The sequence below is a fragment of the Arthrobacter sulfonylureivorans genome (assembly GCF_047607445.1).
In the GTDB taxonomy this organism is placed as follows: domain Bacteria; phylum Actinomycetota; class Actinomycetes; order Actinomycetales; family Micrococcaceae; genus Crystallibacter; species Crystallibacter sulfonylureivorans_A.
This window is the reverse complement of the sequence record NZ_JBLKRT010000013.1, coordinates 1-57,027: the sequence shown is the minus strand read 5'-3', so window position 1 is coordinate 57,027 and position 57,027 is coordinate 1. Positions and strand designations below refer to the sequence as shown.

Below are 57,027 nucleotides of genomic sequence, written 5' to 3'. Positions count from 1 at the left end.
AGGGACTGGGCGTGGCCCTGGTGATCCTGCCCGTGATCGGGGCCTGGGCGCTGAGCCGGGAGCTGCTGTTCGGTTCGCGGATGGCCAAGCTGGCCCGCACGCTGGAAGCCGAAGGCGGCCTGCCGGTGGACAACCTGCCGCGCACGCCCGGCGGCCGGATTGTCCGCGAAGCAGCCGACCAGGAGTTCCTCAAGTACAAGGCCGAGGCCGAGGCTGCACCGGACGACTGGCGCAGCTGGTTCCGGCTCTCCTGCGCCTACGACGCGGCCGGCGACCGCAAACGCGCCCGCGAGTCGATGCGCCACGCGATCGGACTCAGCCGCTCCTGAGCGGTAGCCCGCCGCTCTGGCCGCTCCTGAGCGGTAACCCGCCGCTCGGACCGCTCAGCGGGAGCGGCTGCCGGTCGGCCTGAGCGCATCCCGGGTGAGCCGGGACGCCGTGGATATCACCAGTTCGAACGGTCCGCGCCAGCCCAGCGCGTGGAAGACCATCCCGATGGTGATCGCTGCGAGGGCCTGCCAGAGGTATACCGGCAGGTCCGGGGCATCCGGGGGCAGCGTGCTCATCACCCAGACATGGGCGGAGTAGAGCGACAGAGTCATGGCGCCCGCGCCGGAGAGCGGCAGCAGCAGCCACGGCACCCGCGAGGTCAGCAGCAGGCACACCGCCAGGACCACGGCCGAGGTGCCCACCGTGTGCAGCAGGTCGAAGCTCGTCCCTGAGTGCGGCGACGCGCCGCCCAGCCACCACCAGGAGCCGCGCTGCTCGACCCAGCTCATGTTCACTTGGTACACCAGATCGAAGTCAGCCCGTTGCGCCGGCTCGGTGGCCGCTACTTCGGCATAACCGCCCAACCGGTCCATGACCAGCCAGGAGCCGGTCTTGGCTGCCACCGCCAGCACCGCGCCCACGGCCAGCAGCCCCAGCTGAACTCCGGTGCGCTGCAGTTCCATCCGGCCGATCAGCAACCCGGCGAGCAGGTAGCCCAGCCACTGCACCACCGGGTAGTAGCCGGTCAGGAAAACGTCGCTGAGCAGCGTCGCCGGTGTCATCAAGTCGTAGACCATCGGATTGTGGCCCAGCTCGGCCGGCTCCACGGCCGCTTCCGCCACGGGCCGCAGCACATGGGCCAGCACCGGGGAGAGGACGATCCACCCGGCGGCCCACAGCGCCAGCACCCGGCGGCGCAGCTGGAGGAACGGCAGTGCACACAGGAACAGCACGGCATAGTGGACCAGGATCACCGCAATGTTCACTTCCAGCAGGCCCAGCATCATGCCGACCGTCGCGATCAGCAGGGCGCGCACCGCAATGCCGCCACGGTCCGCTGCCAGGCTGCCGCCCTGATGGCCGCGGCTGCCGCCGGTCAGCAGGGCCAGCCCTACGCCGGCCAGGACCGCGAACAGCGCCGACGACCGGCCGGACAGCACCAGGCCGACGAAATTCGGCTCCGGATCCGTCCCGGCAGTCCACGGCGCGAAGATGTGGGTAGCCATCATGCCCAGCAGGGCGATGCCGCGGGCGGCGTCGATCCCGGCAATCCGGTGGCCGGTGGGGGCAGAGGGCATGCACCGATATTCTCACAGCCGGCCGGAGATCGGGTGGGAAAATTCGCGGCCGGCACGCGATACCGTGAAGGAATGGACACCTTCGCAAACTGTTCTCCGGCGGCCAGGGAGCGGCCATGATGGGATTCGCTGTCAACGAGGACGACGGCGTCCGGCTGGCGTACGAGGACACCGGCACCGGCGAACCGCTGCTGTTGGTGCACGGAACAGCATTGTCAAAGGCCGCCTGGCGGGGGCTGGGCTACCAGCGCGCCCTTAAGCCGCGGTACCGGGTGGTCTCGCTGGACATGCGCGGTCACGGCCGCAGTGACAAACCGCATAACGATGACGCTTACACGATGGAGCGCTTTATCGGCGACGTCGAAGCGGTGCTGGACGCCTGCGGGCTGCAGAGCGTGCACTACTTCGGCTACTCCTTCGGCGCACGGGTCGGGCTCGCGATGGCGGTATCCCGGGGGCATCGCCTGCGGTCGCTCACCACGCTCGGCGGGACCCACCGGCGCCTGGCCGGACAGGTCGGCAAGCTCTTCTTTCCCGACTATCTGGAAGCGCTGGAAGCGGGCGGCATGGAGGAGTTCATTCGCCGCTGGAACGATCGACGCACGGTGCCGGTCGATCCGGCCACCCGGCAGGCGTTCCTGGCCAACGACCCGGCAGCGCTGGCGGCCTACTTCCGCGCCGGCGAGGAGTTGCCCGGCCTGGATCCTCGCGACGTCCAGCAGATCCAGCTTCCGGTGCTGCTGATCGCCGGCAGCAAGGACCATCCGCGGGCGGAGGAATCGCGCCAGGCCGCCGCATTGTTGCCGGACGGACACTTTGCCGAACTGCCCGGTTTGGACCACGCCGGATGCCTCTCCGCCCAGGAAGACGTGACCGCCTTGTTAACCGGTTTCCTGGACCGGGTCCACTCACCCCGCTGAGCCGCCCGCCCTGGCCGGGCCTATGGCGCCCGCGCGGCCGGGCCCACGGCGCCCGCGAGGCCCGGGCCCATGACACCCGCGATCTGCAGCCCGGCGCCTCCGCCCATGGCGGACCACTCTGTGGCGCCGCCGTTACGCCCTGGCCTCAGACCGCCGCAGGACACGGTAACGTTTTCCCTATGGCTGAGTCTGACGTTCGTGAGTATCCCTTCGGCACCCTGGTCACCGCGATGGTTACCCCCTTCACCGAGGAGGGTGAGGTGGACTACCTCAAGGCCGCCGAATTAGCCGACAAGCTGGTACAGGATGGCTGCGACGGACTCGTCGTCACCGGCACCACCGGTGAAACATCCACGCTGACCGACGACGAGAACGAAGCGATGTTCCGCACGGTCGTAGAGGCAGTCGGCGGCCGGGCCAAGGTCATTGCCGGGTCCACCACCAACGACACGCGCCACTCCATCAACTTGTCCCGGCGCGCTGCCGCTGTCGGCGTGGACGGGCTGCTGATCACTGCCCCGTATTACAACAAGCCGAGCCAGGCAGGCGTCCAGGCCCACATTGAAACCATTGCGTCCGCCATCGGGCTGCCGGTCATGGTCTACGACATCCCCGGCCGCGCCGGCATCTCGATCGCGACGGACACCCTGATCCGGCTGGCAGAGCACCCGCTGATCATGGCCCTTAAGGATGCGAAGGCGGACTACGGCGAGACCACCCGCGTCCTGGCCAACACCGACCTGGATGTCTACTCCGGCGACGACGGACTGACCCTGCCGCTGATGGCGGCCGGCGCGGTCGGCGTGGTGAGCGTGACCGCGCATGTGGCCACCCGGCAGTTCCGCGAACTGGTCGATGCGGCGCTGGCGGGGGACTTCGCCACCGCACGCCGGCTCCATTTCGAACTGGACCCGGTCATCCGGGCCGTGATGACCCATGTGCAGGGCGCAGTCGCCGCCAAGCAGGTCCTGAAGTGGCAGGGTGTGCTGCCCAACTCGGTGGTCCGGCTGCCGCTGGTGGAACCGTCGGAGGCCGAACTCGCGCCCGTCCGCGCCGACCTGGCCGAGGCCGGCTGGTCGCTGGACGCCCTGAACGCCCGATGAGCGAGTCGACGCTGACCCAACTGCGCACCCCGCCCAGCCTTGAACCGGGCACGCTCCGGATTGTTCCGCTCGGTGGGCTCGGGGAGATCGGCCGCAATATGGCGGTCTTCGAAATCGACTCGAAGCTGCTGGTGGTCGACTGCGGCGTGCTGTTCCCGGAAGAGTACCAGCCGGGGGTGGATCTGATCCTGCCGGACTTTTCCTACATTGAGGACCGGCTCGACGACGTCGTTGGCGTAGTGCTCACCCATGGGCACGAGGACCACATCGGCGCCGTCCCGTATCTGTTGCGGATGCGGCAGGACATTCCGCTGATCGGGTCGCAGCTGACCCTGGCTCTGGTCGAGGCCAAGCTGGCCGAACACCGGATCACGCCCTACACGCTCACCGTCGCCGAAGGCCAAATCGAGCAGTTCGGGCCGTTCGAGTGCGAATTCGTGGCGGTCAACCACTCGATCCCGGACGCGCTGGCGGTCTTCCTGCGGACGTCCGCCGGCACGGTGCTGCACACCGGCGACTTCAAGATGGACCAGTTGCCGCTGGACGGCCGGATCACCGACCTGCGGGCCTTCGCCCGTCTCGGTGAGGAGGGCGTGGACCTGTTCATGTCCGACTCCACCAACGCCGACATTCCTGGCTTCACCACCGCGGAGAAGGAAATCGGGCCGGTGCTGGAGCGCCTCTTCGGTCAGGTGCAGAAGCGCATCATCGTCGCCTCGTTTTCCTCCCACATTCACCGCGTCCAGCAGGTGCTCGACGCCGCTGCCGCCCACGGCCGGCATGTGGCCTTCGTCGGGCGGTCCATGGTGCGGAACATGGGCATTGCCGCCAAGCTCGGCTTCCTGAAGGTTCCCGAGGGCATCCTGGTGGACCTGAAGAACGTGGAGGACTTCCCGGACGACCGGATCGTGCTGATGTCCACCGGGTCGCAGGGCGAGCCGATGGCCGCATTGTCCCGGATGGCCAATGGGGACCACCGGATCCAGGTCGGCAAGGGGGACACGGTAATCCTGGCGTCGTCGCTGATTCCGGGCAACGAAAACGCCGTCTTCCGGGTGATTAACGGCCTGTTGAAGCTCGGCGCCGAGGTCATCCACAAGGGCAATGCCAAAGTCCACGTGTCCGGGCACGCGGCCGCCGGCGAGCTGCTGTACTGCTACAACATCCTGCGGCCCAAGAATGCCCTGCCGGTGCACGGCGAGACCCGCCACCTGATTGCCAATGGCAGGCTGGCTGAACAGACCGGCGTGCCGGCGGACAACGTGTTGCTGGCGGACGACGGGTCGGTTATCGACCTGAAGGACGGCACCGCGCGGATTGTCGGCCAGATTGAATGCGGCTACGTGTACGTGGACGGATCGAGCATTGGCGAGATCACCGACGCCGACCTCAAGGACCGCCGCATCCTGGGCGAGGAGGGGTTCATCTCGGTGATCACGGTAGTCAACCGCAGCACCGGCCAGATTGTCTCCGGGCCGGAAATCCATGCCCGCGGGTTCGCCGAGGATGATTCGGTCTTCGATGACATCAAGCCGAAGATCATCAGCGCGCTCGAAGAGGCAGTGGTCAACAACAAGGACCACACGACGTACCAGCTGCAGCAAGTGGTGCGCCGGGTGATCGGCACGTGGGTGAACAAGCGGCACCGCCGCCGGCCCATGATCGTCCCGGTGGTCCTGGAGGCCTGACCCCGGTCCGGCGCAGTCGGCCCCGCGGGCGAAATCCCGGGGATGGGCGGCTTCAGCCGGTAACCTTGCGATTATGGCGACTCGTACTTCCCCTGCCCGAAAAGGCACCCAGCAGTCGCGCGGTAAGGGTACAGGCACTGCTGCGCGCTCCTCATCGGGGCGTTCCAGCAAGACCAAAGTGCTCGATGTGAAGCCCCCGGAGGAGCAGCTGCCGCTGCTGGCGCGGATGGTCCACGGACTGTGGATGAGCCTGGCCCGTCCGGTGGCAGCCGGCGTACGGAAACTGGGACCCGATGTGCGGCCGGACCATGAACTGCGCCGCGACGGCACCGGTTTCTTCCTGCTGCTCCTGGCCGCCTGCGTGGCCACCGTGGAGTGGTGGGCCCTGGACGGATGGTTCGGAGACGTGGTGCATGCCGTGGCCGGCGGAACGTTCGGCTGGATGGCACTGGTGCTGCCGGTGCTGCTGCTGATCATGGCCGTGCGCCTGATGCGCCACCCGGAGGACTCTCCGGCCAACAGCCGCATCTCGATTGGCCTGGTCCTGGCCCTTGCATCGGGCTCCGGGCTCGCCCACGTGATAGGTGGCCAGCCCGCCCTGGCTGATGGCTTCGACGCGCTGTGGGCAGCCGGCGGGATGGCCGGCTTCCTGCTCGCCGCCCCGCTGGCCGCCGTCAGCCTCTGGCTGCCGGTGGCGGTCTACGGTCTGCTGGCCTTCACCAGCATCCTGATCATCACGGCCACGCCTTTCCGCCATATCCCCATGCGCCTGCGCATGCTCTACGAGCGGCTGATGGGCCAGGACCCGTCCGCTGAGGCAGCGCCGTACCAGCCGGGCGATGCGCACGACCAGAGCTACCTCTACGCGGACGAGGCCCCGGTCAAGGAGCGCAAACCGCGCCGTAAGCTCTTCGGCAAGCGCAAGGACGAAGAAGCTGCCGCCGAGGATGAGGGATTCTACTTCGACGAAGCTTTCGAAACCGCCGTCATCGAGGACAAGGAGCCGGAGGATCCGGCCCCCGCAGAGGAATCGGCACCGGCCGTGCCGCCGGGAGTGCGCCGGCCGACGCAGGCAGAACTCGCCGTCGAGAAGATCAAGCGGGACCAGGGGCTGGTCCCCGAAGATGCCACCGAAGCGCTGCCGGTACTGCCCTCCGCCCCGCCGGCATCCGCCGCACCCACTGTGCCGTCCAACCCGGTGCAGCCGCAGCCGCCGACCACCCCGATCCCGCAGCGCACCGAGCAGCTGCAGCTGGCCGGCGACGTCGCGTACACGCTGCCGCCGTCCGATTTCCTGCCACCCGGACCGCCGTCGAAGGAGCGCTCGGAGGCGAACGACGCCGTCGTCAATGCCCTGACCGAGACGCTGGACCAGTTCAAGGTCGATGCGAAGGTGACCGGGTTCTCCCGCGGCCCGACCGTGACGCGGTACGAGATCGAGCTCTCGCCGGGGACCAAGGTGGAGCGCGTCACGGCGCTGTCCAAGAACATTTCCTACGCTGTGGCCAGCTCCGACGTCCGCATCCTGTCACCGATTCCGGGCAAGTCGGCCATCGGCATCGAGATCCCCAATACCGACCGCGAGACGGTGTCCCTGGGCGACGTGCTGCGCTCGAACAATGCCCGCAAGACCGACCACCCGATGGTGATGGGCGTGGGCAAGGACGTGGAGGGCGGCTTCGTGCTGGCCAACCTGGCCAAGATGCCGCACATGCTCGTCGCCGGCGCCACCGGTGCGGGCAAATCCTCGTTCGTAAACTCGATGATCACCTCCATCCTGATGCGGTCGACGCCGGACGAGGTGCGGATGGTCATGGTGGACCCCAAACGGGTGGAATTGACCGCCTATGAGGGCGTGCCGCACCTGATCACACCAATCATCACCAACCCGAAGAAGGCGGCGGAGGCGCTGCAGTGGGTGGTCCGCGAGATGGACACGCGCTACGACGACCTGGCCAACTTCGGTTTCAAGCACATCGACGATTTCAACAAGGCCGTGCGCAACGGCAAGGTGGTCCCGCCGGCGGGCTCCAAACGCGTGGTCAAACCGTACCCGTATCTGCTGGTGATCGTCGATGAGCTCGCGGACCTGATGATGGTCGCCCCCCGGGACGTCGAAGACTCGATTGTCCGCATCACCCAGTTGGCCCGCGCCGCCGGTATCCACCTGGTGCTGGCCACCCAGCGGCCCTCGGTGGATGTGGTCACCGGCCTGATCAAGGCCAACGTCCCGTCGCGGATGGCCTTCGCCACCTCCTCGGTGACCGACTCACGCGTGGTGCTGGACCAGCCCGGCGCGGAGAAGCTGATCGGCCAGGGCGACGCGTTGTTCCTGCCGATGGGGGCCAGCAAGCCGATGCGTGTGCAGGGCGCGTGGGTTTCCGAGTCGGAAATCCACAAGGTCGTTGAACACGTCAAGGGCCAGTTGCAGGCGGTCTACCGCGACGACGTGGCCGTTGAGGCGCCGAAGAAGCAGATCGACGACGACATCGGCGATGATCTGGACGTGCTGCTGCAGGCGACCGAACTGGTGGTCACCACCCAGTTCGGTTCCACCTCGATGCTGCAGCGCAAACTGCGCGTCGGGTTTGCCAAGGCCGGCCGGCTGATGGACCTGCTGGAATCCAGGGGAGTAGTGGGTCCGTCCGAAGGCTCCAAGGCACGCGACGTGCTGGTCAAGCCGGACGACCTCGCCGCCACACTGGCCGCGATCCGGGGCGACGAGCCGGCGCCAGCTGCCCCCGGGGAGACCGGGACCGCGGATGCGATGACCGAGGCGCTGGCGGACAATGCCAACGTCAACCACGGGTTTGACGGCCCGCGCGACCTGGTCGCCGAGGACCTCGACTCCCGGCCGCAGGCGGTGGACTACTACGACGACGAGGACGATTCCGGATCCGAGGACGCCTGGAACCTGACCGGGAGATGACGTCCGCCCTCCGGTGGTCGACCAAGGGCCGCCAGGCCCGCCCTCCGGTGGTCGACCAAGGGTCGCCAGGCCCGCCCTCCGGTGGTCCGACCAAGGGCCGCCAGGCCCGCCCTCCGGTGGTCCGACCAAGGGCCGCCAGGCCCGCCCTCCGGTGGTCGACCAAGGGCCGCCAGGCCCGCGTGGAGACCCGCTACCGGTAGCCTTGAACTCGTGACTGATTCAGTGTCCCGGCCTGTGCCCCTCCTCAACATCGCCAACGTCCTCACCACGGTGCGGATCCTGCTGGTTCCGTTTTTCATCTGGTTCCTGCTGGCAGACAACGGCGCTGGGGGAGCGTTCCGTTGGTTGGCGGTGTTGGTGTTCGCCGTCGCGATTTACACGGACAAGCTCGATGGCGATCTGGCCCGCAGTCGTGGCCTGATCACCAACTTCGGCAAGATCGCCGATCCGATCGCCGACAAGCTGCTGATTGGTTCGGCCTTGATCCTGCTGTCGGTATTGGGAGACCTGCCGTGGTGGATCACCATCGTCATCTTGGTCCGGGAGCTGGGCATCACCCTGCTGCGTTTCGTGGTGATCCGCTACGGGGTCATGCCGGCCTCACGCGGCGGCAAGCTGAAGACCGTGCTCCAGACGCTGGCGATCTTCCTCTACCTGCTGCCGCTGGAATCCTGGCTGGGCACCTGGGCCGTCTGGGTGGCCTTCGCCGTCATGATGCTTGCCGTCGTCGTCACCGTGGTCACCGGCGTCGACTACGTGGTGAAAGCCATGCAGCTGCGCCGCGCTTCGCTTGCGGGGACCGAGGGCCAGCGATGAGCACCAGCCAGGCCGCGGCCGTCGTCGCCGCAGCCATCGCACGGAAACTTACGGTGGCCACTGCCGAATCGTTGACTGCCGGAATGGTAGCGGCCGAACTGGCCACGATTCCCGGAGCGTCGGGCACGCTGCAAGGCGGCATTGTGTCCTACCAGAGCCAGGTCAAGGCAGCGGTGCTCGGCGTCGATGCAGATCTGTTGGCGCGCGAGGGTGCGGTCACCGAAGCCGTGGCCTGCCAGATGGCCGAGGGCGCCAGACGCGTCCTGCAGGCGGACATTGCGGTGTCCACCACCGGGGTTGCCGGACCGGAACCGCACGGCGGCCGGGACGTGGGGACCGTGTGGATCGGCATAGCCGGCCCGCGCGGAACCTGGGCCAGTGAGTACCACTTCGCCGGCGACCGGGCCAGTATCCGGCAGCAGGCCAACGAAGCCGCCATCATAGAACTGGGCCGGGCGGTCGACGATGAGGCGGCGATTTTGTCCGGATCGTAGATTTAAGTCCGGGGAACAAAAATATTGATCCAGTAGTTATCAAGGGTGTCAGCAGATGTTAGGTTGTTGGCCTAGGCTTGAAAACAGCGGCGGATGCCGCCCAGCTTAAGAGGGAGCAAGGCGATACAGATGGTAAAGCAGCCCGTGTCCGTAAACGGTGTTGTCCGTTGGCGTGATGTGGGATTGGCCGAAGAACCCCGCAGGGAGCAGAAGGAGCGCAAAATGGTAGTGTTGCGACACGAAATTGGCGATGTCCTCCGTGATGTCCGGCAGCGGCAGGGACGAACCCTGCGCGAAGTGTCGCACAGCGCCCGCGTTTCCCTTGGCTACCTGAGCGAAGTCGAGCGCGGCCAGAAGGAAGCATCGTCTGAACTGTTGTCCTCGATTTGCTCGGCCCTGGACGTCCCCCTGTCGCACATGCTGCGGGAAGTGAGCGACCGGGTCGCAGAAGCCGAGGGCGTGGTCATTCCCGATACCGTCCCGCAGGAACTCTCGCGTGAGTTCGTCGGCGACATTCCGGACGAGCTGCCCGAGGATCTCCGCGGTTTGGCTTCTGCCCGTTACTGACCACCAGACCCCAACGGGCCGGTTCCGCCACAGCGGCGGAACCGGCCCGTTTCTTCGTGCCCGGCGCTCGGCCGGATCCTGCGGTCTAGTGGATGGGCGGCTCATTGGCGTAGGAAGCGTTCAGCCGGTCCAGTAGATGTCCCAGTGTCGATAAATCTTCGACGGACCAATCGCCCAGGCGCTCGTGAAAGGCGATTTTGCGGGCCGCCTGGGCCTCGGCCAGTTTCTCCAACCCAGCGGGAGTCAGGGTGATTGACTGCGCACGCCCGTCCAGTGGATCCGCCTGCTTGCCCACCAACCCCAGTTGCTCGAGCATGGCAATCTGGCGGCTGACCGACGGTTTGCCGACGCCGATGGCGGCGGCCAATTCCGTAAGCCGCAAGGAACGCTCCCGCTGAAGGATCAGCAGGAGTCCGTAGGCGGCCGGCTCCATGTCCGGGTGCACGCTTCGTGCCACCCGGTGGGAGTTTGCCCTGGCCCGGCGCCAGAGCAAGCTCAACTGCCGCTCTAGAGCTTCGATCGCCGAATCGAACCCTGCATCTGCGCTGTCCGGGGCATGGTCTGTCATGGCCTTATTCTAATGAGCGCTGGTGCCCGCGCAGAGAATCTTGCGCGACGCGTCGCAGGCCGCCGGCGGCAACTGCTAGGGAATCTTGCTTCCGGCCGCTCGGGCCAGGCAGACACGTGAGAAGATGTACCCGTGCGAATCAGTGACTTCTGGCGGTTGATGGACGACGAATTCGGTTCTGCCTATTCACACGTCCTGGCCGCGGATTTGGTACTGGGACAACTCGGCGGCAGGACCGCTACGGAAGCGTTGGCCGCGGGAATTCCCCCGAAATCGGTGTGGCTCGCGGTCTGCGATATCCAGGATGTTCCGCAGGAGCGGCGCTGGGGTAAGGACCGCGAGCCGCGTCGCTGAGCGGACACGCCCGGCAGGAATTACCGATATGTTCGAAAGTGTGTTCGGATCCCGCTAAGCTTCTACACAGACCGCCGAGAGGCCGGATTATCCACACGCCCCGCTGCCGATCCGATTTTGTCCGAGCCGGACGTTACGGTCGGAAGAGTCAAGACAGACAAGGCCCGAGGGCCGCAAGAGACTGAGGTGAACAATGGCCGCACCAGCTGACCGCGAGAAGGCACTGGAAGCTGCGCTGGCGCAGATCGACAAGCAGTTCGGTAAGGGCTCGGTGATGCGGCTCGGCGACGACACCCGCGCCCCCATCGAAACGATCTCCACCAGTTCGATCTCCTTGGATGCTGCCTTGGGCATCGGCGGCCTGCCGCGTGGCCGCGTCGTCGAGATTTACGGCCCGGAATCTTCGGGTAAGACCACTGTGGCGCTGCATGCCGTCGCCAGCGCCCAGCGCAACGGCGGAATCGCAGCCTTCATCGACGCCGAGCACGCACTGGACCCGGAATATGCCAAGAAGCTGGGCGTGGACACTGACGCCCTGCTGGTGTCGCAGCCGGATACCGGCGAGCAGGCACTGGAAATCATGGACATGTTGATCGGCTCCGGCTCCCTCGACATCATCGTGATCGACTCCGTCGCAGCCCTCGTGCCGCGTGCCGAAATCGAAGGCGAAATGGGCGACAGCCACGTTGGCCTCCAGGCGCGCCTGATGAGCCAGGCCCTGCGAAAGATCACCGGCCGCCTCAACCAGTCGAAGACCACGGCCATTTTCATCAACCAGCTGCGCGAAAAGATCGGTGTGTTCTTCGGCAGCCCGGAGACCACCACCGGCGGTAAGGCGCTGAAGTTCTACGCCTCGGTGCGCATCGACGTGCGCCGCATTGAGACGTTGAAGGACGGAGCCAACCCGGTGGGCAACCGGACGCGCGCCAAGATCGTCAAGAACAAGATGGCGCCGCCGTTCAAGCAGGCAGAATTCGACATTCTGTATGGCCACGGTATTTCCCGCGAGGGTGGCCTGATCGACATGGGAGTGGAGCATTCACTCGTCAAGAAGTCGGGCGCCTGGTTCACGTATGACGGGGACCAGCTCGGCCAAGGCAAGGAAAACGCCCGCAAGTTCCTGATCGACAACCCGGACCTGGCCGATGAGCTGGAGCGCAAGATCCGCCAGAAGCTCGGCATCGACGCAGTCCCGGACAACGGGGAAGAGGGCGAGCCGAAGCTCAAGGCCGTCGACGGATTCTAAATGGCGTCCAGGAACGGACAGGGCGCCGGCCCGACGCCGGGCAGCCCGGCGGACCTGGGGCCGGACGCGGATCCTCACGCAGTGGCGCGCGCTATTGTGCTGCGCGCGCTGACCCAGTCCCCGAAGAGTCGCGCCCAGCTGGCTGCGAAGCTGGCTGAGCGCGACGTCCCGGACGACGTCGCCGAGGCCGTGCTCGAGCGGTTTGAAGAGGTCAACCTCATTGACGACGCCGAGTTCGCCAGAATGTGGGTGCGCAGCCGGTCCCAGACCCGTTCCTTGGCCCGGGCAGCACTCAAGCGGGAGCTTGCCGACAAGGGGATCGTCGGTGATCTGGCCGAGGAGGCGCTGGAGCAACTGTCGGCGGACGACGAGGTTGAAGCGGCCCGCAGCCTGGTTCGCCGCAAGATCCGTCCCGGTTGGCAACTGCACGAGCGGTCGGAAAGGGACAAGCACCTGCGTCGGTTGGTCTCCATGCTGGCCCGGAAGGGCTATTCTGCCTCGCTCGCGTTCCGGGTCGCCGATGAGGAACTCGACGCGGCCGCTACTCCCGAGGCCTGACTCGGCAACGCTGCTCTCCGGCGGCTTGGCTTGGTCCCGCCGTCACGCCGGAGGCCTGACTCGGTAACGCTGCTCTCCTCGAATTGGGCCGCCGTCGCCGTTGTTATCGTTTTGAGACTTTTCCCAGATTCGGCCGTTACCGTAGTGCGACTGTGAGTGCACCGCAGAATGAACGTCGTCAGAAAACCCAGCAGCGCAGGCGCAGCCGCAGGCAGCGCCGCCTCAGGATCGCCGCAGGCCTAACACTTTGTTCCCTTGCCGCGGTGGGTGCAACAGGAGCCGCCAGCGCGGTTCGGAATGGACATAGTGCCTCTGAAGCCGTGGGATCGATCACATCTCCGGTGCTCGAATTAGTGGGCCTGGTCGAGCCCGCCGGGGGCCGGACAGTGGATGCTCAGCAGCAAGCAGCTGAAGCAGCAGCAGCGGAGGCTGCCGCGAAGAAGGCCGCGGAAGCGGACGAAGCGCGCCAAGAAGCCGCGGCTCAGAAGGCAGCCGCAAAGAAGGCCGCCGCCAAGAAAGCAGCCGAGCAGAAGGCCGCTGCAGCGAAGGCTGCAGCGGAGAAAAAGGCGAGCGAAAAACGTGCCGCTGCGGAGGCGGCGAAGAAACGTGCTGCCCAAAAGGCTGCCGAGGCGAAGGCTGCCGAAGAGAAGGCTGCTGCTCAGGCGCAGGCGTCGCGGAACGATCCGGCCGCTGCCAAGGCCTATGCTGAAGGCGCGCTGGCATCCTTCGGCTGGGGTGCCGGAGAACTCGGCTGCCTGGAAACGCTCTGGCACAAGGAATCGGAATGGAGCCTGGACGCCACAAATCCATCCAGCGGGGCGTACGGCATTCCGCAGGCCCTGCCCGGTAACAAGATGGCCGCCGCCGGCACTGACTGGCAGACGAACTTCCAGACCCAGGTCGACTGGGGGCTGGGCTACATCGAGTCCCGCTATGGCTCCCCGTGCTCGGCCTTGAATTTCCATCTGGCCAACAACTGGTACTGATCCCGGGCGGCTGCAGATTGTGGCCCGCCCGGCCGCAGGCCGTACCCTTGTAAGGTGAGTTTGACTGTCCCCGCCCCCGCCATCGAGAAGCAGCCGGAAGCGCGCACCTACCAGGTGCGGACGTTCGGCTGCCAGATGAACGTGCACGATTCCGAGCGCCTTGCCGGGCTCCTCGAAGCCGCCGGGATGGTCGAAGCGCAAGCCGGCCAGGCTGACGTCGTGGTGTTCAATACGTGTGCGGTGCGGGAGAACGCGGACAACAAGTTGTACGGCAACCTGGGCCAACTGGCCCCGGTCAAGGAACGCCATCCCGGGATGCAGATCGCCGTCGGCGGCTGCCTGGCCCAGAAGGACCGCGAGACGATCCTCAAAAAGGCGCCCTGGGTGGACGTGGTGTTCGGCACCCACAACGTGGGGTCGCTTCCGGCGTTGTTGGAGCGCGCGCGTCACAACAACGAAGCACAGCTGGAAATCCTGGAATCGCTCGACGTGTTTCCCTCGACGCTGCCCACCAAACGGGACGCCGTGTACTCCGGTTGGGTCTCCATCTCCGTAGGCTGCAACAACACCTGCACGTTCTGCATTGTGCCCTCGCTGCGCGGCAAGGAACGCGACCGCCGGCCGGGCGAGATTCTGGCCGAGGTCCAGGCACTGGTCGACGACGGGGCCATCGAAGTCACGCTGCTGGGACAGAACGTGAACTCCTACGGGGTGGAGTTCGGTGACCGCGGAGCCTTCGCGAAGTTGCTGCGCGCCTGCGGCAGCATTGAGGGCCTGGAAAGAGTACGGTTCACCAGCCCGCACCCGGCAGCGTTCACCGACGACGTTATTGACGCCATGGCCGAGACGCCCAATGCCATGCCGCAGCTGCACATGCCGCTGCAATCCGGATCGGACAAGGTCCTGAAGGACATGCGCCGGTCCTACCGGTCCAAGAAGTTCCTGGGCATCTTGGACAAGGTCCGCGAACGGATTCCGCATGCGGCCATTTCTACGGACATCATTGTCGGTTTTCCCGGGGAGACCGAGGAGGACTTCCAGGCAACGCTGGCGGTGGTGGAACAGGCCCGCTTCGCCAGCGCCTTCACGTTCCAGTACTCCAAGCGGCCCGGAACCCCGGCCGCAGAGTTGCCGGACCAGCTGCCCAAGTCCGTCGTGCAAGAACGCTACGAGCGCCTGATCGCCTTGCAGGACAGGATTGCCGCGGAAGAAAACGCCAAGCAGCTGGGCAGCCGGGTGGAGGTCATGGTGACCGCGCAGCAAGGGCGCAAAGCAGGGGAGACGCACCGGCTCTCCGGCCGGGCCCGCGACCAGCGGCTGGTGCACTTCTCCGTACCCGACGGCGCGCAGGCACCTCGACCCGGTGACCTGGTGACGGTGACGGTCACCGAAGCTGCGCCCTTCCACCTGATCGCCGATCCGGCGTCCGCATCGGACTACCAACTGCGCCGCTCACGCGCCGGGGATGCCTGGGACCGTTCCCAGGCTGACTCCTGCGGAGTGCCCGCGACCCCGGGCAGCAAACCCGCCCAGGTGTCGCTGGGCATGCCCGCGCTGCCGGTCCGGCCCGCCTGAGCGCGATGCCGGCCGACCCACAGCACCAGCAGGACAGCCCGGCGGTCATCGCCGTCGTAGGGCCCACCGGATCCGGTAAATCCGATCTCGCCGTTCAGCTGGCGCAGCGGCTGGAGGGAGAAGTGATCAACGCCGATTCCATGCAGTTCTACCGCGGCATGGACATCGGTACGGCCAAAATGACGCTGGCCGAACGGCAAGGAGTGGCCCACCACCTGCTGGACATCCTCGATGTCACCGAGGAGGCGAGCGTATCGGCATACCAGCAGCAGGCCCGCACCGCCATCGATGCCATTCACGGCAGGGGCCGTCGTGCCATCCTTGCCGGCGGGTCCGGACTCTATCTCCGGGCGGCCCTCGACGCGATCGAGTTTCCGGGTACCGACCCGGCGCTGCGCCGCGCCCTGGAGGACGAACTGGCCGGCCGTGGCCTCGAAGCGATGAGGGACCGGCTCCGGGAGGTCGATCCGGTCTCGGCCAGCCGCCTGGCCGACGCCCGGCGGATAGTACGTGCGCTGGAAGTGCATCAGCTGACCGGTCGCCCCTTCAGCTCCTACATGCCGGAGCGGCAGTACGTCCGCCCGACGGTCCAGATTGGCCTCCGCGTGGACCGCGAACAGCTCAAGCACCGTCTCGCCGGCAGGGTTCATGCGATGGTCGAGCGCGGCCTGTTGGACGAAGTCGCCACACTGGACCGACAAGGACTCCGCCGGGGCCGGACTGCCCCTCGCGCGCTCGGCTACGCCCAGTTCCTGAGGGTGCTCGACGGCGAATGGAGCCAGGATCACGCCGTCGAGGACACCATCACCGCCACCCGCAAATTTGCGCGTCGTCAGCTGACTTGGTTCCGGGCCGACCCCCGGATCCACTGGCTCGACTGGCAGGATCCGCTGGTGGCAGACAAGGCCGCCGGCCACCTCGCTAAGCTTGATGCGTGAACAATCCCCTTCCTGACCATTTGTCCGCCTTGTCCGGGCTGTCCTTCGCCAAAGGGCACGGAACCGGCAACGACTTTGTGCTGATCGCCGATCCGGATGGCGTCAAGGACATTGAACCCCAAGCGGTCGCCGCGCTGTGCCACCGCCATCTGGGAATCGGCGCCGATGGGCTGATCCGTGCGGTCCGTTCCGCGCATCTGCCCGAGGGACGGGAGCTGCTGGCGGCGGCGCCGGAGGCCGAGTGGTTCATGGACTACCGCAATGGCGATGGCTCAGTGTCCGAGATGTGCGGCAATGGCGTCCGGGTCTTCGTCCACTTCCTGCTGGACGAGGGACTGGTCGAGCTGGCGCCGGGGGAGTCCTTGACCATCGGGACCAGGGCCGGGATCAAAGTCATCCGCCGGTCCGCCAATGGCTACGCGGTGGACATGGGGCCGTGGGAATTCATCTTCCCGGCGGAGGCTGCCGCCAGGGCCATGGATTCCACCGTCAGTGCCGGCGGCTTGGAAGTGCCGCGGCCGGCGTTGTCCGTGAGCATGGGCAACCCGCACACTGTCGTGGCCCTGGCCGGACTCGAAGAACTCGCCGCCACCGAACTGTTCGCAGCCCCGGCGGTGGATCCGGTTCCGGCACGCGGGACCAACGTTGAATTTGTGGTGCCGGCCGAACCCCTGGTTGCCGACGGAGCCGGGCACATCAGCATGCGCGTGCACGAGCGGGGAGTGGGGGAAACACAGTCTTGCGGGACAGGTGCCTGCGCTGCCGCCGTCGCCATCCGCTACTGGGCCGGCAAGGGAGCTCCCGACGACTGGCAGGTCGGCGTCCCCGGTGGAACTGTTCGTGTTCGGTTCCTGCCGGCAGCGGACGGGCGCGAACATGTGGAGCTGAGCGGTCCCGCGGTGCTGGTGTCCCGCGGCACGGTGGCCTGAGCCGGACCCTCAGTCCGCGCGCCGGACGCAGAGCACGCGGAAGGCCTTGGCCGTGCTTTCACGCGTGACGGAGTAATCCGGCGGCAACTCGCCCGAGAGCCAGCGCTGCAGCGAGTCCGAGCCCAGGTTCTTCTGGACTACCAGCCAGGCCGTGCCTCCCGGGGCGAGCCTGGGCAGCCAGAGCAGCAACAGTTCGTGAAGTTCACTCTTGCCGATCCGGATCGGCGGATTGGACCAGATGGTGTTGAACTCCAGCGAGGGGTCGACATCTTCCGGACGGCAGGCGCGGACGTTCTTCAGGCCCAGCGATGCGGCGTTGTCGTTGGTCAAGGCGATGCTGCGCTCATTGACGTCCACGGCCCACACTGCGGCCGCGGGAGACTTCAGGCCCAGGGTCAGGGCGATCGGGCCCCACCCGCAGCCTATGTCCAGCAGGTTGCCGGCCGGAGCCGGCGGCGGCACTTCGGCCAACAGCACCGCCGTGCCCTTGTCGACGCCGTCCGGACTGAAGATTCCGCCCGCCGTCTGCAACCGGCGGGGGCGGCCGTCCAGCTCGACCTCCAAGGTGCGGCGCACCTCGGGTTTCCCTGGTTGCGGGCTGAAGTAGTGCTCTGTTCCCATAATCGGCCAGATTAGTGCGCGCTCAGCGGAATCGGTATCAAGGCGCACCTAAGCTGCGCCCGCTCTGGTAGCGTGAACCCCATGAAGAAGTAATGATTGCGCCGCAACCATGCTGTCCCGTTCGCTACGGCACAGCGCGTGCCGTTGGTTGAGAATCCGTTCTCCCCGGCCGCCGGGCAATCACCGTTCCCCGAATTCAACTGGAACGCTCCACCTCCGCAGCCGCTTGATGCCGGCTGTTTATGGTCCCCGGCACCGGTTTTCCGGCCGCACCAGCAGGCGCCAGCAGCCACACATTTCCTGCCCCGCACCGACGGGGCCCATGCCAGGAGGACTTTTGGCCAATCATCCACAAACCACATCTTCGGACTCCGCTGGACGCAGCCCGGAGGACTACGATAAGACCACGGACATTTCGAAGGAGAGCATGACCACCAACAGCCCCCAGCCGTCGCCGGAACCGGAAATGACGCCGGACGAGATCCAGGCCGTCATTGACCGCATCTTGGCCCGAGACCCTGCGCCACGCAGCAAGCCGGGCGTCGGCGGCCGAGCGCAGGCCCTGTCCGACCTTGATTCCGAACATTCCGAATTCGACGGTGACCAGCAGGACTTGGCCGAACGTCGTGCCCTCCGCCGCGTCGCGGGCCTCTCCACCGAACTGGAGGACGTCACCGAGGTCGAATACCGGCAGCTGCGCCTGGAACGCGTGGTCCTGGCAGGCCTCTGGACCGAAGGTACCGCCGACGACGCTGACAACTCCTTGCGGGAACTGGCCGCGCTGGCGGAGACTGCCGGCTCCGAAGTGTTGGACGGCATCGTGCAGCGCCGGATGAAGCCGGACCCGGGCACGTTCCTCGGTTCCGGCAAGGCCGAGGAACTGCGGGACATCGTGATGTCCACCGGTGCGGACACGGTCATTGTCGACGGCGAACTCTCGCCTTCACAGCGCCGCGGGCTGGAGGACATCGTCAAGGTCAAGGTCATCGATCGGACCGCGCTGATCCTGGACATCTTCGCGCAGCACGCCAAGAGCCGCGAAGGCAAGGCGCAAGTCGAGCTGGCCCAGCTGGAGTACTTGCTGCCGCGGCTGCGTGGCTGGGGCGAGTCGATGTCCCGTCAGGCCGGCGGCCGGGTAGGCGCTGCCGGTGGCGGCATCGGTTCGCGCGGACCCGGTGAGACGAAGATCGAACTGGACCGCCGTCGTATTAGGACGCGGATGGCGAAACTGCGCCGCGAGATCGCGGCCATGAAGCCGGCACGGGAAACCAAACGTGCCAACCGCCGACGCAATGCCGTGCCGTCAGTGGCCATCGCCGGGTACACCAACGCCGGCAAATCGTCGCTGCTCAACCGGCTGACAGATGCTGGCGTGCTGGTGGAGAATGCGCTTTTTGCCACCTTGGACCCCACCGTCCGCCGCGCAGAGACGCCCGACGGCATTGGCTACACGCTCGCCGACACTGTCGGGTTTGTCCGTTCGCTGCCCACCCAACTGGTGGAAGCCTTCCGCTCCACGCTGGAAGAAGTTGCCGACGCCGATGTGATCCTGCATGTGGTCGACGTCTCCCACCCGGACCCGGAGGGGCAGATCGCGGCGGTGCGCGAAGTGCTTTCCGAGGTGGACGCGCGGCACATTCCCGAAATCGTGGTGCTGAACAAAGCCGACGTCGCCGATCCCTTCGTGGTCGAGCGCCTGCGCCAGCGCGAACCGAACCACGTCGTGGTGTCGGCGCGCACCGGCCAGGGCATGGACACGCTGCTTCGACGGATCAGCGAGACCATACCCCGGCCCAGCGTGAAGCTGCGGCTGTTGGTGCCCTATGACCGCGGCGAAGTCATCAGCCGGTTGCACAGCGAGGACGCCGAAATTCTCGCCATGGAACACGGAGAAGACGGCACTCGGCTCGATGTGCTCGTTCGTGAGGGGCTGGCAGCGGAGCTGGAACGATTCCTGCGGCATGACTGATACCCGGGTTCCGGCCGGCGAGGCGTTGCGACTGCTGGATGTCGCAGTCCAGGGAATGGGCGGCCAGCATCGCGCCGGCCAGCACGAAATGGCGGCCAAGGTGGCCGAGGCTTTCGACCGTCGACGGCACCTGCTGGTGCAGGCGGGCACCGGCACCGGCAAATCGTTGGCCTATCTGGTCCCGCTCATGGTGCAGGCGTTGGAGGGTGAGAAGCCCGCTATCGTTTCCACGGCAACGCTGGCCCTGCAGGCGCAGATCGTCAAACGGGATCTGCCGCGGCTGATGGAAGCAGTCGCCGATGAGCTTCCGCGGCCGCTGGACGTCGCGTTGCTCAAAGGGCGGAACAATTACGTCTGCCTGCATAAGCTGGCCGGCGGCTTTCCGGACGAAGACGCGCCTGCCGCGCTGTTCAGCCTGGGCGAGGACGCGGTCCCGCATCCGGCGCCGGCCGGCGGAGAATCGTCCGGCGGGGCGGCGAGTGCGTTGGGCAAGGAGGTGGTGCGCCTACGCGAATGGGCGCAGGAGACCGAGACCGGCGACCGCGATGAACTGGTGCCAGGCGTCAGTGACCGGGCATGGCGCCAGGTTTCCGTGGGATCGATGGAATGCCTCGGCGCGCAAAAGTGCCCCCTCGCGGCGGAATGCTTCAGCGAACTGGCACGCGGACATGCGGCCGAAGCGGACATCGTGATCACCAACCATGCCATGCTCGCCATCAACGCCTTCGAGGGCGTCGCAGTCCTCCCGGACTACGACGTGGTAGTCATTGACGAGGCCCACGAACTGCAGGACCGAGTGACCAGCGCGGTGGCCGGGCAGCTGTCCGCGGCCATGGTCCGCACCGCAGCCTCTACCGCGCGCAGGCACACCGGAATCAGCGTGGAACCCCTCAATTCGGCGGCCGGCGCGCTGGAGGATGTCTTGGAAGCCGTGCCGAGCGGATTGCTGGCCTCCGGCCTGCGCCAGGAGCAAGAACTGGTGCTCATGCAGGTGCGGGAGGCCGCCCGCGTGGCACTGTCCGATTCCAAGCCCGACGGATCCGGAGCGGCGGACGGCGGCCGGCAGATGGCCCGTTCACGTCTCGCCGCGGTGCTGGAGATGGCAGAACGGCTGCTGTCCGCGGCGGATTCCCGCGAGGTCATTTGGGCAACCCGTCCGAGCACCTACGGCGAGGCCGGGGACTACGTCGCCAACGACGACCAACCGGCTACCCTCAACATTGCTCCGTTGTCTGTTGCGTCCAGACTGCGTGAAGGGCTCTTCGACGAACATACGGTGGTACTGACATCTGCCACGCTGTCGGTGGGCGGAACCTTCGACGCCGTCGCCGGTTCGCTCGGGTTGCTGGGGGCCGGCGCTCCGGCTTACTCGAGCGCCGATGTGGGCAGCCCCTTCGACTACCCGCGCCAAGGCGTGCTGTATGTGGCATCGCATCTGCCCAAGCCGGGCCGCGGCACCAGCCCCGAGCAGCTCGACGAACTCGAGGAACTGCTGCAGGCCTCTCGCGGCGGTGCCCTCGGACTGTTCTCCTCGCGGCGTGCGGCCGAAGAGGCCGCGGCTGAAATGCGCAAGCGCACCGACCTGACCATCCTGTGTCAGGGCGAATCCTCAATGGCGGCGTTGGTCCGCCAATTCGCGGATGAACCGGACACCTGCCTGTTCGGCACCATGACGCTGTGGCAGGGGGTCGATGTTCCGGGCGAGGCATGCCGGCTGGTAATCATCGACCGGATTCCGTTCCCGCGGCCGGATGACCCGCTCACCACCGCCCGTACCCGGTCGGTGGCCCAAGCGGGAGGCAACGGTTTCATGACCGTCTCCGCCACCCACGCCGCCGTACGGCTGGCGCAGGGAGCCGGCCGCTTGATCCGAGCAGCCAATGACAAGGGAGTGGTAGCCGTCTTGGATTCCAGGCTGGCCACGGCGCGCTATGGAAACTTCCTCCGCAGCGCCCTGCCGCCGTTCTGGAGCACGAAGGACGGTGCGATCGCCCGCCAGATTCTGGAACGGCTGGCCGCCGCCGCAGCCTGAAACGGCGGCGGCAGGACCGCCGCCGTGGGCAGGTCCAGCCGGCCCGGGGGATTGGTGACCGAGGGGGTCAGAGCGCGCGCATCACGGAGACAACCTTGCCCATGATGGTGGCGTGGTCGCCCAAGATCGGTTCATAGCGCGTGTTCTGCGGCAACAGCCAGGTGTGCCCGTCGCGCTGCCGGAATGTTTTAACCGTTGCCTCGTCGTCGAGCAGCGCAGCAACAATGTCCCCGTTCTCGGCGGTGTGCTGCTGCCGGACCACGACCCAATCGCCGTCGCAAATAGCAGCGTCGATCATCGAATCGCCGGACACCTTGAGCATGAACAACTCGCCGTGGCCCACCAACTGCCGGGGCAGGGGCATGACGTCCTCGACCGCCTGATCTGCAAGGATCGGTCCGCCGGCGGCGATCCGCCCCACCAGCGGCACCATGGCGGTATCGGATGAGGTGGTGAGTTCGGACACCGCGACGCCGCTGGAGCTGCGCAACTGCTGCGGCTCGTCGACGCCCACTATTTCCACGCCCCCGTTGTCGAGCGTCAGCGGGGTGAGGATCTCCATCGCCCGGGGGCGCTTGGGATCCCGCCGGATGTAGCCCATCTTCTCCAGTTGAGCCAACTGGTGGGTGACGCTGGACAAGCTCGCCAGGCCGACGATATCGCCGATCTCGCGCATCGACGGGGGATACCCGTGGGCAATCACGGAGCGCTGGATGGTTTCCAGGATCTTTTTCTGCCGCGGGGTCAGGCTGCGTCCGACCTTGACAGGGCGGCCGCGCCGCCGTGCTCCGGCAGTGGTGGTGGTCTCTTCGGACATATCCGGCCCCGGTCTTCCCATGATGGTCCATGCGCCGGCCTGGCTAATGCGCAACCGGCACTCGGATTGCTGTCTCGACTGTTTTGTCAGTGGCGGCTGATGCACTTCATGTCATAGCCGCCTATGCCATCAACGCTAGGCGAGGCGGTGAGGAATTTCAAACATTTGTTCGACTGAGTCTCGACAATAATCGATCACCAGTGCTAGAACTATAGAAGACGCATTCGAAGATACTTTCGAACGTCGTGGTTCGATGATCGAAACCAGTCGAAACAGATCGAAAATCGGAAAGGTGGCACCATGTCCGCCCAGCTCGCACCACAGCCCGCAGACTTTCACGCCAATGCCCGCCTCCGGCTCACTCGCCGGGGCCGCTTGCTGCTGATTGGTCTGCCGCTCATGCTTGCCGCGGCCGCTGCGCTCACCTTGATCGGCTTCTTCACTGCACCGGCGATGGCCGCAGCCGGCGGCTTGGGGCCGGGGCCTGCTGTGACGGTCACCGTCGGCAGCGGCCAGACGCTCTGGGATGTGGCGGTGCATTCCGCGCCTGATCGCAACCCGCACGATGTCATCTTCGAGATTGCCCAGCTGAACGGCCTGGACGGGGATATCGTCCATTCCGGTCAGCAGCTTCTCGTGCCATCAGCGAAGTGAGCCAAACCGTAATATGAGCTGCTTCGGTCCGCCCGATTCCTGCCCCGGGCGGACCGAAGCTTAAGCTGGATCGGTGAGTGAGCAGCTAGAACGCCTGAACCGCCTGCCGTTACGGGAGAATCTCCGGGGCTTGGAGCCATATGGCGCCCCCCAGCTGGAGGTGCCCATCCTGCTGAACGTCAATGAAAACACCCACGGCCTGCCCGAGACGGTGCACCAAGCCATCGTCTCGTCCGTCAGCGCCGCAGCGGTTGGGCTGAACCGGTATCCGGACCGTGAGTTTACCGAGCTTCGGCGGGCGCTGTCCCGCTACCTGGGCCATGGCCTGACTGCAGAGAACATCTGGGCAGCCAACGGATCGAACGAAGTGCTGCAGCAAATCCTTCAGGCCTTCGGCGGGCCGGGCCGGACGTTGCTGAGCTTCCCGCCGACGTACTCCATGTACCCGCTGCTGGCCAGCGGGACCGACACCGAGTATGTGGCGGTGCCGCGGGGGGCGGACTTCACGCTCACTCCGGAGGCAGCTGCCGCTGCGGTCGCAGGAACCGCCGCAAACGTGGTCGTCCTCTGCTCCCCGAACAACCCGACGGGGACCGCACTCGGGCTTGATGTTGTCGAGGCAGCCTACGAAGCGGGGGAGGCGTCCAATGCCATCGTGATCGTGGACGAGGCCTATGCCGAATTCGCCCACGCCGGAACGCCGAGCGCGCTGACACTGCTGCCCGGACGGGAACGGCTCATCGTTTCCCGCACCATGAGCAAGGCCTTCGCCCTGGCCGGAGCCCGAGTGGGATACCTCGCCGCCGCACCACAGATTGCCGATGCCTTGCGCTTGGTCCGGCTGCCTTACCATTTGTCCGCCATCACCCAGGCTACGGCGTTGGCCGCGCTGGAACATGCAGACGCGCTGCTGGCCAATGTCGAGGACATCAAGACCCAGCGGGACCGCATCGTCGAGGGACTGGCCGCACTGGGGTTGAAGCCGGCGCCGTCGGATTCCAACTTTGTGTTCTTCGGCGGCCTGGAAGATCCGCATGCTGTATGGCAGGGGCTCCTGGATGCCGGCGTGCTGATCCGCGACGTCGGGATTCCCGGACACCTGCGGGTGACCGCGGGCACTGAGGCCGAGACCACAGCCTTCCTGGATGGCATCAGGGCTCTGATGTCGAGCCCAGTCTCCTAAACTGTTAAGAGCGCACCGGCTTGGGCCGGTCAACCATTTCGTCAAAGGATTCCCATGACCGTGGATATCACCACCGGACGTACCGCACGCCTCGAACGCACCACCAGTGAGTCGTCCGTGCTGGTTGAACTGGATCTCGACGGCACCGGCCGTTCCGAGATCAGCACCACCGTGCCGTTCTACGACCACATGCTCACGGCACTCGCGAAGCACTCGCTGATCGATCTGACCGTGAAGGCCACCGGCGACACGCACATTGACGCCCACCACACAGTCGAAGATGTGGCGATCACGATCGGCGAGAGCTTGAAGCAGGCGTTGGGCAACAAGGCCGGGATCCGCCGGTTCGGCGAAGCAACGGTCCCGCTGGATGAAGCGCTGGCCCACGCCGTCGTCGACATCTCCGGGCGCCCCTACCTGGTGCACTCGGGAGAACCTGCTGGGCAGGAATACCACCTGATCGGCGGACACTTCACCGGGTCGCTGACCCGCCACGTGTTTGAAGCCATCACGCTGCACGCCCAGATCTGTCTGCACATGCGGGTGCTTGGCGGCCGCGATCCGCACCACATCGTCGAGGCCCAGTTCAAGGCTTTCGCCCGGGCGCTGCGCGCGGCCGTGGAACCCGATCCCCGGGTCGAGGGCATTCCCTCAACGAAGGGCGCCCTGTGACGGCTGGGCCCAAAGTCACTGTCCTGGACTATGGGTCCGGGAATGTGCGCTCGGCGGTCCGGGCGCTGGAATACGTCGGTGCCAATGTCACGCTCAGCCATGCTTCCGAGGATGTGCTCAACGCCGACGGGCTGTTGGTCCCCGGTGTCGGCGCCTTCGCCACGGTCATGGAAGGGCTGAAGTCCGTGGACGCGCTGCGCTGGATCGGACGACGTGTGGCCGGCGGCCGGCCGGTGCTGGGCATTTGCGTGGGCCTGCAAGTCATGTTCGAAGAAGGTGTTGAACACGGCGTGCGCACCCAGGGGATCGGGGAGTGGCCCGGAGTGGTGGAAGCGCTGCCGGCGGAAGTGGTACCGCACATGGGGTGGAACACCGTTGACGCCGCGGAAGGCAGCCGGTTGTTCGCCGGCATTGAAGACGAACGGTTCTACTTTGTCCACTCCTATGGTGTGCAGCACTGGAACTTTGATGTCACCCGGCCGGCGATGACGCCGCCGCGGGTCACCTGGTCCACGCACGGGGCGCCCTTCATCGCGGCCGTTGAGAACGGCCCGCTGAGTGCTACCCAATTCCACCCGGAGAAGTCCGGGGACGCCGGCGCGGAGTTGCTCCGCAACTGGCTGAAGACGCTGCGGTAGCCGTGGGCAGCCTACTCCTCATGGCCCTGGCCGGGCTGCTGGCCGGCGGAGCCATCTCGTTCCGGCAACAGCGGCTGCCCAAATGGTCGGCCATCGTTTTCTGGATTTTGGCGGGTATGTCCCTGTTGGCGGCCTACCTGCTCACCCTCGGTCCAACCGAGTAACCACCCACAGCCCGCGCAGCTGACGGCGCAGAAAGCGGAACCACAATGACGAACCCAACGCCCATCCTTGAGCTCCTGCCCGCAGTCGATGTAGCGGACGGCCAGGCAGTCCGGCTGGTCCAAGGTGAAGCCGGCAGCGAGACCAGCTACGGTGATCCGCTGGACGCTGCACTGGCATGGCAGAACGACGGAGCGGAGTGGGTGCACCTGGTGGATCTCGATGCCGCATTCGGCCGTGGCAACAACACGGAAGTGCTGCGCCGCGTCGCCGACGTGCTGAAGATCAAGGTGGAGCTGTCCGGCGGCATTCGGGACGACGAATCCCTGGAGCGGGCCCTCGAATTCGGCGCAACCCGCGTTAACCTGGGCACCGCCGCCCTGGAAAACCCGGAGTGGACCGCGCGCGCCATTGCCCGGCACGGCGACGCCATCGCGGTGGGTCTTGATGTCCGCGGCACCACGCTGGCCGCCCGGGGCTGGACCGAGGAGGGTGGCGACCTCTGGGAAGTCCTGTCCCGCCTGGAAGACGCCGGTTGCGCCAGGTACGTGGTGACCGACGTGACCAAAGACGGAACACTGCGCGGGCCGAACATCGACCTTCTGCGGCAGATGTGCGAGCGGACCGAGAAGCCGGTGGTGGCCTCCGGCGGCATTTCCAGTCTGGATGACTTGCGGGCCCTGCGGGAACTGGTTCCGACCGGAGTCGAAGGAGCGATTGTCGGCAAGGCCCTCTACGCGGGCAAGTTCACCCTGCCCGAAGCCCTCGACGTAGCCGGACGGCGCTGAGGGTCCAGCGTGGGAAAGAAGGAGCTGCCGGCCCACATTGCTGCAGCCTTGGCGGGCGCCGGCGGCGCAGCGGACTCGGCGGGCCAAAGCTGGACCGGGCGGGACCTGAGCGGCGCAGGAAATCCGCTGCACCAGTTCGATCACGACGACGGCAGCACCGATCCGGCCTATGAAGCAGCGCTTCAGTGGCTGGCCGCCGGCACCGGCGGGGAAACGGAAGTAGTGGCCGCACTGGCCAACGCCCGTGTCTTCGTCCCCATCGTTGCCACACTCGGCGAAGAAGCCGAGGGCAGTGGTGGCTTGACGGCCGATAAGCAGGCGGACATGGCTTTGGTGACCCTGCAAGCCCCGGACGGACGCCGTGCGCTCCCCGTATTCAGCAATACCGCCGCCCTCGAAGCCTGGCATCCCGAGGCCCGTCCGGTTGCCGTCTACGCGCCGCGAGCGGCGTTGGCGGCAGTGTCCGAAGATGCCGAACTGCTGGTCATCGACCCGGGTTCCTCGCTGACCTTCGTGGTCCGGCGGCCGGCCGTGTGGGCGTTGGCCAAGCAACAGGAGTGGCTGCCCTCCTACCGCGATCCGGCGCTGCTGGACTGGGTAGCCGACGCCACCGGCGCGGAGGAAGCCGTCGTGGCAGCATCCGTCGAGCCGGGGGCCGGCATCGCGGTCCGGATGGCCGATGGCGCGGTGGTGGCAGGAGGGGGCCACGGACCGGAGTTGCGCCTGGTGCTGCAGGTGCGTGACGGTCTGGGCCGCGAGCAGTTGGCTGCTATGGCGGGGCGAATCCAAGAGAGGCTGCAGGCACGGCAGGAGTTTGCCGAGCGCGTCGATTCGCTGGAGCTGAAGTTCACCCGCTGAGCAGTCGAAGGATCCGCCCGCCCAGCCTGCCGTAAAGACAAGTACGACGCCGGTGCGTGCACCGGCGTCGTACTTGTCTGTTGTGGAGTTCTTCCCGGATTAGTTGACCGGGCCGGTGAACTTCTCACCCGGACCCTTGCCCGGCTCGTCCTGGATCACGGAAGCCTCGCGGAAGGCCAGTTGCAGGGAGCGGAGGCCATCGCGTAACGGGCCGGCATGCTGGCTGCCGATCTCCGGCGCGGCAGCTGTCACAAAGCCAGCCAGCGCCGTGATCAGCTTGCGGGCTTCGTCCAGATCCTTGAGCTCTTCAGCATCGTCGCCGGCGGCCAAGCCGCATTTGACGGCGGCGGCACTCATCAGGTGGACGGCCGCGGTGGTGATGACTTCCACAGCGGGCACTTCGGCGATGTCGCGCATCTGGCCCAGGACTTCCTGTTCCTGGGTCGAGGCAGAACCGGCATCCGGCGCGAAGCTGTGTCGGTGGCCGTCGTTCTGCGGATTGTTATCTGAGCTGCTCATACTGGTAAGCTTGTCACAGACCAATTGGATCCGGTTACTTATGTGCCTGAAAGCACGTAGCGAAAACGGGGTCCAATCTGCAAGCGGAGACCTCTCCCACCCGTCGGTATGGCTAGCCAGAGCTGCCGGGTTTTGGTCGGCAGGATGTGGCCGGTTCCTTTCACGGAAGGAGTCCGTGCCCAGTCCGCGGAACCTGTGCGGTTTCGACTGCCGCCACCTTCGAGGCCTTCGATTGCGCTTGCAATGGGAGGCCTTCTTTCATTGCATGGGCAGCCGAATATCAGTGACAGGAGCCACACATTAGCGAGCCAAGAATCAACGATCGTATCCGCGTTCCGGAGGTCCGGTTAGTCGGACCGAACGGTGAGCAGGTCGGCATCGTCCGCATTGAGGACGCCCTCCGCCTCGCCACGGAATCGGATCTTGACCTGGTTGAGGTCGCACCGCAGGCAAAGCCTCCGGTGTGCAAGCTTATGGACTATGGCAAGTACAAGTATGAGGCTGCGGTCAAGGCCCGCGAGGCGCGCAAGAACCAGACGAACACTGTGCTCAAGGAAATCCGGTTCCGGCTGAAGATCGATAAGCACGACTACGAGACGAAGCGCGGCCATGCGCTCCGGTTCCTCGCGGCCGGCGACAAGGTCAAGGCCATGATCCAGTTCCGCGGCCGTGAGCAACAGCGCCCGGAAATGGGCATTCGCCTGCTGCAAAAGTTTGCCGAGGACGTCGCCGAAGTCGGCGTCATCGAGTCGACTCCGCGGATTGACGGCCGGAACATGGTCATGGTGATCGGCCCGACCAAGAACAAGGCCGAAGCCAAGGCAGAAGCCCGCCGCGCCGCGCAGAAGGCGGACGCCAAGGCTGCGAACGAGGCCAAGAAGCAGCGGGTGGAGACCTCCGCCGACCAGGAACCGTTCACCCAGAGCCTGGGCGACCTGATCCCGGAAGGCCTTGCCGCCATGGCAAGCCAGCCGGAGGGAACCACTGAAGCGCCCGCCGAGGCGGCCGCACCGGCTGGTTCCGAACCGGACGTTCAGACCGCGGAGCAGGCCGAAGCCCAGCCGGCGGAACAGCCCGCAGCACCTTCCGAGGCCAAGCCCGCGGCCAAGGCGAAGCCTGCAGCGGAGGCCAAGCCTGCCGCTCCGGCGAAGCCCGCAGCACCTTCCGAGGCCAAGCCCGCGGCACCCAAGCCCGCAGCCCGGCCCAAGCCGACAGCGCGGCCTGCGGCCCCCAAACCTGCTGGCCGGTCCGGCTCCAAGAGCTAAGACCGTCCAGAGAGCATCCGGCATCTCGCCGGGCACATCCGTGTGCCCGGTGCCGGTAGACAAGTAAACCGCCGGTGCCCGCAGTGGCACCGCACGAGCCGATGGTCAGCAATGACCTGAGGAAGACGTAAGGAGAACGGCAGCCATGCCGAAGCAGAAGACCCACAGCGGCGCCAAGAAGCGCTTCAAGCTCACCGGCAGCGGCAAGCTCAAGCGCCAGCAGGCCAACCGCCGCCACTACCTGGAGCACAAGCCTTCCACGCTGACCCGCCGCCTCGCAGCTGACAAGATCGTTGCTCCGGCAGATGTTCGCAACATCAAGAAGATGCTCGGCATCTAACTTCCTCTCCCCGGTCCGCACGGTGTCAGCCGTCAGTACCATCCCAGCAAGTTTTGCCCCGACCGCTGATCGTGGCGGTCGAACCACCGGGCACCAATCATCAAAAGGAGTACGCACGTGGCACGTGTGAAGCGGGCGGTCAACGCCCACAAGAAGCGCCGGGTTATCCTGGACCGGGCTGCCGGATACCGCGGACAGCGGTCCCGCCTGTACCGCAAGGCCAAGGAACAGCTGCTGCACTCGTTCGTGTACAGCTACGGCGACCGCCGCAAGCGCAAGGGCGACTTCCGCCGCCTGTGGATCCAGCGCATCAACGCTGCGTCCCGCGCCAACGGCCTGACCTACAACCGCCTCATCCAGGGCCTGAAGGCCGCCGAGGTTCAGGTTGACCGCCGCATGCTGGCCGAGCTGGCCGTCTCCGACGCCGGCGCCTTCGCTGCTCTGGTGAAGGTTGCCAAGGACGCGCTGCCCGCCGACACCTCGGCCCCCGCCGAGCGTCCGGCCGCCGCTGCCAAGCCGGCTGCCAAGGCGAAGGCCGCTCCGGCAGCCAAGGCTGCTCCGGCCGCTGAAGCCGGCGAAGTTGCCGGCGCCGTGAAGGCTGTTGACGGCGAGGACGCACCTGCCGGCTACACCATCAAGGGCAACCAGTCCAAGAAGTACCACGTTCCGGGTTCCACCTGGTACGAGAACACCACTCCCGTGTACTGGTTCGAGTCCGTCGAGGCCGCCAAGGCTGCTGGTTTCGAGCCCGCCGGCGGCGAAGCCCGCCAGAAGGTTGCTGAGTAAGCACCGGATGCAGGAACCGCCAGACGGCGACGTTATAGTCGCTGTATGAGCATTACCGGGCGCCCGCAAGCTACGATCATGTCCAACCCCCGAGCCGATCGGGTGAAGGATGTGGCCAAGCTTGCCGGGCGCTCGGTGCGCTTAAAGCGCCGGCAGTTCCTCGCCGAAGGCCCGCAGGCTGTCCGCGAAGCCTTGTCCGCCCACCGCGCGAACATCGGCTCCGGGGGCGACGGGATCGTCGCCGAGGTTTTTGCCACCGACGCGTGTCTGGACCGGTTGCCTGAATTGGCGGACCTGGCCGACGGCGTGCCGCTGCGGCTGGCCACCGACGCAGTGCTCGCGGCCATGGCCGACACTGTCAACCCGCAGGGGATCGTGGCAGTCTGCCACTACCTGGACCGGCCGCTGAACGAAGTGCTGCAGGCCAAACCGCTGCTGCTGGCCATCATGGTCCGGGTGCAGGATCCCGGCAATGCCGGCACCATTTTGCGGGCGGCCGACTCGGCCGGCGCGGACGCCGTCATACTGACCAGTTCCAGCGTGGATATCTACAACCCCAAGGCCGTGCGTTCCACCGCTGGATCGCTTTTCCACCTGCCCGTGGTCACGGGACATGATTTTGATGAGCTGGTCGCTGCCCTGCGGGCTGCGGGGCTGACTATGCTCGCTGCCGACGGCTACGGCACGATCGATTTGGATGATTTGCAGGACCGCAGTGCGCTTCGGCGGCTGGGGAGCGGTTCCGCTTCCGACGACGGCGAAGGACTTCCCGATCTGGCGACGCCGACCGCCTGGCTCTTTGGGAACGAGGCCCAGGGGCTCTCGTCGGCAGAGCTCGCCGCGGCGGCCCATCGGGTGGCGGTGCCGGTCTACGGCCAAGCCGAGAGCCTCAACGTCGGTACGGCCGCCACGGTCTGCTTGTATGCCTCGGCCAGATCCCAGCGGCGGGGTGGCCAGCCCGTATAGCCTCTGCCGATCGGCCCGGGCCGAAGGTACGGTAAGAACCGGTGCCGCATCTTTGCGGCGGTCGGATTGAACCGGGAGGCGCAGGATGGCAGGAAGCGGAGGGACCAAGGCTGTAGTCGCGGCGTTGGCCGCCAACCTGACCATTGCCGCGCTGAAGTTCGTCGCATATCTCCTGACCCGATCGTCCTCGATGCTGGCAGAAGCCATCCACTCGGTGGCCGATTCCGGCAACCAGGTCCTGCTCTTGGTGGGCGGCAAACGGGCCGCACGGCAGGCGAGCCCCAGCCACCCGTTCGGCTACAGAAGGGACCGGTACATCTACGCGTTCATCGTCTCGATCGTGCTGTTCAGCGTCGGCGGACTGTTCGCGTTGTACGAGGCGTACCACAAGTGGCAGGACCCGCATCCCATCGAAGGCTTCTGGTGGTGGGTCCCCTTGGCGGTACTGGCCGGCGCGATCATTGCCGAATCCTTCTCGCTGCGGACCGCCGTCAGGGAGTCCAACCCGCTGCGCGGCACCACCGGCTGGGTGGACTTTATCCGCCGCTCGAAGGCGCCGGAACTGCCCGTGATCCTGCTTGAGGACTTTGCTGCCCTCCTGGGGCTGGTGCTCGCGCTGTTTGGTGTCAGCCTCACCCTGCTGACCGGCAACGGGCTGTGGGACGCGGCCGGCACGGCCATGATCGGTCTGTTGCTGGTGGCCATCGCCACCGTGCTCGCCATCGAGACCAAGTCGTTGCTGCTGGGCGAATCAGCCTCGCGGGAGCACCTGCGGCTGATCGAGGAAGCCATCGCCGCCGACGATGAGACCCGGGTCATTCACCTGAAGACCATGCATCTGGGGCCGGACGAACTCCTGGTCGCGGCCAAGATCAGCGTGGGACGGAGTGACTCGGGCCAGGAGATCGCCCGGTTGATCGACGCCGCCGAGCGGCGCATCCGCGACGCGGTGCCGATCGCCACGGTCATCTATTTGGAACCGGACATCTTCCGTTCGGAATCCGTTGCCCACCCCGCGGGCCCGGCCTAATCCTGGCCGGTGCGGCCCGCTGCGGACATGGCTGATCCCGGGGCCTGTGCTGGTGCCGCCTGCCGCGACGCCGGGCGGGGCCGCTTCTCGACGGCACCGCTGATCCCGGCGATGGCCAGTCCCAGGGCAGCCAGTCCGGCACCCACCAGCGCCGGTGCAGCGAAGCCCCAGCCCCAGGAGATCACCACGCCGCCCAGGAACGCGCCCAGCGCGTTGGCCATGTTCAGGGCCGAATGGTTGAGCGATGCCGCAAGGGTCTGGGCATCCGGCGACGCGTCCATCAGCCGGGTCTGCAGGGCGGGGATCAGGCTGGACCCGGCGACGCCGAGGAGGAAGACCAGTGGGATGGCCAGCATCGCCACCGAGGAAGCCGCCCAGAAAAGCACCAGGACGACGATGATGGCCGTCATGACCTGGTAGATGGTGCCCATCACGGACCGGTCCGCCAGCCGTCCGCCGATGAAGGTGCCGACGACCATGCCCAGGCCGTAGAGTCCGACGATCAAGGGCAGGGCGGCGGGAGCCAGCCCGGTCACCTCCGTCATGGTGGGGCTGATGTAGGAATACACGGCAAAGAACCCGCCGAAACCAACCACGCCCACGAGCAGCGCCAGCCAGACCTGGATCCGTTTCAGCGCGCGGAGTTCGCGGCGGATGCCGGCTTCTTCATGCGCCGGGCTGAAGGGGACAAGGCGTTGGATCATCAGCACGGTGACCGCCCCGACCGCGCCGACGGCCACGAACATGAGCCGCCAGCCGTACTGCTGTCCAAGCCACGTGACGAGCGGGACGCCAACCACGTTGGCGACTGACAATCCCAGCATCACCATGGCCACGGCCTGCGCCCGGCGGGTAGGCGATACCAGCGAGGCTGCCAGGACGGCGGCCACGCCAAAGTAGGCGCCGTGCGGCAGGCCGGAAATGAATCGGGTCACCAGCATGGTGGCATAGTCAGGAGCCAGCACCGACGAAAGGTTCCCGAGCGTGAACAGGACCATTAGCCCCAGCACCATGTACTTGTGCGGCAGTTTGGCTCCGAGCGCCGCCAGCAGCGGGGCTCCGATCACCACGCCCAACGCATAAGCGGAGATCAGGTGCCCGCTTTCCGGGATGCTGATGTCCAGGCCTTCCGCCACGTTCTGCAGCAGCCCCATGATGGCGAATTCCGTGGTTCCGATGGCGAACCCGCCCATTGCCAGCGCAACGATGGCCCACACCGTCCGGCGTTTGGCGGTGGGCGTCCGTGTGGTGGCGGGGACAGGCAGACTCATCTGGTGGCTTTCGTTCGGCGGCAGGGATGCAGGGGAAAGGAAGTGGCCGCGCCAGTGCGGCGGACGCGGTGGGCTCCGGGGAGCATGCTCCGGCAATTACACTATGGCAACACCGCAGCGCAGCGCCCCATTCCGGGATCGCCGGTCCTGTGGTGAGCGACATAATCCTGCCCCTTGGCAAAGTCAGGAGCCAGACCTCCCCGTAGACTGAGCGGCGTGCAACAGAGCCTGAAACAAATCGTTGGCGCGGCCATCCTCGATGCCCGTGAAGCGCCGCGCAGCCTGCTTGCTGCGCGGCGCACAGCACCCGAGTCCTTGGCCGGCCTGTGGGAGTTTCCCGGCGGCAAGGTGGAGCCGGGGGAGAGCTGCGAGGACGCCCTCCGGCGCGAAATCCGCGAGGAGCTTGGGGTGGGGATTGAGCTTGGCGCGGAGGTAGCCGGTCCGCACGAGCAGGGCTGGCCGCTCAACGAAACGGCGGCCATGCGGGTGTGGTGTGCGTACATTACGGACGGGCGGCCGGAGCCGCTTGAAGACCATGACGAACTGCGCTGGGTCCGGCTGGACGAGGGCGAAGCCACGGCGTTGCCCTGGATCCCAGCCGACTTCCCGATCGTTGCCGCTGTCCTCAAGGTGGCCGCGGCGGTTGGCCGTCCCTCCTGACACACCCCCGGCACGTCCATCCGGTTCGGGCCGACCCCGCACGGTCAGAACAGCGTCGCTTGCCCAACCTCAGGCAGTGCGGCGGCCTTCGGTCCTCCCGTCTGCCGTCCGCGAGCAGTGTCAAGCTGCGGTTTGTTGATGTGGCGCAGTCGGGCTCCGCTTTGCAAGCCGTGCCGGCGTTTGGCCGCGCCCACCCGTGCGGCCAGCCAACGGCGGTAATCCTTGGAGGCATAGGTTCCGCCGTCGTAGAGGCGGCGGTAGCGGCCGACCAGCTGCGGATATTCCTTGGCCAGCCATTGCATATACCACTCTCGCGCACCGGGACGAAGGTGCAGCGCGCCAGCCGTCAGGCTGGTGGCACCGGCGGCAGCTACCGAGGCACACAGATCATCGAGCGCCTCTTCGGAATCCGTCAGCCAGGGCAGGATCGGCATCGCCATCACCGAACACTGCAGGCCGGCGTCGCTGAGCTTGGCGATCAGGTCCAGCCGCGCCCGCGGCGTCGGTGTTCCCGGCTCCACCCGGTGTGCCAAGCCGGCGTCGGTCATGGCCAGCGAAATGCCCATGCCGACCTCGACATCCTTGGCCACAGCATGCAACAAGGGCAGATCGCGGGCCAGCAACGTCCCTTTGGTCAGGATCGAAAACGGCGTTCCGGAATCGGCCAGGGCCCTGATGATCTCGGGCATGAGCTTGTATCGGCCTTCTGCCCGCTGGTAAGGGTCCGTGTTGGTTCCCATGGCCACCTGTTCGTGCTTCCACGACTGTTTGGCGAGCTCCCGGCGCAGCACCTCGCCGGCATTGATTTTCACCACCAGTTGACTGTCGAAGTCCAAGCCGGTGTTCAGGCCAAGATAGCTGTGCGTCTTGCGAGCGAAGCAGTATGTGCAGGCATGCGAGCAGCCCCGGTACGGGTTGATGGTCCACTCGAAAGGCATCGCAGACTGGCTGGGAACCCGGCTGAGGGCGGACTTCGCCAGCACTTCGTGAAAGGTGATTCCCGCAAACTCCGGCGTCTGCACACTGCGTACAAGGTTGCTCATTTTGGCCAACCCGGGCAACGCAGCGGGAGACTCGGCGGTGACTAACTGTCCATCCCAGCGCATGCATTTATTAGAACACATCTTCTAATTGCTGCCCAGCCCTAAGGTGACGTGTTTGCTGCCCAGCTGCGGGGTGAGGTGCTGGCCGCTCGGCCGCGTGGGTTGAAAAGCTGGGTGGAGACCCGATGCCGGGCACCAGAGGTATAGGGCAGACTGGTGGCGTGAGCGGAATCCCGTGGGTACTGCATGTCGATCTCGACCAGTTCATCGCGGCCGTTGAAGTGCTCCGGCGGCCGGAGCTCAAGGGCAAGCCGATCATTGTCGGCGGCCGGGGTGACCCTACCGAACGAGCAGTGGTCTCGACCGCATCCTACGAGGCCCGGGCGTTCGGTGTGGGTTCCGGAATGCCCTTGCGCATAGCGGCGCGAAAAGTGCCGGACGCGGTGATTCTGCCCGTCGACCAAGAGGCTTACCTCGCAGCATCTGAAACCGTGATGGCTGCCCTGCGCGCCCAGCCCGGCGCCACCGTCCAGGTGCTGGGATGGGATGAAGCCTTCGTGGGGACGGAGACAGAGGATCCGGAAGCCTATGCCCGGCAGGTGCAGGCCGCAGTGTTGGAACGGACCCAGCTGCATTGCAGCGTGGGCATAGGCGACACCCTGGTCCGAGCCAAGGTCGCCACCGGCTTCGGCAAGCCGGCCGGCGTTTTCCGGCTCACGGCCGGGAACTGGCTCGATGTCATGGGCGATCGACCGACCAAGGACCTGTGGGGCGTCGGGACCAAGGTGTCAGGCCGGCTGGCCAAGCTGGGCATCACCACGGTCGCACAGCTCGCCGCGACCGACCCTGACGACTTGGTGCCCGAGTTCGGCCCCAGGATGGGCCCTTGGTACGCGGAGCTCGGGCGCGGGGAGGGCGCCAGCATAGTGGACGACACTCCGTGGGTTGCCCGCGGGCACAGCCGGGAGACCACCTTTCAGCGCGACCTGACCGAGCCTGCCCAAGTCGAGGGGGCCGTGCGGGAGCTGACGGCGCGCGTCCTTGAGGACGTCGTGGCCGAAGGGCGGCCCGTGATCGGACTCACCCTCAAAGTCCGGTATGCGCCCTTCATCACCAAGACCCACGCGCGGAAGATTCCCGAGACCTTCGACCGGAACGACATCCTCGCGCGGGCCTTGGACCTCGCGGCTGCACTGGAAGCGGGCCGGCCGATCCGTCTCCTGGGCCTGCGGGCCGAGATGGCCATGCCGGAGGACGCGCGAAAGGGGCACACCCCGACGCGTGGCGGTTGGTGACGGCATCACGCGGGCCGGGCCGGTACACGCTGTCTGACACACGCCGGGCCGATAGAGGCTGGCCTGGCACATCCCGGGCCAGTAAAGCCTGGCCTGGCACACGCCCGGCCTGTACCGGCGGAGCCAATGCAGGCAGGGCCGGTACATGCTGGACAGCACGCCGGTGGGCCGTGGGTCAGGCCACCGGAGCGGACGGAGCCTTGCGCCGGCCCGGTCCCCGCCGGACTGCCCGTTCGACGTAGCCGCCAGCGCGAAGGCCGGCGTGCCGTTCGAAAACGTTCCGCGATGCCGGATCGCCGGTCCGCCATAGGGACCACAGCGCGGCACCGGCGTAGAGCGGCAGGAACGGCAGGCCGAGGCACAGGGCGTATTGCGTGCTGTGGCGCGACTCATGGTTGAGCAGCAGGGGATTGTCGGCCAAGCCGGCCGCACTCCGGTGGAAGAGCACCACATTGCCCACCGTGAACGCGGCAGCCTTCGGCAGGCCAAGCCGATATCCCTGCGCCAGGATCAGGCCTTTGGGGCCGCGGGCCAGACTGCAGCGCACCGCCGTGGCCAGGCCGAGCCCGACCAGCGTGGAGCCGTTGACCAGGTTCCACCCGGCACGCAGCTTTTCAAACGGCGTCATGGGCCCATCGTAGATGTTTCGAGCCGGTGCCTGCCCGTGAACTAGACTGGTGTGGTTGCCCGTGCGCGGGCAGAAACCCTTTAACCTATTCCGAGGTCCCAACAGCACATGTCTGACGTGACACCCCCAGCCCAGGAGCAGCTCGTGCCGAGCCCGCTCGATGAAGCGGCGGTTGCCGCCGCCGTCGAGCAGGCGATGATGGCCTTCAAGGCCGCTTCAGACCTGGACGAGCTCAAAACGGCCAGGCTCGCCCATTCCGGTGAGAAGTCCCCGCTGAGCCTGGCCAACCGTGAAATCGGCAAGCTGGCCAAAGAAGACAAAGCCGCCGCCGGCAAGATCATTGGCCCGGCCCGCGGACGGATCAACCAGGCGCTCGCTGCCCGCACCGCGGAGCTGGAAGCCGAGCGGGAGGCGCAGATCCTCGTCGAGGAAGCGGTGGATGTCACCGCGGCTCCACGGCGCCGTCGTGCCGGAGCCCGGCATCCGCTCTCCACGCTGCAGGAGCGGGTGAGCGACATCTTCGTGGGCATGGGCTGGGAGATCGCCGAAGGACCGGAAGTTGAATCCGAGTGGTTCAACTTCGACGCCCTGAACTTCAAGCCGGACCACCCGGCACGCGAGATGCAGGACACGTTCTTTGTGGAGCCGCCGGAGGCCCACCTGGTCCTGCGCACCCACACCTCTCCGGTGCAGGTGCGCTCCATGCTGGAACGCGACCTTCCCGTGTACGTGCTGTGCCCGGGCCGGACCTTCCGCACCGATGAACTGGACGCCACCCACACACCGGTGTTCCATCAGTTCGAGGGCCTGGCCGTGGACAAGGGCCTGACCATGGCCGACCTGCGCGGCACACTGGAGCACTTCTCCCGGCAGATGTTCGGCGCCGAGGCAAAGATCCGGCTGCGTCCGGCCTACTTCCCGTTCACCGAGCCCTCCGCCGAGATGGACATCTGGCACCCCGGGGCCAAGGGCGGGCCGCGCTGGATCGAGTGGGGCGGCTGCGGCATGGTCAACCCGAACGTGCTGCGCGCTGCCGGCATCGATCCGGAGGTCTACTCCGGCTTCGCCTTCGGCATGGGCATTGAACGCACCCTCATGTTCCGCAACGACGTCCCGGACATGCACGACATGATCGAAGGCGACGTCCGCTTCAGCCAGCACTTCGGGATGGAGATCTAGAACTATGCGTATTCCCCTTTCCTGGCTGCGCGAATACGCGCAGGTTCCGGTTGACGCCACCGCCGAGGACGTCATGGCCGACCTCGTGAAGGTCGGCCTCGAAGAAGAGGACGTGCACCGTCCGTCCGACTCGATTTCCGGACCGATCGTGGTGGGTCAGGTCCTCGATGTGGTCAAGGAACCGCAGACCAACGGCAAGACCATCAACTGGTGCCACGTCCGCGTGGTGCCGGAGGGCGCCGCACAGCCGCTCACCGGCGACGGAATCGACCCGTCCGGCGTGCAGGGCATTGTCTGCGGCGCCCACAACTTCGAGGCCGGTGACAAAGTCGTGGTGACACTGCCCGGCGCCGTCCTGCCCGGAGACTTCCGGATCACCCCGCGCAAGACCTACGGGCACACCTCCGCCGGGATGATCGCTTCAGCCCGCGAGCTCGGCATCGGCGACGACCACGACGGCATCATCGTGCTCTCCCGGCTTGGCCTCGACCCGGAAATCGGAACCGACGCGATGGAACTGCTCGGCCTGACCGACGAGGCCGCCGAGATCAACGTGACCCCCGACCGCGGCTACTGCTTCTCCATCCGCGGCGTGGCCCGCGAATACGCACTCGCCACCGGTACCTCCTTCACCGATCCGGCTGCCCAGATCGAGGTTGCGGACGCGAGCGGCGAGGGCTACCCCGTCCGGCTCGAAGACCGGGCCCCGGTCTACGGCAAGCCCGGCTGCGACCGGTTCGTGGCCCGTGCGGTGCGGGGCGTTGATCCCTCGCGCCCGACCCCGCAGTGGATGGCCTCGCGGCTGCGCCTCGCGGGCATGCGCTCCATCTCGCTGGTGGTGGACATCTCCAACTACGTGATGCTGGAGCTGGGCCAGCCCCTGCACTTCTACGACGTGGACAAGCTTCAGGGGCCCATCGTGGTCCGCCGGGCCAATCCCGGGGAGACCCTGGTGACGCTGGACGGCAAGGAGCGCAAGCTCTCCACCGAGGACCTGCTGATCACCGATGACCGCGGGGCCATCGGCCTGGCCGGTGTGATGGGTGGCGCCGAAACAGAGGTCGGGGACGGCACCACCAACGTGCTCATCGAATCCGCGCACTTCGACGACGTCTCCATGGGCCGCACCCGCCGTCGGCACAAGCTGCCGTCGGAAGCATCCAAGCGCAATGAGCGCGGCGTGGACTGGGAAGTGGCCGATGAAGCGGCGCAGCGCGCCGTGGACCTGCTGGTGCAACTCGCCGGCGGCACCGCCGACCCCACGACCACGGATGCCGGATCCCGCCCGTTGCCGGTCGTGATCGACCTGCCCGAGGGCTTCGCCTCCCGGCTGATCGGCGTGGAATACAGCACCGTGCAGATCGAAACGGCCCTGACCGGAATTGGCGCGTCCTTCGAACAGTACGACGGCGGCCTGCGCGTCACGGCGCCGAGCTGGCGCCCCGACCTGGCCATCAAGGAAGATCTGGTCGAGGAGATCGCCCGGCTGGTGGGTTACGACAGGATTCCGGCCACCCTGCCGGTGGCTCCGCCCGGCCGCGGCCTCACCCGCGGCCAGCAGCAGCGCCGCCGCGTGCTGCAGTCGCTGGCCGACGCGGGCCTGACCGAGGTGCTCAGCTACCCGTTCGTCTCCCTGGAGCAGAACAGCACCTTCGGTGCACCCCGGGGCGGGTCCGGGGTCGCGGCGCTGAAGCTGGCGAACCCGATCTCGGCCGAATTCGGCTACCTGCGCACCAGCCTGCTCCCCGGGCTGCTGGAGACCGCCCGCCGCAACCACTCCCGCGGTTTCCGCGATCTGGCGTTGTACGAAGGCGGGCTGGTCTTCCTGCCCGGCGACCAGCTCGGGTCTGAAGTGCTGCCGCCGCTGGGCGTCAAGCCCGCGGAGGACGTGCTCGAGGAGCTGTACGCCGGCATCCCTGACCAGCCCTGGCACGTGGGAGCGGTCCTGACCGGGCATGAGGCTGCACCCGGCGCCGGGTTCACCCCGCGCGCCTGGGAGTGGTCTGATGCGGTGGATGCCGCGCTGACCGTCGGTGACATCCTCGGCATCGAGCTTGTCGTCGCGCAGGGCGAACACCAGGCCTTCCACCCGGGCCGCACCGCCCAGCTCTCGCTGCGCACCGGCGAGGTGGTCGGCTACGCCGGCGAACTGCATCCGAAGCTGCTGGCAGACCTGGACCTGCCGGCGCGTACCGCCGCCATGGAACTGAACGGCGAGGCTCTCTTCGAGGCAGCCGCGGACGTGATCGTGGCCAAGCCGCTGTCCACCTTCCCGCTCTCCACCCAGGACGTGGCGCTGGTGGTGGACTCGTCCGTTCCGGCCGAAGCGGTCCGCGAGGCGCTGCGGGAAGGCGCCGGTGAACTGCTGGAGGACATCGCGCTGTTCGACGTGTACTCCGGCAGCGGCATCGAACCCGGCAAAAAATCGCTGGCCTTCGGGCTGCGGTTCCGCGCCGACGACCGCACGCTGACCGCTGACGAGGCATCCGCAGCGCGGGCACAGGCCGTGGAACTGGCCGCCGCCCGCTGTGGCGCCGTCCAGCGGTGACCGGCTGACTGAAGTGAATAACGACGGCGGGGCCCACCGACCCAGGTGGGCCCCGCCGTCGTGGGGGAAAGGGAAAAGGAACGCATGAAGGCCCAGGTGATACTGCAGTTGGTGCAGTTGCAGAACGGGTTAGCGGCTGTCGGCGAGCCGGACCGGCGTCCCAGCATCCGCACGCGCACCCGCGAAGCCATCCGCCTGCTGGCGGCACAGGAACTGAACGTCGACGCCGATCGGATGAAGCTGTCGTTTGACTGCCGCAACTGCCAGCGGGGCAATGATGGCCGGCATGGCCAGCCGCAACTGCTGCTGGACGGCGCTCCGGCGGCCGCCCGCCTGAGCTACGCACGGTCGGGACGGTGGCTGCTGGCCGCGCTGTCCTTCCGCCCGGTGCTGCTCGGGGTGGACATCGAGGATGCAGGGGATGACGCATTCCGGCCCGAGGACAATATCGACGCCGTCATGCTCACCGCCTCCGAGCGGCCGCTGGTAGAACAGGCTGCCGATCCGCGCCGGCTGAGGGCGCAACTGTGGACCAGGAAAGAAGCCGTGCTGAAGTCCACCGGCCACGGGCTGCGGCTGGCACCGGACACGATTGGCGTTGCCGGCGCCGACGGCGAACCGCAGCTGTCCAGCTGGCCCGGCGAAGCAGGGGACCGCCCCGGCCTGCAACTGCTGGACCTTTCCCTGACTGACGCTGGCGCAGCAGTCCCGCCGGGACTGGCCGCCGCACTGGCCGTCGGCGGAACCGCCGACCCGAAGATCACCTACCGGGACATCGCGGTAGTCGACGGCTGAACAGCTGCGGCAGCGACTCGTCCAGCCCCGTCCGGCCGGAGCCTGAGGAGGGCCGGACGCGCAGGACCACGCCGGGAGGGACCGGCATGATTCTGCGCGTTGAGCGACCTACGGAATGAGCAGCAGCTTTCCGGTGGTGCGGCGCGCCTGCAGGTCTTCGTGGGCCTGCGCGGCCTCGGCCAGCGGGTATTTCCGGCCCACGCGGAGGGCCAGCTGGCCGGACAATACGGCGTCGAACAATTCGCTGGAGCGCCAGCGCCGTTCCTGCGGCGTGAGCAAATGGTCCTTGAGCTTGGGCCGGGTGACGAAGAGCGAGCCGCCCTGGTTGAGCCGCTGCAGGTCGAACGGCGGGACCTGGCCGGACGCGCCGCCGAAGAGCACCAGCATGCCGCGGGTCCGCAGGCTGGCCAGCGATCCGTCGAAGGTGTCCTTGCCGACGCCGTCGTAGACCACGTCGACGCCGGCGCCGCCGGTCAGGTCCCGGACCTGCCGGTCAAAGCCGTCGTAGCGCAAGACTTCGTCCGCGCCGGCGCCGCGGGCCAGTTCTGCCTTTTCGTCGGTGGAGACCGTGGTGATCACCCGGGCTCCCTTGGCCTTGAGCAACTGCGTCAGGATCAGGCCCACGCCGCCGGCACCGGCATGGGTGAGCACCGTCTGGCCCGGCTGGACCTTGAAACTGGAGCTGACCAGGTAGTGGGCGGTCATGCCCTGCAACGGGATGGCAGCCGCAACGTCGTCGTCCACCCCGTCGGGCACCGGAAGCGCGGCCTCGGCGGAAACCACCGTGTACTGGGCATACGTGCGCGCGCCTTCGGCGAAGGCCACGCGGTCTCCAGCCCTGAAATCCTCGACGCCATCGCCGACGGCTTCCACCGTTCCCGCAGCCTCGCCGCCGGGGGTGTACGGGAACCGGACGTTGTACACCCCGCTGCGCTCGTAGGTGTCAATGAAGTTCACGCCGGCCGCGGCCACCTTCACCAGCAGTTCGCCCGGGCCCGGCTGCGGAATGTCGACGTCCTGCAGTTGTAGAACTTCCGGCCCGCCGGGAGCGGCAGCCACGATTGCCTTGGCCATCTGGGGGTCTCCTTAACACTCTGGGGAAGTCGTTGTCGGCAGCTAGACTGGACACAGGCCGGCCGCCTCCCATCCATCGTAGGGGCTCTCCCGCGCGCAACCCTGCTTCGAGGGCGTGACCTCCAAGCAGAGCCCGCTGCATAATTATCCTGTGTTGTGAATACTTTTGCTGTATGCTGGATCCCATGACAATTAAGGTTGCGGTGTCCGGTGCCAGCGGTTACGCGGGCGGCGAGGTTCTCCGCCTGCTGGCTGGCCATCCCGACGTCTCGATAGGGGCGATTACCGCGCACAGCAACGCCGGCTCGCGACTGGGTGGACTGCAGCCGCACCTGCATTCGCTGGCGGACAGGGTCTTGGTGGACACCACGGTGGAGAATCTGGCCGGGCACGACGTGGTGTTCCTGGCGCTTCCGCACGGTGCCAGTGCGGAGATCGCCGCCGCGCTGCCGGAGGACACGCTGGTGGTGGACGCCGGTGCGGACCACCGCCTGGTCGACCCGCTGGCCTGGGAGAAGTTCTACGGTTCGGCCCATGCCGGCAGCTGGCCCTACGGCCTTCCGGAACTTCCCGGCCACCGGGACAAGCTGCGGGGCGCCCGCCGGATCGCTGTCCCCGGCTGCTATCCCACCAGTTCGTTGCTGGCCCTGACCCCGGGCTTTGCCGCCGGCCTGCTGGCGCCGGAAGATGTGGTGATTGTTGCCGCCTCCGGCACCTCCGGTGCGGGCAAATCCGCCAAGGTGAACCTGATCGGCTCGGAGGTCATGGGCGGCATGAGCCCCTACGGCGTCGGCGGCGGCCACCGCCACACCCCGGAAATTGAACAGGGACTGTCGGCGGCCGCCGGCGGATCGGTCACCATCTCCTTTACCCCCACCTTGGCGCCGATGAGCCGCGGCATCCTGACCACGGCCACCGCGCGGGTCAAGCCGGGCACCGACAGCGGACAATTGCGGGCGGCCTGGGAGTCTGCCTACGCCGATGAGCCCTTCGTGCATGTGCTGCCCGAGGGCCAGTGGCCGCACACCAAGTCCGTCCAGGGCAGCAACCACGCCGTCCTGCAGTTGGCCTTCGACGAGCACGCCGGCCGCGTTGTGGCCACCTGCGCCATCGACAACCTCACCAAGGGAACAGCCGGCGGCGCCATCCAGTCCATGAACATTGCCCTCGGTCTGGACGAGACCGCGGGCCTGACCCAGCAGGGGATTGCACCGTGAGCGTAACCGCAGCCAAAGGATTCCGCGCCGCCGCCGCCACCGCCGGCCTGAAAGCCTCCGGCAAGCCGGACGTCGCCCTGGTGGTCAACGACGGACCACAGGGGGCGGCGGCAGCAGTCTTCACCTCCAACCGGGTGGCTGCCGCTCCGGTGCACTGGTCGCGGCAAGTGGTCAGCGATGGCCGGGTCGACGCCGTCGTGCTCAATTCCGGCGGTGCGAATGCCTGCACCGGTGCCGAGGGCTTCCAGAACACCCACGCCACCGCGGAGAAAACGGCAGACCTGCTCGGCATCTCCGCCGGCGACGTCGTGGTCTGCTCCACCGGACTGATCGGCGAGCAGCTGCCGATGGACAAGCTGCTGCCCGGCGTTGAAGCGGCCGCAGCCGCATTGGCCGACGACGGCGGCGCCGACGCGGCAGCTGCGATCATGACCACCGACACCGTGTCGAAGCAGGCACTGTTCGCCGGCGACGGCTACAGCATCGGCGGTATGGCCAAGGGCGCCGGCATGCTGGCTCCGGGTCTGGCCACCATGCTGGTGGTCATCACCACCGATGCCGAGCTGGCGCCGGGGCAGCTTCAGTCGGCGCTGCGCGAGGCCACCCGCGTGACCTTCGACCGGACCGACTCGGACGGCTGCATGTCCACCAACGACACCGTAGTGCTGCTGTCTTCCGGGGCCTCCGGCGTGGTCCCCGGGGTGGAAGACTTCACCGCTGCCCTGACCGGGGTCTGTGCCGACCTGGCCCGGCAGCTGATCACCGATGCCGAGGGTGCCAGCCACGACATTGCCGTCAGCACAATCAACGCAGCCTCCGAACGCGACGCAGAAACGGTCAGCCGGACGGTGGCCCGCTCCAACTTGTTCAAGACCGCCATTTTCGGCAACGACCCGAACTGGGGCCGGGTGCTCTCCGCGGTGGGCACCACCGATGCCGTCTTCGAACCGGACCAGCTGAACGTCAGCATGAACGGTGTGCAGGTTTGCCGCAACGGCGGTGTGGGCGAGTCTCGAGAACTGGTGGACCTGAGCGGCCGCGACGTGACCGTGGTGATCGACCTGCAGGCCGGCAGCGAGACCGCGACCATCTGGACCAACGACCTCACGCACGAGTACGTGCATGAGAACTCCGCCTACTCCAGCTGAGGACCGATGAAGAACACAATGCTGATGGCGCAGGACAAAGCTGCCACCCTGATCGAGGCGCTGCCGTGGATCCAGCGGTTCGCCGGTACCACCATGGTGATCAAGTACGGCGGCAACGCCATGGTCAACGACGATCTGCGTCAGGCCTTTGCGGAGGACATCGTCTTCCTCCACCACGCAGGCATCAAACCAGTGGTGGTCCACGGCGGTGGACCGCAGATTAATGCCATGCTCTCCCGGCTCGGGATCGAATCCGAGTTTAAAGGCGGATTACGGGTCACCACGCCTGAAGCCATGGACGTGGTGCGCATGGTGCTCACCGGACAGGTGGGCCGTGAACTGGTCGGGCTGATTAATTCGCACGGGCCGTATGCGGTGGGGCTGTCGGGTGAAGACGGCGGGCTGCTGCAGGCGGTCCGCACCGGCACCGTAGTGGACGGCGAGGAGGTCGATCTCGGCCTGGTCGGCGAAGTGGTCGGCGTCAATCCCTCCGCGATCCTGGATCTGCTCGACGCCGGCCGAATCCCGGTGATTTCCACCGTGGCGCCGGAGATCGGCGGCGACGGCGAGGGCACCAACCAGGTGCTCAACGTCAATGCGGATACCGCCGCCGCCGCGGTCGCTGACGCGCTGCACGCCTCGCGGCTGGTCATCCTCACCGACGTCGAAGGGCTATACGCGAACTGGCCGGACAAGTCCTCGCTGATATCGTCACTGACGGCCGCGGAACTGCGCGAACTGCTGCCCGGACTGCAGTCCGGCATGATCCCCAAGATGGAAGCGTGCCTGAAGGCGGTCGACGGGGGAGTAGAGCGCGCCGCCGTCGTGGACGGCAGGATGCCGCACTCCATCCTGCTGGAAATCTTTACCGCAGCCGGAATCGGCACCCAGATTGTTCCGGACGGAGACGCATCATGAACACGACCCATACAACCTCCACCGCCGCCGGCTTGGCCGGACTGGAGGGCCTGGACAGCAAGCAATTGCTGGAGAAGTACCGCGAATCGCTGATGGGCGTCTTCGGCACCCCGCAGCGCGTGCTGGTGCGCGGCAAGGGCTGCACCGTCTGGGATGCCGACGGCCGGGAATACCTGGACCTGCTCGGCGGAATCGCGGTGAACGCGCTGGGCCACGCCGACGAGTTCCTGACCGGGATCGTGGCCAACCAGTTGTCCACCCTCGGCCATGTCTCCAACTTCTTCACCAGCCCGGCACAGATTGCGCTGGCCGAGCGCTTGCTGGAGCTGGCCGGCGCTCCCGGCGGCTCCAAAGTATTCTTCGCCAACTCCGGCACCGAAGCCAACGAAGCGGCGTTCAAGCTTGCCCGGCGCAACTCCAGTCCAACGCGGACCAAGATCATTGCCCTGGAAGGCGCCTTCCACGGCCGCACCATGGGCGCGCTGGCGCTGACAGCCAAGCAGGCCTACCGCGAACCCTTCGAACCGATGCCGGGCGGCGTGGTCCACCTTCCCTTCGGCGATGAGGACGCACTGCGCGCAGCCGTCGACGAGACGGTCGCCGCCGTCGTGCTGGAACCGATCCAGGGCGAGGTGGGCGTCCGGCCGTTGCCGGCGGGGTACCTGAAAGCCGCCCGGGAAGCCACCACGGCGGCCGGTGCACTGCTGATCCTGGACGAGGTACAGTCCGGCGTGGGCCGGACCGGCAACTGGTTCGCGTACCAAGGCCAGGTGGCCGGCGGCGAACGGATTGTCCCCGACGCCATCACCCTGGCCAAGGGCCTGGGCAGCGGACTTCCTGTCGGCGCGCTGCTGACGTTCGGCGCGGAGACCTCGGGCCTCTTGACCGCAGGCCAGCATGGCACCACGTTCGGCGGCAACCCGGTGGCCACGGCGGCCGGGCTGGCCACGCTCCACGCCATCGAGTCACGCGGACTGCTGGCCCACGTCTCCGCCCTCGGAGACAAGCTGCGCGAGCAGCTGGCCGGCATCGAGCACGTCGTGGAAGTCCGTGGCGAGGGCCTGCTGATCGGCTTCGACCTGGACGCGGACATTGCCGCCGCCGCCGTCGAGGCGGCGCTGGACGCCGGCTTCATCATCAACAGCCCAGGCCCGCGCACGCTGCGGCTGGCCCCGCCGCTGATCCTGACCGCCGAGCAGGCCGACCGGTTCACCGCCGCACTGCCCCACATCCTGACCACCGCGGCCGCCCGCACCGCCGCCACCAGCAAGGACGCCTGATGACCCGCCATTTCCTCAAGGACACAGACCTCAGCCCGGCCGAGCAGGCCGAGGTGCTGCAGCTGGCCGCTGAGATGAAGCAGTTCCCGTACCGGTACCAGCCGTTCGCCGGCGACGGGGCCGGCCGGAAGACCGTGGCCGTCATCTTCGACAAGACCTCGACGCGCACCCGGGTGTCATTCGCCAGCGGAATTTCGGATTTGGGCGGTGTCCCGCTGATCATCAACCCCGGCGAATCGCAGCTGGGGCACAAGGAGTCCGTCTCCGACACCATCAAGGTGATGGAGCGGATGGTCTCCACGGTGGTCTGGCGGACGTACGCCCACTCCGGCTTGGAGGAGATGGCGGCCCTTTCGAAAGTGCCGGTGATCAACTCGCTGTCCGACGATTACCACCCCTGCCAGCTGCTGGCGGACCTGCTGACGGTTCAGGAGCACAAGGGCAAACTGGCCGGGCTTACCATGGCCTACCTGGGCGATGCCGCCAACAACATGGCCAACTCCTACCTGCTCGCCGGTGTGACCGCGGGCATGCATGTGCGGATCGGCGGGCCGGAAGGCTACCTGCCGGCGGACTCCGTGGTGGCCGAGGCCGAAGCCAGGGCCGCGGAAACCGGCGGCTCCGTCCAGATCACCACGGATCCGGCGCAGGCGCTGGCTGGGGCCGATGTGATCGCCACCGACACCTGGGTCTCGATGGGTCAGGAAGACGAGAAGGCGCAACGACTGGAGCTGTTCAAGGACTACGCGGTGGACCAGGCCGCCTTGAAGCTGGCTGCCGACGATGCCATCGTGCTGCACTGCCTGCCGGCCTACCGCGGCTACGAGATCTCCGGCGACGTCATCGACGGTCCGCAGTCGGTGGTGTGGGACGAAGCAGAGAACCGGTTGCACGCGCAGAAGGCCTTGATGGCCTGGCTGATGGACAAGTCGGCGCTGGCGCCGCTGGCCACGGCCTGATGGCAGAGCAAGCCATGAACACGATGCCGGCCACCAAGACCGCCCGCCAGGCCAAGATCACCGCGATCCTCACCGGGGAGTCGGTGCGCTCGCAGGCCGAACTGGCGGCCCGGCTGGGCGACGAAGGGGTGCAGGTCACCCAGGCCACGCTGTCACGCGACCTGGTGGAACTGGGTGCCGTGCGGGTGCGCGGACAGGACGGCGGCCTGATCTACGCGGTGCCCAGCGAGGGCGGTGAACGCGCGCCGCAGAGCGGTGTCACCCAGGAGATCCTGGACGCCCGGCTGGCACGGCTTTGTGCCGATCTGCTGGTGACGGCCGAAGCCTCCGCCAACCTGGTGGTGCTGCGCACGCCGCCCGGGGCAGCCAACTTCCTCGCGCTGGCCATCGACCATTCGGTCATGCCCTCGGTCCTGGGCACCATCGCGGGAGACGACACGGTCCTGTTGGTCACCCGCGATCCGTCCGGTGGAGCGGCTCTCGCGGCGCGGTTCCTGCAGTTCGCCGACGACTCGTCGCGCAACGCCTGAACGCCATAACCTAAAACTCAAGCAAGGGCCGCCGCCTCAGATGGCTGGCCATCCCCGCCGGCCGATACGGCAGCGCGGGGAACCGTCACCAGGGCGACCTGGCGGAAAGGGAAGACAACGTGACGCAGGAACCGAACACCAGCGCAGCCGGGCACACCAATGAAGGTGCCCTCTGGGGCGGCCGTTTCGCCGGGGGCCCGGCCGACGCACTGGCCGCGTTGAGCAAGTCGACGCACTTTGACTGGCGTCTGGCGCACTACGACATCGCCGGGTCGCGCGCCCACGCCAAAGTGCTGCACAAGGCGGGGTTGCTGGACGACGCCGAACTGGAGGGCATGCTCGCTGCCTTGGGCCAACTCGACGACGATGTTCGCTCCGGCGCGTACGTGGCGGCCGAGTCGGACGAAGACGTCCACGGCTCGCTGGAGCGCGGACTGATCGAACGGGCCGGCACCCAGTTGGGCGGCAAGCTCCGCGCCGGGCGTTCGCGTAACGATCAGATTGCCACCCTGGGCAGGATGTACCTGCGCGACCATGCACGGATCATTGCCGGGGGAGTGCTGGCCACTGTCGACGCGCTCCTCGCGCAGGCCCGCCGGTATCCGGACGTCGCGATGCCCGGGCGCACCCACCTTCAGCACGCCCAGCCGGTGCTGCTGTCGCATCATCTGCTGGCCCATGCCTGGGCGCTGCTGCGCGATGTGCAGCGGCTGGCCGACTGGGACAAGCGGGCGGCCGTCTCGCCGTACGGATCCGGCGCCCTGGCCGGTTCCTCGCTGGGGCTGGACCCCAACGCCGTCGCCGCCGACCTCGGCTTCGACTCCGCTGTCTGGAACTCGATCGACGGGACCGCCTCGCGCGATGTCTTCGCCGAATTCAGCTGGGTAGCGGCCATGATCGGCGTGGACCTCTCGCGGATCTCCGAGGAAGTCATTCTTTGGGCCACCAAGGAATTCTCCTTTGTGACCCTGGACGACGCCTACTCCACGGGCTCGTCGATCATGCCGCAGAAGAAGAATCCGGACGTGGCGGAGTTGGCCCGCGGCAAAGCAGGCCGCCTGATCGGCGACCTGACCGGATTGCTGGCCACGCTCAAGGGCCTGCCGCTGGCCTACAACCGCGATCTGCAGGAAGACAAGGATCCGGTCTTCGATGCCGCAGACACCCTGGAGCTACTGCTGCCCGCCGTCGCCGGCATGATCGAGACCCTGGTCTTCAACACCGCGCGGCTGGAAGCCCTCGCCCCGCAGGGCTTTGCGCTGGCCACGGACATTGCCGAATGGCTGGTCCGGCAAGGCGTGCCGTTCCGCGAAGCGCACGAACTCTCCGGTGCCGCCGTCAAGCAGGCCGAAAGCCGCGGCGTCGAACTCTGGGATCTGACGGACGAAGAGTTTGCCGCAATTTCGCCGCAGCTGACTCCCCGGGTGCGTGAGGTGCTGACCGTCGAAGGTTCGCTGGCCAGCCGCAGTTCGCAGGGCGGCACAGCCCCGAGCGCGGTGGCAGACCAAATCGAGGCGCTGCAGGCCGGACTGGACAGCGCGCGGGAGTACGCCGAGGGCAGCCGCCGATAGCCTGCACGGACCATCGGGAAGATAAGTTACCAACCGGTAGCAAATGTCTCTGCGGTAGTTTGTGAAGCGATGGAGGCATTGCCACGGAGCGAGGGAGCGAGCATGTCGACGCTGAGCCAGGACGAGGAAAAACTGGTTCCGGAGGGCCGGATTGAGCGGGTTGACGGGGACTACGTCTTGGCCTTCGACCGCCAACTCGACTACCCGCACAGCTACATCTGGAGCCTGCTGGCAGAAAAAGACAACGTCGCCAAATGGCTGGGCACGCTGAACGCCGACTGGGAGCTGGGCCGCACCTATGAGCTGATTCTGGGCGGAGGCATCTCCAGCGGCACGGTGCTGCAGCTGAACCCGCCGCGCAGCCTGCAGATCAGCTGGGAGGACGAGCTCGGACAGGAGTCGGTGATTGAGTGGCGGGTCCTGGAAAGCGACGGGGGGACGTTGCTGCAGTTCCGGTCCCGCGCCGAGGGGCCCGAGTTCCTGACCGAAGGCAGCGCCGGCTGGCAGACCATTCTGGATGCGCTGGCCGAAGTGGCCGCCGGGCGCCGGCCGGATTGGGAAACCGACCGGTGGACCCCGCTACGGGAGGCATATTCCCGTCAGTACCAGCTCTCGCATTCGATGGGCACCGTGGAGAGCGACTCCGGGCATACCTGCCTGCGCTTCGAACGGCTGCTCGATGCCGGCCCGGACCGTGTGTGGGCGGCCCTGACCGAGCCGGAGCTGCTCGCGGCCTGGCTCGGACCCGGCCGGGTAGAGCTGCAGGCCGGCGGCGCCGTCGAATTCAACCTGCCGGGACAAACCGTCAGCGGAGACGTGCAGTACGTGCTGGCCGGCAGCCGGCTCGACTACACCTGGTCCGATCCGGAGGGCACCGGCACGGTGCACTGGATGCTGGAACCAGAAGAGGGCAAGACCCGCCTGACCTTGGTCCACAACGTCGACCGGGAAACCCTGGCAGGCGGCCTGATGGCCGGCTGGCACATGCGGCTGGACGCACTGGCCACCGTGCTGGGCGGCGGGCAGGTACATGACTCGGCGCACCGGCGCGAAGCCTTGGCCCGTTTCTATCAGCGCCTGCAACCCGCCTAGTGGATGCAGCCCTGCTGCACTGGCTGGCCCGGCCTGCCGTGGAGGTGGCTCCGGGGCTGCTCGGTGCCCGATTAGCGCATACGACGGCGGACGGGACCGTTACGGTGCGCCTCACCGAGGTCGAGGCCTACATGGGGGAACACGATCCGGGGTCGCATGCCTTCGGCGGCCAGACCAACCGCAACAAGGTGATGTTCGGCCCGCCGGGACATATCTATGTCTACTTCACCTATGGGATGCACCATTGCGTGAATGTCGTGTGCGGCCACGAAGGCCAGGCCACCGGCGCCTTGCTCCGCGCGGGCGAAGTCATCGAAGGCCTGGACCTGGCCCGCAGCCGGCGCGCCTCGGCGAAACATGATGCGGAGCTGGCACGGGGGCCGGCCCGGCTGGCCGTGGCCCTGGGGCTGGAGTTGGGCGACAACGGCCGAGCCTTCGCAACCGGGGAACTGGCGCTGACCCGGCCGGCGGTCCAGGCATCGCATCAGCATGTTCGGACCGGGCCGCGGGTGGGCGTCAGCGGGGAGGGCGGCACCGATGCCTATCCGTGGCGCTTCTGGCTGGAAGGCGACCCGACGGTCTCGCCGTACCGTGCCGCGAAACCGCGGCGCCGTGCCGGCAGCGGGTAGGGTGGATGGGTGAATGAACGCCCTCGCGAATCAGTTGAAACCTTGGTCAACCGTCTTTCGGAAACGGTCCGGGACTATCCTCAGCCCGGCATCGTCTTCCGCGACCTGACTCCTGTATTCGCCGACGGGGAAGCCTTGCATGCAGTGGTGCACGCTTTGATCGACCCGTTCCAAGGCCAGTTCGATGCCGTGGCGGGGGTGGAGGCCCGCGGCTTCCTGCTGTCGGCCGCCGCGGCCTACGCTTCCGGCACGGGTGTCATCACGGTGCGCAAGAAGGGCAAGCTGCCGCGGAAGACGATCTCCGAGGACTACGCGCTGGAGTACGGGTCGGCCACGCTGGAAATCCACGCCGACGACCTGCTGCCCGGGTCGCGGGTGCTGATCCTGGACGACGTGCTGGCGACCGGCGGAACCCTCGGTGCCGCCTGCCGCCTGTTCGAACGGGCCGGAGTCCAGGTGGCCGGGTTCGGCGTGGTCCTCGAGCTTTCGGCACTGCGCGGCAGGGCTGCTTTGGCGGGACACCGGATCCGTTCGTTGGTGCGCGAATAGCTCATGAATCCGGCCGGGCTAGACGGACCGGTGGCCGTCTGCCCCGCCGTCGTTCTGCTCTCAGGAAAATCCACCGTGCCGGTAGTAGAATGGACGGTCGGCCTTTTGGGGAGGGATAACACAGATGCCAGAATCGCTTTCGGCCCACGCCGAGCTTGAACACGAACGCGCCTATGTCGCCGGGCTGTACCTCCGGCTGGAAGAACTGCGCGCCGAGAAGCAGGAGCAACTGGCCCGGGTCCGCGGCAGCGGCGCGGTGGGCAGCATGCAGAATATTTCCGAACGCGATGCGTTCGCCACCATGTACGAGGACCGTCTGGCCCAGCTCAATGCTGTTGACGACCGCCTGGTGTTCGGCCGCCTCGATCTGGACGACGGCGACCGGCGCTACATCGGCCGGATCGGGCTCAGCACCGCGGACCTGCAGCAGCTGATGGTGGACTGGCGTGCCCCCGAGGCCGGAGCGTTTTACCAGGCCACTGCCTTCGAGCGGCTGGGCGTAAGGCGGCGCCGGCATCTGATCCTGCAAGGACATCAGGTCAAGGGCATCGAAGACGACGTGCTCGATTCGACCATGCTGACCGACGGCGAGTCGCTGCAAGGCGAAGGCGCCTTGCTGGCAGCACTCAACTCCAAGCGCACCGGTGCCATGTCCGACATCGTCGGAACAATCCAGGCCGAACAGGACCGCATCATCAGGGCCCCGATGCCGGGGATCCTGGTGGTCCAGGGCGGCCCCGGAACGGGCAAGACCGCCGTGGCCCTGCACCGTGCCGCGTACCTGCTGTATTCGCACCGCGAACGGCTGAAGTCCGCCGGCGTGCTGCTGGTGGGCCCGTCCAACTCCTTCATGAAGTACATCGAGCGTGTGCTGCCCTCGCTGGGTGAAACCGGCGTCGTTATGTCAACGCTCGGCGGGCTGATGCCCGGAGTCCGGGCGGTGCCGGAAACCAACCCTGCTGTGGCTGAGATCAAGGGCCGGTTGTCCATGGCCGACGTCGTGGCCAACGCGGTGGCGAACCGCCAGCGGCTGCCAGCGGAGCCCCGCAAGCTCAACGTCGAGGGCACCATCTTGACCTTGACCCCGCGCCAGGTGGCACGGGCACGCGACCGCGCGCGGGCCACCGGCAAACCCCACAACGCCGCCCGGGTGACCTTCGTGAAGATCCTGCTGCGCGAGCTGACCGACCAGCTGCGCGAAGCCTTGGAAGCGTCCTCGGGGGCGGGCAACAACGCGGACCGTGCCTACCTGGCAGAAGACGTGCGGACGTCGCGCGATGTCCGGGTGGCACTGAACCTGGCCTGGATGCCGTTGACCCCGGAGAAGCTGATCGGCGAATTGCTCAGCAAGCCGGCCCATTTGGAGGCGGCCGCCCCGGACCTGACCGAAGCGGAACGCAACGTGCTCCTGCGCGCCGCGGATGCGCCCTGGACCGAAGCGGATGTCCCGCTGCTCGACGAAGCCGCCGAACTGCTCGGCGAGATGGACGCCTCGGCGGGGCGTGACAGGGCCCAGCAGGACGCTGACCGCGCACGCGACATCGCCAATGCGGAGCAGTCACTGCGCAATGTCGACCAGTCGCTGCGTGACATCGGCATCAATGGTTTGGTCAGCGCCGAGGATCTGGCGGGCTACAACCAAACGCAGCAAAACCGTCTCACCGCCGCCGAGCGTGCCGCCGGCGACCGCACCTGGGCCTTCGGTCACATCGTTGTCGACGAGGCGCAGGAGCTGTCTGCCATGCAGTGGCGCCTGCTGATGCGCCGCTGCCCGCTTAAGTCGTTCACCGTGGTTGGCGATATTGCGCAAACCAGTTCCGGGGCCGGCGCGGAATCGTGGCAGCAGGCACTTGAACCGTTCGCGGGCAAACGGTGGCAGCTTGAAGAACTGACCGTGAACTACCGCACGCCATCGCAGATTGCACAGGCAGCGGTCCGGATGGCGAACGCCGCCGGCCAGGTTGTATCGGCTCCCAAAGCCGTTCGCGATGGCCGCTGGCAGCCGATCGTGGACCGGGTGCCGGCCGGCCGCATGATCGAACATCTGCTGGAGGTCATGCCCGAGGAACTCGACGCTGCCAATGGGGGACTGCTGGCGGTCATCGCAGCAGACCATCAGCTGCCTGAGGTCCGAAGCGCGATGGCCGCGGTCTACGCCCAGCGGGTAGGCGGCGGAGCCGGTGGCCTGGAGCAGGACATCAGCGTACTTGGCCCGCAGGAGGCCAAGGGACTTGAGTTCGACGCCGTGGTGGTGCTCGAACCCGGCGAACTGCTGCACCGGACCGGCGGACGCGTCGGCGACCTCTACGTGGCCATGACCCGTCCCACGCAGCGGCTGAGGCTGCTGGCCGAGGGCGAGGTCCCCGAGGGAATTGAAGGCTGATATTTTGGAATCCGTGAATAATACGTTTCTCGCTTCCCAACGCAACGACCCTGGTTTCGCCAACGTCTGGCAGGAACTGAAGTGGCGCGGACTTGTCCACGTTTCAACCGACGAGGCTGAACTGGAGAAACTGCTGGCGGGGGACCCGGTGACGTATTACTGCGGTTTCGACCCGACGGCGCCAAGCCTGCACCTAGGCAACCTGGTCCAACTGCTCACCATGCGCCGGCTGCAGTTGGCCGGGCACAAGCCCCTGGGACTCGTGGGCGGCTCCACCGGGCTGGTGGGCGACCCCCGGCCTACCGCCGAGCGCACCATGAACACCAAGGAAACGGTCGCCGAATGGGTGGACCGGCTAAAGGGACAGGTCCAGCGCTTCCTTGATTTCGACGGCGATAACGCCGCGCGGATGGTCAACAACCTGGACTGGACCGAGCCGATGAGCGTGCTGGACTTCCTGCGCGATATCGGAAAGCACTACCGCGTCGGCACCATGGTCAAGAAGGACATCGTTGCTTCCCGGCTCAACTCCGACGAGGGCATCAGCTACGCGGAATTCAGTTACCAGATCCTGCAGGGCATGGACTACCTTGAACTGTTTCGGCAGTACGGCTGCATCTTGCAGACCGGCGGATCGGACCAGTGGGGAAACCTGACCAGCGGCATCGAACTGATCCGCAAAGTCGAGGGCAGCGCTGTCCACGCAATCGGCACGCCATTGATCACCAACTCGGATGGAACCAAGTTTGGTAAGAGCGAAGGCAACGCCATCTGGCTGGACGCGGAGATGTGCAGCCCCTATGCCATGTACCAGTTCTGGCTCAACACCGCCGACGCCGACGTGGTCCAGCGGCTGAAGGTCTTCACCTTCCGTTCGCGGGAGGAAATCGAAGGGCTCGAGCGAGCCGTGGCAGAGCGGCCGCATGCCCGTGAAGCCCAGCGGACGTTGGCCTACGAAGTCACGTCTCTGGTGCATGGAACAGCTGCGACGGACAAGGTGATCGCCGCATCGTCGGCATTGTTTGGCCAGGGAGAGTTGGCCGAGCTGGACGAGTCGACCTTGGTTGCCGCCACGGCCGAGCTGCCCAGCGCCGTTGCCGGCCCGGAAACGACCGGGATCATCGAGTTGTTGGTCCAGTCCGGGCTTGCCGCCAGCAATTCGGCGGCCCGCCGGACCGTGGCCGAGGGCGGCGCGTACGTGAACAACCAAAAAATCACGGACCCGGACACCGTTGTTGGAACAGATCAGTTGCTGCACGGCAAGTACCTGTTGCTGCGCCGCGGTAAGCGGACCCTCGCGATGGTGGAAGTGTCCGGCTGACCTGACCGCTCGGCATACAGCTCATTCGAAGGGCCCGCCGTTTTCCTCCTCATGGGAGGTCAACGGCGGGCCCTTTCGCATCGGTGGCGGGCATCACCCTCCAGCGATTTGCGGGTAGTGCCGGCTCCGTGTAATGTTTTCTGAGTCGCCGCCGCGGGTTGTGAAACAGCCGGCCGGAACGCGACAAAACCCCTTCGATAAAACGACAGCGGTTGGTCATGCGCCCAGTGTGCAGGCGGATTAGCTGAACTTTTTCGCTGGGATCATGCTTTTTCTAAGTAAATGAAGCGGAAACGCCGATTTGACAGAAAGAAAAAGAATGAAATAAAGTAGAAACATCGCAGCGAAGAAAAAGCAAAGTGAATTTCAAAAGAAATTCTTTTGGTGAAGTACTCGTT

Annotated in this window: 55 protein-coding genes (1 of these 55 only partly in view); 46 read left to right on the top strand and 9 right to left on the bottom strand. The window is 66.8% G+C overall.

Annotated elements, in window-relative coordinates; genetic code table 11:
* Positions 1-329: the 3' portion of a tetratricopeptide repeat protein gene (locus ACMX2H_RS08280; RefSeq protein ID WP_414960037.1), read on the top strand. Its footprint begins 178 nt before the window's first position; 329 of the gene's 507 nt are visible here — the last part of the coding sequence; the start codon falls outside the window, past its left edge; the stop codon is at positions 327-329.
* A gap of 54 nt (positions 330-383) precedes the next feature.
* Here the strand turns inward: ACMX2H_RS08280 and ACMX2H_RS08275 are convergent, their stop codons facing one another.
* Complete coding sequence (locus ACMX2H_RS08275; RefSeq protein WP_414960036.1) at positions 384-1,568, bottom strand: heparan-alpha-glucosaminide N-acetyltransferase domain-containing protein; 1,185 nt, start codon at positions 1,566-1,568, stop codon at positions 384-386.
* Positions 1,569-1,684: 116 nt separating this feature from the next.
* Between ACMX2H_RS08275 and ACMX2H_RS08270 the strand changes: the two genes are divergently transcribed.
* The 7 genes from ACMX2H_RS08270 to ACMX2H_RS08240 all read left to right on the top strand — a co-directional run bounded on the left by ACMX2H_RS08270 (position 1,685) and on the right by ACMX2H_RS08240 (position 10,085).
* On the top strand, positions 1,685-2,488 hold the full coding sequence (locus ACMX2H_RS08270; protein WP_414960035.1) for an alpha/beta fold hydrolase: 804 nt from the start codon (positions 1,685-1,687) through the stop codon (positions 2,486-2,488).
* A gap of 179 nt (positions 2,489-2,667) precedes the next feature.
* Positions 2,668-3,591: a 4-hydroxy-tetrahydrodipicolinate synthase gene (dapA, locus tag ACMX2H_RS08265; protein ID WP_414960034.1), complete on the top strand. Its 924-nt coding sequence runs from the start codon at positions 2,668-2,670 to the stop codon at positions 3,589-3,591.
* Positions 3,588-5,279 (top strand): ribonuclease J, encoded by a 1,692-nt coding sequence (locus tag ACMX2H_RS08260; RefSeq protein ID WP_414960033.1) that lies wholly within the window; start codon positions 3,588-3,590, stop codon positions 5,277-5,279. Before dapA ends, ACMX2H_RS08260 begins: the two co-directional genes overlap by 4 nt.
* 73 nt (positions 5,280-5,352) lie before the next feature.
* On the top strand, positions 5,353-8,208 hold the full coding sequence (locus ACMX2H_RS08255; protein ID WP_414960032.1) for an FtsK/SpoIIIE family DNA translocase: 2,856 nt from the start codon (positions 5,353-5,355) through the stop codon (positions 8,206-8,208).
* Positions 8,209-8,418: 210 nt separating this feature from the next.
* Positions 8,419-9,024, top strand: a complete 606-nt coding sequence (gene pgsA, locus ACMX2H_RS08250) for a CDP-diacylglycerol--glycerol-3-phosphate 3-phosphatidyltransferase (RefSeq protein ID WP_414960031.1) — start codon at positions 8,419-8,421, stop codon at positions 9,022-9,024.
* Positions 9,021-9,518, top strand: a complete 498-nt coding sequence (locus ACMX2H_RS08245; RefSeq protein WP_414960030.1) for a CinA family protein — start codon at positions 9,021-9,023, stop codon at positions 9,516-9,518. Before pgsA ends, ACMX2H_RS08245 begins: the two co-directional genes overlap by 4 nt.
* A gap of 129 nt (positions 9,519-9,647) precedes the next feature.
* Positions 9,648-10,085, top strand: a complete 438-nt coding sequence (locus ACMX2H_RS08240; protein WP_136784102.1) for a helix-turn-helix domain-containing protein — start codon at positions 9,648-9,650, stop codon at positions 10,083-10,085.
* An 85-nt stretch (positions 10,086-10,170) separates the two neighbouring features.
* On the opposite strand, the gene ACMX2H_RS08235 is transcribed toward ACMX2H_RS08240, so the two are convergent.
* Complete coding sequence (locus ACMX2H_RS08235; protein WP_414960029.1) at positions 10,171-10,653, bottom strand: MarR family winged helix-turn-helix transcriptional regulator; 483 nt, start codon at positions 10,651-10,653, stop codon at positions 10,171-10,173.
* 132 nt (positions 10,654-10,785) lie between these two features.
* Between ACMX2H_RS08235 and ACMX2H_RS08230 the strand changes: the two genes are divergently transcribed.
* From ACMX2H_RS08230 to dapF, 7 genes are all read left to right on the top strand, one after another.
* A complete protein-coding gene (locus ACMX2H_RS08230) occupies positions 10,786-11,007 on the top strand; it encodes a DUF3046 domain-containing protein (RefSeq protein WP_414960028.1) in 222 nt (73 codons plus the stop codon).
* Positions 11,008-11,200: 193 nt separating this feature from the next.
* Entirely contained in the window at positions 11,201-12,253 is a 1,053-nt protein-coding gene (gene recA, locus ACMX2H_RS08225) for a recombinase RecA (RefSeq protein ID WP_136784099.1), read from the top strand.
* Positions 12,254-12,811: a regulatory protein RecX gene (locus ACMX2H_RS08220; protein WP_414960027.1), complete on the top strand. Its 558-nt coding sequence runs from the start codon at positions 12,254-12,256 to the stop codon at positions 12,809-12,811.
* 320 nt (positions 12,812-13,131) lie between these two features.
* Entirely contained in the window at positions 13,132-13,797 is a 666-nt protein-coding gene (locus ACMX2H_RS08215; protein ID WP_414960026.1) for an aggregation-promoting factor C-terminal-like domain-containing protein, read from the top strand.
* A gap of 54 nt (positions 13,798-13,851) precedes the next feature.
* On the top strand, positions 13,852-15,372 hold the full coding sequence (gene miaB, locus ACMX2H_RS08210; RefSeq protein WP_414960025.1) for a tRNA (N6-isopentenyl adenosine(37)-C2)-methylthiotransferase MiaB: 1,521 nt from the start codon (positions 13,852-13,854) through the stop codon (positions 15,370-15,372).
* 5 nt (positions 15,373-15,377) lie between these two features.
* Positions 15,378-16,310, top strand: a complete 933-nt coding sequence (gene miaA, locus ACMX2H_RS08205; RefSeq protein ID WP_414960024.1) for a tRNA (adenosine(37)-N6)-dimethylallyltransferase MiaA — start codon at positions 15,378-15,380, stop codon at positions 16,308-16,310.
* On the top strand, positions 16,307-17,239 hold the full coding sequence (gene dapF / locus ACMX2H_RS08200) for a diaminopimelate epimerase (protein WP_414960023.1): 933 nt from the start codon (positions 16,307-16,309) through the stop codon (positions 17,237-17,239). Before miaA ends, dapF begins: the two co-directional genes overlap by 4 nt.
* Positions 17,240-17,248: 9 nt before the next feature.
* On the opposite strand, the gene ACMX2H_RS08195 is transcribed toward dapF, so the two are convergent.
* Positions 17,249-17,860 (bottom strand): class I SAM-dependent methyltransferase, encoded by a 612-nt coding sequence (locus ACMX2H_RS08195; RefSeq protein ID WP_414960022.1) that lies wholly within the window; start codon positions 17,858-17,860, stop codon positions 17,249-17,251.
* A gap of 427 nt (positions 17,861-18,287) precedes the next feature.
* On the opposite strand from ACMX2H_RS08195, the gene hflX reads away from it, so the two are divergent.
* Entirely contained in the window at positions 18,288-19,829 is a 1,542-nt protein-coding gene (hflX, locus tag ACMX2H_RS08190; protein ID WP_414960021.1) for a GTPase HflX, read from the top strand.
* The gene (locus ACMX2H_RS08185) at positions 19,822-21,861 is read left to right on the top strand and encodes an ATP-dependent DNA helicase (protein ID WP_414960020.1); all 2,040 of its coding nucleotides are present in this window, start codon (positions 19,822-19,824) and stop codon (positions 21,859-21,861) included. The genes hflX and ACMX2H_RS08185 overlap by 8 nt, the downstream gene beginning before the upstream one ends.
* A 67-nt stretch (positions 21,862-21,928) precedes the next feature.
* On the opposite strand, the gene lexA is transcribed toward ACMX2H_RS08185, so the two are convergent.
* Positions 21,929-22,678: a transcriptional repressor LexA gene (gene lexA, locus ACMX2H_RS08180; RefSeq protein WP_136784091.1), complete on the bottom strand. Its 750-nt coding sequence runs from the start codon at positions 22,676-22,678 to the stop codon at positions 21,929-21,931.
* Positions 22,679-22,978: 300 nt separating this feature from the next.
* Here lexA and ACMX2H_RS08175 point away from each other — a divergent pair, with 300 nt between their 5' ends.
* From ACMX2H_RS08175 to ACMX2H_RS08145, 7 genes are all read left to right on the top strand, one after another.
* Positions 22,979-23,332: a LysM peptidoglycan-binding domain-containing protein gene (locus ACMX2H_RS08175; RefSeq protein WP_136784524.1), complete on the top strand. Its 354-nt coding sequence runs from the start codon at positions 22,979-22,981 to the stop codon at positions 23,330-23,332.
* Between the two features lie 73 nt (positions 23,333-23,405).
* The gene (locus ACMX2H_RS08170; protein ID WP_414960019.1) at positions 23,406-24,515 is read left to right on the top strand and encodes a histidinol-phosphate transaminase; all 1,110 of its coding nucleotides are present in this window, start codon (positions 23,406-23,408) and stop codon (positions 24,513-24,515) included.
* Positions 24,516-24,569: 54 nt separating this feature from the next.
* The gene (gene hisB, locus ACMX2H_RS08165; RefSeq protein ID WP_414960018.1) at positions 24,570-25,187 is read left to right on the top strand and encodes an imidazoleglycerol-phosphate dehydratase HisB; all 618 of its coding nucleotides are present in this window, start codon (positions 24,570-24,572) and stop codon (positions 25,185-25,187) included.
* Positions 25,184-25,825, top strand: coding sequence for an imidazole glycerol phosphate synthase subunit HisH (hisH, locus tag ACMX2H_RS08160; protein ID WP_414960017.1), 642 nt, complete (start codon positions 25,184-25,186; stop codon positions 25,823-25,825). The genes hisB and hisH overlap by 4 nt, the downstream gene beginning before the upstream one ends.
* A gap of 2 nt (positions 25,826-25,827) precedes the next feature.
* Entirely contained in the window at positions 25,828-25,989 is a 162-nt protein-coding gene (locus ACMX2H_RS08155; protein WP_169303872.1) for a hypothetical protein, read from the top strand.
* 45 nt (positions 25,990-26,034) lie between these two features.
* A complete protein-coding gene (priA, locus tag ACMX2H_RS08150; protein ID WP_414960016.1) occupies positions 26,035-26,775 on the top strand; it encodes a bifunctional 1-(5-phosphoribosyl)-5-((5-phosphoribosylamino)methylideneamino)imidazole-4-carboxamide isomerase/phosphoribosylanthranilate isomerase PriA in 741 nt (246 codons plus the stop codon).
* A gap of 9 nt (positions 26,776-26,784) precedes the next feature.
* A complete protein-coding gene (locus ACMX2H_RS08145; protein ID WP_414960015.1) occupies positions 26,785-27,633 on the top strand; it encodes an SseB family protein in 849 nt (282 codons plus the stop codon).
* Between the two features lie 99 nt (positions 27,634-27,732).
* On the opposite strand, the gene ACMX2H_RS08140 is transcribed toward ACMX2H_RS08145, so the two are convergent.
* Positions 27,733-28,152, bottom strand: coding sequence for a DUF1844 domain-containing protein (locus tag ACMX2H_RS08140; protein WP_136784085.1), 420 nt, complete (start codon positions 28,150-28,152; stop codon positions 27,733-27,735).
* Positions 28,153-28,451: 299 nt separating this feature from the next.
* Between ACMX2H_RS08140 and infC the strand changes: the two genes are divergently transcribed.
* The 5 genes from infC (at position 28,452) to ACMX2H_RS08115 (ending at position 32,539) form a co-directional block, all read left to right on the top strand.
* Complete coding sequence (infC, locus tag ACMX2H_RS08135; RefSeq protein ID WP_414960080.1) at positions 28,452-29,417, top strand: translation initiation factor IF-3; 966 nt, start codon at positions 28,452-28,454, stop codon at positions 29,415-29,417.
* Between the two features lie 145 nt (positions 29,418-29,562).
* A complete protein-coding gene (rpmI, locus tag ACMX2H_RS08130; protein WP_414960014.1) occupies positions 29,563-29,757 on the top strand; it encodes a 50S ribosomal protein L35 in 195 nt (64 codons plus the stop codon).
* Between the two features lie 117 nt (positions 29,758-29,874).
* On the top strand, positions 29,875-30,543 hold the full coding sequence (rplT, locus tag ACMX2H_RS08125; RefSeq protein WP_414960013.1) for a 50S ribosomal protein L20, sunset domain variant: 669 nt from the start codon (positions 29,875-29,877) through the stop codon (positions 30,541-30,543).
* A gap of 45 nt (positions 30,544-30,588) precedes the next feature.
* Positions 30,589-31,509: a TrmH family RNA methyltransferase gene (locus ACMX2H_RS08120; protein ID WP_414960012.1), complete on the top strand. Its 921-nt coding sequence runs from the start codon at positions 30,589-30,591 to the stop codon at positions 31,507-31,509.
* An 85-nt stretch (positions 31,510-31,594) separates the two neighbouring features.
* A complete protein-coding gene (locus ACMX2H_RS08115; RefSeq protein ID WP_414960011.1) occupies positions 31,595-32,539 on the top strand; it encodes a cation diffusion facilitator family transporter in 945 nt (314 codons plus the stop codon).
* Here the strand turns inward: ACMX2H_RS08115 and ACMX2H_RS08110 are convergent.
* Positions 32,536-33,810 carry an MFS transporter gene (locus ACMX2H_RS08110; RefSeq protein ID WP_414960010.1) on the bottom strand — a complete coding sequence of 425 codons (1,275 nt, stop codon included), beginning with the start codon at positions 33,808-33,810 and terminating at the stop codon, positions 32,536-32,538. The two genes, ACMX2H_RS08115 and ACMX2H_RS08110, sit on opposite strands and share 4 nt — an antisense overlap.
* Before the next feature lie 216 nt (positions 33,811-34,026).
* Here ACMX2H_RS08110 and ACMX2H_RS08105 point away from each other — a divergent pair, with 216 nt between their 5' ends.
* Entirely contained in the window at positions 34,027-34,470 is a 444-nt protein-coding gene (locus ACMX2H_RS08105) for a (deoxy)nucleoside triphosphate pyrophosphohydrolase (RefSeq protein WP_414960009.1), read from the top strand.
* A 44-nt stretch (positions 34,471-34,514) separates the two neighbouring features.
* Here the strand turns inward: ACMX2H_RS08105 and ACMX2H_RS08100 are convergent, their stop codons facing one another.
* Positions 34,515-35,576: an Rv2578c family radical SAM protein gene (locus tag ACMX2H_RS08100; protein WP_414960008.1), complete on the bottom strand. Its 1,062-nt coding sequence runs from the start codon at positions 35,574-35,576 to the stop codon at positions 34,515-34,517.
* Between the two features lie 122 nt (positions 35,577-35,698).
* On the opposite strand from ACMX2H_RS08100, the gene ACMX2H_RS08095 reads away from it, so the two are divergent.
* On the top strand, positions 35,699-36,808 hold the full coding sequence (locus ACMX2H_RS08095; RefSeq protein ID WP_414960007.1) for a DNA polymerase IV: 1,110 nt from the start codon (positions 35,699-35,701) through the stop codon (positions 36,806-36,808).
* A 175-nt stretch (positions 36,809-36,983) separates the two neighbouring features.
* Here the strand turns inward: ACMX2H_RS08095 and ACMX2H_RS08090 are convergent, their stop codons facing one another.
* Positions 36,984-37,436, bottom strand: coding sequence for a hypothetical protein (locus tag ACMX2H_RS08090; protein WP_414960006.1), 453 nt, complete (start codon positions 37,434-37,436; stop codon positions 36,984-36,986).
* Positions 37,437-37,544: 108 nt separating this feature from the next.
* Between ACMX2H_RS08090 and pheS the strand changes: the two genes are divergently transcribed.
* The 3 genes from pheS to ACMX2H_RS08075 all read left to right on the top strand — a co-directional run bounded on the left by pheS (position 37,545) and on the right by ACMX2H_RS08075 (position 41,958).
* Positions 37,545-38,615, top strand: coding sequence for a phenylalanine--tRNA ligase subunit alpha (gene pheS / locus ACMX2H_RS08085; protein WP_136784075.1), 1,071 nt, complete (start codon positions 37,545-37,547; stop codon positions 38,613-38,615).
* A 4-nt stretch (positions 38,616-38,619) separates the two neighbouring features.
* A complete protein-coding gene (gene pheT / locus ACMX2H_RS08080; protein WP_414960005.1) occupies positions 38,620-41,163 on the top strand; it encodes a phenylalanine--tRNA ligase subunit beta in 2,544 nt (847 codons plus the stop codon).
* 84 nt (positions 41,164-41,247) lie between these two features.
* On the top strand, positions 41,248-41,958 hold the full coding sequence (locus ACMX2H_RS08075) for a 4'-phosphopantetheinyl transferase family protein (RefSeq protein WP_414960004.1): 711 nt from the start codon (positions 41,248-41,250) through the stop codon (positions 41,956-41,958).
* A gap of 108 nt (positions 41,959-42,066) precedes the next feature.
* Here ACMX2H_RS08075 and ACMX2H_RS08070 read toward each other — a convergent pair whose 3' ends face one another.
* Positions 42,067-43,032 carry a quinone oxidoreductase family protein gene (locus tag ACMX2H_RS08070; protein WP_414960003.1) on the bottom strand — a complete coding sequence of 322 codons (966 nt, stop codon included), beginning with the start codon at positions 43,030-43,032 and terminating at the stop codon, positions 42,067-42,069.
* Positions 43,033-43,217: 185 nt separating this feature from the next.
* Between ACMX2H_RS08070 and argC the strand changes: the two genes are divergently transcribed.
* The 12 genes from argC (at position 43,218) to tyrS (ending at position 56,629) form a co-directional block, all read left to right on the top strand.
* Positions 43,218-44,249, top strand: coding sequence for an N-acetyl-gamma-glutamyl-phosphate reductase (argC, locus tag ACMX2H_RS08065; RefSeq protein WP_414960002.1), 1,032 nt, complete (start codon positions 43,218-43,220; stop codon positions 44,247-44,249).
* Complete coding sequence (argJ, locus tag ACMX2H_RS08060; protein WP_414960001.1) at positions 44,246-45,397, top strand: bifunctional glutamate N-acetyltransferase/amino-acid acetyltransferase ArgJ; 1,152 nt, start codon at positions 44,246-44,248, stop codon at positions 45,395-45,397. The genes argC and argJ overlap by 4 nt, the downstream gene beginning before the upstream one ends.
* A 6-nt stretch (positions 45,398-45,403) precedes the next feature.
* Positions 45,404-46,315, top strand: a complete 912-nt coding sequence (gene argB / locus ACMX2H_RS08055; RefSeq protein ID WP_414960000.1) for an acetylglutamate kinase — start codon at positions 45,404-45,406, stop codon at positions 46,313-46,315.
* Positions 46,312-47,595 (top strand): acetylornithine transaminase, encoded by a 1,284-nt coding sequence (locus tag ACMX2H_RS08050; RefSeq protein ID WP_414959999.1) that lies wholly within the window; start codon positions 46,312-46,314, stop codon positions 47,593-47,595. The genes argB and ACMX2H_RS08050 overlap by 4 nt, the downstream gene beginning before the upstream one ends.
* The gene (gene argF, locus ACMX2H_RS08045) at positions 47,595-48,554 is read left to right on the top strand and encodes an ornithine carbamoyltransferase (RefSeq protein WP_414959998.1); all 960 of its coding nucleotides are present in this window, start codon (positions 47,595-47,597) and stop codon (positions 48,552-48,554) included. The genes ACMX2H_RS08050 and argF overlap by 1 nt, the downstream gene beginning before the upstream one ends.
* A gap of 14 nt (positions 48,555-48,568) precedes the next feature.
* Positions 48,569-49,084 (top strand): arginine repressor, encoded by a 516-nt coding sequence (locus ACMX2H_RS08040; protein WP_414959997.1) that lies wholly within the window; start codon positions 48,569-48,571, stop codon positions 49,082-49,084.
* A 119-nt stretch (positions 49,085-49,203) separates the two neighbouring features.
* The gene (gene argH / locus ACMX2H_RS08035; protein ID WP_414959996.1) at positions 49,204-50,655 is read left to right on the top strand and encodes an argininosuccinate lyase; all 1,452 of its coding nucleotides are present in this window, start codon (positions 49,204-49,206) and stop codon (positions 50,653-50,655) included.
* Positions 50,656-50,757: 102 nt separating this feature from the next.
* A complete protein-coding gene (locus ACMX2H_RS08030) occupies positions 50,758-51,747 on the top strand; it encodes an SRPBCC domain-containing protein (RefSeq protein WP_414959995.1) in 990 nt (329 codons plus the stop codon).
* Entirely contained in the window at positions 51,747-52,376 is a 630-nt protein-coding gene (locus tag ACMX2H_RS08025; protein WP_414959994.1) for a DNA-3-methyladenine glycosylase, read from the top strand. The genes ACMX2H_RS08030 and ACMX2H_RS08025 overlap by 1 nt, the downstream gene beginning before the upstream one ends.
* Positions 52,377-52,385: 9 nt before the next feature.
* Positions 52,386-52,925: an adenine phosphoribosyltransferase gene (locus ACMX2H_RS08020; RefSeq protein ID WP_136784063.1), complete on the top strand. Its 540-nt coding sequence runs from the start codon at positions 52,386-52,388 to the stop codon at positions 52,923-52,925.
* Positions 52,926-53,049: 124 nt separating this feature from the next.
* Complete coding sequence (locus ACMX2H_RS08015; protein ID WP_414959993.1) at positions 53,050-55,308, top strand: HelD family protein; 2,259 nt, start codon at positions 53,050-53,052, stop codon at positions 55,306-55,308.
* 4 nt (positions 55,309-55,312) lie between these two features.
* Positions 55,313-56,629, top strand: a complete 1,317-nt coding sequence (gene tyrS, locus ACMX2H_RS08010) for a tyrosine--tRNA ligase (protein WP_414959992.1) — start codon at positions 55,313-55,315, stop codon at positions 56,627-56,629.
* Positions 56,630-57,027: the final 398 nt, after the last annotated feature.

Coding starts and splice junctions, on each gene's coding strand:
- ACMX2H_RS08100 (WP_414960008.1), bottom strand. CDS start 35,576: ATGCGCTGGGATGGACAGTTAGTCACCGCCGAGTCTCCCGCTGCGTTG.
- pheT (WP_414960005.1), top strand. CDS start 38,620: ATGCGTATTCCCCTTTCCTGGCTGCGCGAATACGCGCAGGTTCCGGTT.
- ACMX2H_RS08235 (WP_414960029.1), bottom strand. CDS start 10,653: ATGACAGACCATGCCCCGGACAGCGCAGATGCAGGGTTCGATTCGGCG.
- ACMX2H_RS08070 (WP_414960003.1), bottom strand. CDS start 43,032: ATGGCCAAGGCAATCGTGGCTGCCGCTCCCGGCGGGCCGGAAGTTCTA.
- ACMX2H_RS08270 (WP_414960035.1), top strand. CDS start 1,685: ATGATGGGATTCGCTGTCAACGAGGACGACGGCGTCCGGCTGGCGTAC.
- ACMX2H_RS08090 (WP_414960006.1), bottom strand. CDS start 37,436: ATGACGCCGTTTGAAAAGCTGCGTGCCGGGTGGAACCTGGTCAACGGC.
- ACMX2H_RS08140 (WP_136784085.1), bottom strand. CDS start 28,152: ATGAGCAGCTCAGATAACAATCCGCAGAACGACGGCCACCGACACAGC.
- ACMX2H_RS08040 (WP_414959997.1), top strand. CDS start 48,569: ATGAACACGATGCCGGCCACCAAGACCGCCCGCCAGGCCAAGATCACC.
- ACMX2H_RS08075 (WP_414960004.1), top strand. CDS start 41,248: ATGAAGGCCCAGGTGATACTGCAGTTGGTGCAGTTGCAGAACGGGTTA.
- ACMX2H_RS08120 (WP_414960012.1), top strand. CDS start 30,589: ATGAGCATTACCGGGCGCCCGCAAGCTACGATCATGTCCAACCCCCGA.
- ACMX2H_RS08050 (WP_414959999.1), top strand. CDS start 46,312: ATGAACACGACCCATACAACCTCCACCGCCGCCGGCTTGGCCGGACTG.
- recA (WP_136784099.1), top strand. CDS start 11,201: ATGGCCGCACCAGCTGACCGCGAGAAGGCACTGGAAGCTGCGCTGGCG.
- dapA (WP_414960034.1), top strand. CDS start 2,668: ATGGCTGAGTCTGACGTTCGTGAGTATCCCTTCGGCACCCTGGTCACC.
- ACMX2H_RS08220 (WP_414960027.1), top strand. CDS start 12,254: ATGGCGTCCAGGAACGGACAGGGCGCCGGCCCGACGCCGGGCAGCCCG.
- pheS (WP_136784075.1), top strand. CDS start 37,545: ATGTCTGACGTGACACCCCCAGCCCAGGAGCAGCTCGTGCCGAGCCCG.
- ACMX2H_RS08245 (WP_414960030.1), top strand. CDS start 9,021: ATGAGCACCAGCCAGGCCGCGGCCGTCGTCGCCGCAGCCATCGCACGG.
- ACMX2H_RS08095 (WP_414960007.1), top strand. CDS start 35,699: ATGCCGGGCACCAGAGGTATAGGGCAGACTGGTGGCGTGAGCGGAATC.
- ACMX2H_RS08185 (WP_414960020.1), top strand. CDS start 19,822: ATGACTGATACCCGGGTTCCGGCCGGCGAGGCGTTGCGACTGCTGGAT.
- lexA (WP_136784091.1), bottom strand. CDS start 22,678: ATGTCCGAAGAGACCACCACCACTGCCGGAGCACGGCGGCGCGGCCGC.
- rpmI (WP_414960014.1), top strand. CDS start 29,563: ATGCCGAAGCAGAAGACCCACAGCGGCGCCAAGAAGCGCTTCAAGCTC.
- ACMX2H_RS08255 (WP_414960032.1), top strand. CDS start 5,353: ATGGCGACTCGTACTTCCCCTGCCCGAAAAGGCACCCAGCAGTCGCGC.
- ACMX2H_RS08030 (WP_414959995.1), top strand. CDS start 50,758: ATGTCGACGCTGAGCCAGGACGAGGAAAAACTGGTTCCGGAGGGCCGG.
- ACMX2H_RS08110 (WP_414960010.1), bottom strand. CDS start 33,810: ATGAGTCTGCCTGTCCCCGCCACCACACGGACGCCCACCGCCAAACGC.
- argC (WP_414960002.1), top strand. CDS start 43,218: ATGACAATTAAGGTTGCGGTGTCCGGTGCCAGCGGTTACGCGGGCGGC.
- argF (WP_414959998.1), top strand. CDS start 47,595: ATGACCCGCCATTTCCTCAAGGACACAGACCTCAGCCCGGCCGAGCAG.
- ACMX2H_RS08115 (WP_414960011.1), top strand. CDS start 31,595: ATGGCAGGAAGCGGAGGGACCAAGGCTGTAGTCGCGGCGTTGGCCGCC.
- ACMX2H_RS08175 (WP_136784524.1), top strand. CDS start 22,979: ATGTCCGCCCAGCTCGCACCACAGCCCGCAGACTTTCACGCCAATGCC.
- ACMX2H_RS08195 (WP_414960022.1), bottom strand. CDS start 17,860: ATGGGAACAGAGCACTACTTCAGCCCGCAACCAGGGAAACCCGAGGTG.
- ACMX2H_RS08260 (WP_414960033.1), top strand. CDS start 3,588: ATGAGCGAGTCGACGCTGACCCAACTGCGCACCCCGCCCAGCCTTGAA.
- ACMX2H_RS08240 (WP_136784102.1), top strand. CDS start 9,648: ATGGTAAAGCAGCCCGTGTCCGTAAACGGTGTTGTCCGTTGGCGTGAT.
- ACMX2H_RS08275 (WP_414960036.1), bottom strand. CDS start 1,568: ATGCCCTCTGCCCCCACCGGCCACCGGATTGCCGGGATCGACGCCGCC.
- ACMX2H_RS08015 (WP_414959993.1), top strand. CDS start 53,050: ATGCCAGAATCGCTTTCGGCCCACGCCGAGCTTGAACACGAACGCGCC.
- hisB (WP_414960018.1), top strand. CDS start 24,570: ATGACCGTGGATATCACCACCGGACGTACCGCACGCCTCGAACGCACC.
- priA (WP_414960016.1), top strand. CDS start 26,035: ATGACGAACCCAACGCCCATCCTTGAGCTCCTGCCCGCAGTCGATGTA.
- hflX (WP_414960021.1), top strand. CDS start 18,288: ATGACCACCAACAGCCCCCAGCCGTCGCCGGAACCGGAAATGACGCCG.
- miaA (WP_414960024.1), top strand. CDS start 15,378: ATGCCGGCCGACCCACAGCACCAGCAGGACAGCCCGGCGGTCATCGCC.
- argB (WP_414960000.1), top strand. CDS start 45,404: ATGAAGAACACAATGCTGATGGCGCAGGACAAAGCTGCCACCCTGATC.